The following is a 57,671-nucleotide window of genomic DNA, read 5'->3' as shown; positions in this document are numbered from 1 at the left end:
AGATTAGGCTTGGCGTCTTTCTTGTAAAATCCGTGCTTTTCCCATTTGATAAACAAAAAATTGATATTTTGGATCACTTGTTTTGGTGTTGACGATTTCTCTCTCGCAGTCCATACATATAAAAGATTGAAAGAGATGAATTCCTTCTAATTTATTATTTTCACATATAAGACATTTTTCCCCTTTAATTGATTGGGTATGATATTTCCCCATTTTCTCTCCACCTCCATAGAAACTATTTTAACCATTTTAGTAATCATTTATACATTGACTCTCAAAGTCTATCAATCACTTATTTACTTCGTTCTAGCAAGTTTAAAGCTAGGCAATGATAAGATAGTCAAAAAAGTGATACTATAAATAGAGAGAAAAAAGAAAAGAGGAGTACTATTGCAAGAAAAAACACCATTATATTCTAAACTCTTACAGTTTCAGTCGGAAAATAATATATCTTTTCATGTGCCAGGCCATAAGAATGGAGAATTGATTTCTTATAATGACGAGGAATGGAGAAGACAATTATGGAAATTTGATGTTACGGAGCTTAATGACCTAGATGATTTACATGCTCCTATGGGCGTTATTGGAGATGCAGAGAAACTATTAACAGATCTTTATGGAGTGAAAAAAAGCTATTTTCTTGTAAATGGAAGTACTGTTGGGAATTTAGCTATGATACTTGCCTCTTTAAAAGAAGGAGATAAAGTATTTGTTCAAAGGAATAGTCATAAATCAGTAATGAATGGAATAAAGCTTGCTAAAGCAAAACCGATTTTTCTAAGTCCCGATTATGAGGAAGAATGGAAGGTGGAAACAGTCCTTTCAGAAAGAACCGTAAAGCAAGCGATTGCTCAATTTCCTGAAGTGAAAACACTTATCCTAACGTCTCCTAATTATTATGGTATGATTGGAAATTTAGAAGAAATCATTCAATTAGCCCATGCTAACGGAATTTGTGTTTTAGTTGATGAAGCCCATGGTGCTCATTTTATAGGAAATGATAAATTTCCACCATCAGCTGTTCAATTGGGGGCTGATCTAGTTGTTCAGTCCGCACATAAAACACTTCCTGCCTTAACCATGGGAGCATACTTACACTATAATACTGATTTTATAGAGGAGCATGAAGTAAAATATTATCTGGAGATATTGCAGTCCAGTAGCCCCTCTTACTTAATCATGGCTTCCTTAGATAAGGCTAGACACTATTTAGCAACATACAGTGAGGAGGATTGGGATTACCTGCAAAATACTATTAGTCTGTTTCGTAGTGAGCTAGCAAAGGTTTCACAGCTAAAAGTGTTAGGTTATCCTTATATAGGGGATCCCTTAAAAATTACTATTCAATCGACAGTAGATAAAACTGGTTTTATTCTTCAAAAACAATTAGAAAAAGAGGGGATTTATACAGAATTAGCTGATTCTAATAATGTACTATTTGTTTTTCCATTGCTAAAAAAAGAAATAGCATTTCCTCTTAATGAGATTATTACTAAAGTAAGAAAGGCATTGTCTGAGAACCTATCTGAGATTCCCTATGAAAGAAAAGTGTCAGCATCTATAAAAAAAGGGCAGGATATAGTAGAATTAAAACTTGGTGAAACAGAGCAAGCTTTACGAAATAAAAGAGAAATATCATTAAATGATGCCCATCATGCTATTTGTGCAGAAACAATTATTCCGTATCCACCAGGAATCCCTATTCTAATGCCTGGTGAGGAAATAACGATGTATCATATCAATCAAATAAAGAACTTATTAAAAGATGGAGCGAGATTCCAAGGAAGCCCATCTATTTATGAAAATAAAATTACAATTTTCGAGAAATGACAGCTTTAGGAGGACAATACGGTGACAAAAGGGCTCTTTATTACATTAGAAGGACCAGAGGGAGCAGGGAAAACAACGATTATTGATATGTTGTTAAACTATTACCAGGAGCAAGAGAAGCAGATTATTAAGACGCGAGAACCAGGTGGAATCCCTATTTCTGAAAAAATTAGAAGTATTATATTAGATCCCAAGCATACTGAAATGGATGCTAGAACAGAAGCTTTACTTTATGCAGCTGCAAGAAGACAGCATTTAGTAGAGAAAGTAATACCAGCTTTAAACAGTGGAGCAATTATTCTATGTGATCGTTTTATTGATAGCTCTTTGGCATATCAGGGGTTTGCTAGAGGAATTGACATGGATGAAATTTGGGAGATTAATCAATTTGCTATTGGAGATGTGATGCCGGAGCTAACGATTTATTTTGATCTTGACCCACGAGTTGGTTTAGCGAGAATTAACACTACTAGTGATAGGGAGATCAATCGTCTAGACTTAGAAAAAATAGAATTTCATGAATTGGTCCAAGAGGGCTATTATAAGGTGATAGAGAAATTTCCAGAAAGAATTGTTAAAGTGGATGCATCTAAGCCTTTAGAGCAGGTATTTCAAGATACGGTAGAGATTATTAATCAATTTCTGAAATAGTATGGGTACCTTTAAACAAAATATTCATGTAAATCTATTACTTCTAAAGAATGAGTGCTGACAATGCGCCTGAGGAATTATTTTTCCTTTCAGCTGTTTGTTTTTGCATTTATTGCTATAATAGGAACAAGTTATAAAATCATTCGGAAACTATAATAAGGGGCGGGATAAAAATGAAATTAATTCTAACAGTCATTCAAGATAAAGATAGCAATAAATTGCTTAATGCACTTGTTGAAAATAATTTTAGAGCGACAAAGCTTGCGAGTACGGGCGGATTTTTGAAATCTGGAAATACCACCTTTATGATAGGAACGGAAGATATACGTGTGGAAAAGGCTTTGCAAATTATTAAAGATAATTGTCAATCAAGAGATCAATTAGTAGCTCCTGTTTCGCCCATGGGAGGGAATGCAGACTCTTACGTTCCTTATCCAGTGGAAGTGGAAGTGGGAGGAGCAACTGTTTTTGTATTACCTGTTGAGCAATTTAAGCAATTTTAAATCATACATCGGTTAGCTTCGAGTTGCCGATGTACTTTCATGCTTAATGGATAATGGTAGTCTATGCTATCCAGTAAGAAGTAGAACGTTCTTCAGGAGGAAGAATATGAAGATAAATAAAGACATTCGAATTAAGCCTGAAGGGACTAAAATAGAAACAAAAGGTAGTCTAGGTGGTTCGAAATTTCAAGGATATGTCCAACAACAAAACGAGAAATTGAAGATCGAACAGCTTCAGACATTAATGAAAAACATTGATGATATTGGTAACAGGTTGGGGAGATCTCAAAATCTAAAGGATTTGACTAAGTATAAATCCCTTGTAAAACAGTTTGTAAAGGAAGCTGTTGAATATGGGATGGAAGTGAAAAAAGATAATTCTTGGGATCAGTTTGGTCAGGGTAGAGATTTAAGTATTATACATGTCATAGATGATAAATTAGTTGAACTGACAGAAGAAGTAATAGCAAAAGAGAAAAACAGTTTAAATATTTTGGATAAAATTGGTGAAATCAAAGGTTTGCTGATTAATATATATACGTAATGGAGTGATTGTCTTGACAAGAACATGGGAACAGCTTGAACAGACACAGCCCATTGTTTTAAAGATGCTGAAAAACAGCTTAAAAAAAGAACGACTAGCACATGCTTACCTTTTTGAGGGAATGAAAGGTACGGGGAAAAGGGAAATAAGTCTTGTTCTCACAAAGAGTATTTTATGTGAAAATAGTATAAAAGGATATGTTCCATGTGAAACATGTTCTAATTGCAAGAGGATAAATAATGGAAATCATCCAGACGTTCACTTGCTTGAACCAGATGGATTATCAATAAAAAAACATCAGATACAAAGCCTGCAAGAAGAATTTTCAAAAACTGGGGTGGAGTCAAATCAAAAGGTTTACATTCTTGTTCACGCAGATAAAATGACCACCAATGCAGCTAATAGTTTGTTGAAATTTTTGGAAGAACCTAATGCAGAAACAACTGCCATTCTATTAACGGAACAAATTCAGCAAATATTGCCGACTATTTTATCTCGATGCCAAACACTTTCCTTTAAACCATTATCCCCAAATGAAATGGCAAAAGAACTAGTAAGAAATGGAATTAAACCAAATGAAGCCCCTTTGCTTGCGCAGATTACCAATAGTTTTGAAGAAGCATTGACTCTAAGTACAGATGAATGGTTTGTACAAGCACAAAAAATAGTGGTAAAATTATATGAGGTTCTGAATAGAACCCCATTAGAAGCATTAGTGGCTCTTCAAAGAGACTGGTTTTCACATTTTAAAGAAAAAGATCAGTTTGATAGAGGGCTCGATTTATTATTGCTACTATATAAAGATTTATTATATATACAGCTTGGCAAGCACGATCAGATTGTATACGTTGGCGAGAAAGAACGTCTAGAGGCATATGCCTTAAGAACTTCTAATAGGCGCTTAACGGAACAAATGACAGCTATTTTTGAAGCAAAGCGAAAGCTGCAAGGGAATATGAATCCACAGTTATTGATGGAGCAGCTGGTGCTAAAGCTGCAGGAGGGATCTTCAGTTGTATGATGTCGTAGGAATCCGCTTTAAAAAAGCTGGAAAAATATATTATTTTGATCCAAATGAATTAATTATCCAAAAGGGAGACTTTGTCATCGTTGAAACTGTTCGGGGTGTAGAATTCGGGAGAGTAGTAATTGGCCCGAAAAAAGTAGATGAAAATGACGTTGTTTTACCTTTAAAGAAAGTATTAAGAATTGCGGATCAGAAAGATCAAATGATTGTAGAGGAAAATAAATTCGCAGCCAAAGAAGCATATGATGTTTGCTGTGAGAAAGTGACGCTACATGAATTAGAGATGAAATTGGTTGATGTAGAATATACATTTGACCGTAATAAAATCATTTTTTATTTTACCGCAGATGGTCGAGTAGATTTTAGGGAATTAGTAAAAGATTTAGCATCCATTTTTAGAACTAGAATTGAGCTTCGTCAGATTGGGGTTAGAGATGAGGCGAAAATGTTAGGTGGCATTGGTCCTTGTGGAAGGATGCTTTGCTGTTCAACTTTCTTAGGGGATTTTGAACCAGTATCTATTAAGATGGCAAAAGATCAAAACCTTTCCTTAAATCCAACAAAAATTTCTGGATTATGTGGACGATTAATGTGTTGTTTAAAATATGAAAATGATGATTATGAAGCTGCAAAAGAACTTTTACCAGACTTAGGTGACTGGATTAATACACCGGATGGAAAGGGAAAAGTTGTTGGTTTAAATATTTTAGAACGTGTACTCCAAGTGGAAATTTCTGAACAAGAACGAGTGCTTGAATATACATTAGATGAAATACTGCAAGAAGATGCTGTTTCAGTTCAATCCACAGATTAATGAGGTGGAAGAGTGGATAAAAAAGAAGTTTTTGAATCAGTAATAAATATGGAAAGTCAAATTGGTAATTTATATAAGCAATTAGGTGATCTTAAACAGCATGTAGCTGAACTTATTGAAGAAAATAATAGGTTGAAGCTAGAAAATGAGAATCTAAGGAAGCATTTAGAGGATATACCAAGAGAGAAAGAATCAAGACAGGATAATCAGAAAAAAAGAAACGCAAAACAAAGTAAGATGATAGAGGAAAAAAACATTGATATAGGGGAAGGATATGATAACCTCGCAAGATTGTATCAAGAAGGTTTCCATATTTGTAATCTTCATTTTGGGAGTCCCCGAAAAGATGGTGATTGTCTATTTTGTTTGTCGTTTCTTAATAAAAAATAAGGATGTCTCAAAGAAAATAATCCCAGTGAAAATAAGCAATACAACCAATTGTATTGGATGGGATGACTCTTTCTTCTTGAGACATCTCTTTTTCTATGTAGGTAATAAATAAATGGAGGTTAAAGGTAGTGGTACCATTAATTGGAGATGAAAGATTAGATTATTTATTGGATGAACGTTTAAGGATTATCCAAAGTCCATCCGTATTTTCATTCTCGTTAGATGCAGTATTATTAGCTGATTTTGTAGGTATTCCCTTAAAAAAAGGGAAGATAGTCGATTTATGTAGTGGCAATGGGGTTATTCCACTTTTTTTATCACTTCGTACACAGGGAGAAATCATAGGAGTCGAGATACAGGAACGATTATATGATATGGCGAATCGAAGTATACAGTATAATCAGTTAGAAGAGAAAATTAAAATGATTCATGGTGATATTAAGAATGCCCCTAGCTTCCTTGGATCGGAGAAGTATGATGCAGTTACGTGTAATCCCCCTTACTTTAAGAAGACTAATTCTATAGAAGAGATTAATATAAATGAGCATCTTGCTATTGCGAGGCATGAACTCCTCTGTACGTTGGAGGACTCCATTAGTGTAGCTAGCCAATTAGTTAAACAAGGTGGAAAAGTGGCTTTTGTCCATAGACCAGGAAGATTATTAGATATCATTACATTAATGCGAGCAAATCGATTGGAGCCAAAGCGTATACGATTCGTTTATCCAAAAGCAGGGAAGGAAGCGAATATTTTGCTAGTCGAAGCGATAAAAGATGGCAAACCGGACTTAAAAGTTTTACCTCCGTTATTTGTTTATAAAGATGGCAACAATTATACAGAGGAAATGAGTAAAATTTTATATGGAAAGTAAGAAGCATTATTTCTATGTACTAATTTGTAATGATGGAAGCTATTATGCAGGCTATACAAATGATCTTCAAAAGCGTTTGAATACACATAATGCCGGAAAAGGGGCAAAATATACTAGAGGGCGTTTGCCAGTAGCGATTATTTATCAGGAGGAATTCCAAACAAAACAGGAAGCCATGCAACAAGAGTATGCCTTTAAACAATTAGGGAGAAAGAAAAAAGAGCAGTTTCTAAAGAAGGAGCTTGGTGAAGGAAATGAAGCAACAAAAAAGCTATAAAGAAAAAAGAGGATCTCTGTATCTAGTCCCTACTCCTATTGGGAATTTAGAAGATATGAGTTTTCGTGCAATCAGGATTCTGAAAGAGGCAGATGTTATTGCTGCCGAAGATACACGTAATACAAAAAAGCTTTGTAACTATTTTGAAATCACTACACCTGTGGTTAGTTATCATGAGCATAATAAAGAGACGAGTGGCCAGAAGCTAATACAAGCTTTAAAAGAAGAAAAAGTTATTGCCTTAGTAAGTGATGCAGGGATGCCAACTATTGCAGATCCAGGATATGAACTAGTTATAGATGCGATTGCTCAAGAAATTCCAGTTATTCCACTTCCAGGAGCCAATGCGGCATTAACAGCACTTATTGCTTCAGGTCTTCCGACACATCCCTTTTATTTTTATGGATTTCTTAATCGACAAAAAAAGGAGAAGAAAAAAGAATTACTTTTCCTTAAGACTATTCCAGGTACGATTCTTTTATATGAATCTCCACACCGTTTAAAAGAAACTTTAACTTTAATAATGGATATACTTGGTAATAGAAAGATCACTTTATGCAGAGAATTGACCAAGCTATATGAAGAATTTATTCGTGGTACAGTAGAGGAAGCAATTGCATGGTCGCAATCAGAAGAAATTAGAGGAGAATTTTGTTTAGTAATTGAGCAGGGTGAATTCCAAAAAGAAGAAGAAAATAATTGGTGGGACGAATTGACCGTTGTACAACAAGTGAATCATTATGTTCAAAAAGAAGGAATTACAGTAAAAGAAGCAATTAAAAAGACAGCATTAGATAGAGGAATGCAAAAAAGAGACGTCTACCAAGAATATCATATTGAATAAGAAAAGAGCTGCCGTCATAAAAGTGAACATAAAATAACATGGTGTTCACCTTTAATAAGGCAGCCCTTTGTTTATAAAAAAGAATGAATAGGTTCTAGTTACTTCAAGGAGCTTCTAATCCAATAAAAAGATGGATGGATAAATACTAGTTGAAAAAGTACCTACACATTTCTTATTTTATTCTTATTTAGAAACTTCAAAGTTACTTTTAATTTCTTGGATTAATTGCTCTGCACCTTCACGGCTAAGGATTAATTTACCGCCAGCTAAAGAAAGGTTGTCATCTGAAACTTCTCCAGTAACTTGGCAAGTCATGTTTGGCTTATATTTTTTTAAGATGATTTTTTCATCATCTACATAAATTTCTAGAGCATCTTTTTCAGCAATACCTAATGTACGTCTTAATTCGATTGGAATAACTACACGACCTAATTCATCAACTTTACGAACAATACCTGTAGATTTCATTTATTTTCTCCTCCCAAAAAGTGAATATTTATATTTTTTTTCGCTAATTTTCGACAAATTTCTTTGTATGTCATTATAATACCAGCCATTCCCATAAACGTCAATTATTTATTTTCAAATTATTGTATTTTAAAAAGCCTTGTTATATTAGGCTTTTGCGAGAAGTAGTCAGATACTTACCTAGTTAGTGGGATAAATTAGTATATTTTAATAGTATTATTTATGTTCTTTTTTCGACAAAAACCAACATTTTTATTTCTTTTCCAACAGGCTTTAAAATGTCTGTTGCATAAACTAGTAATTTTAGGTATATTTTGATGGGATAAAAGGAAAAAATGGCAATGATTATGCGGTTTATACGAATGTTCTTATACTTTTTTGTTTCGATAAAAAAGAAGAATGGTTACAATAGTAATATCGGTTATTTTTATTTTACTAAAGGTACATATGTATACATATATATAGGAGGGAACTAAGTGAAGGATCAAGAAAAATCTTTTTATATTACTACGCCAATTTATTATCCAAGTGGTAATTTACATATTGGACATGCTTACACAACAGTTGCTGGAGATGCAATGGCTCGTTATAAAAGAATGCGAGGCTATGAAGTTCGTTATTTAACCGGAACGGATGAACATGGACAAAAAATCCAACGAAAAGCAGAAGAAGCAGGAATTACGCCTATTCAATATGTAGATGAAATTGTTGCAGGAATTAAAGAACTATGGGGTAAACTGGATATTTCTTACGATGATTTTATTCGTACTACAGAAAAAAGACATACAGATATTGTGGAAAAAATGTTTAAGAAGCTAGTGGATCAAGGAGATATTTATTTAGACGAGTATCAAGGCTGGTATTCTGTTTCTGATGAAACATATTATACAGAGCTTCAACTAGTTGATCCTATCCATGATGAAAATGGAAAAGTAATTGGAGGTAAAAGCCCTGATAGTGGTCATGCTGTTGAATTAGTGAAAGAAGAATCTTATTTCTTTAGAATGGGAAAATATGCTGATCGTTTATTAGCGTTTTATGAGGAAAATCCAGCATTTATTCAACCAGAATCTCGTAAGAATGAGATGATTAATAACTTTATTAAACCTGGATTAGAAGACTTGGCTGTTTCAAGAACTACATTTGATTGGGGAATTAAAGTTCCAGGAGATCCGAAGCATGTTGTTTATGTGTGGATTGATGCACTTTCCAATTATATTACCGCACTAGGATATGGTTCTGATGATGAGACATTATATAAGAAGTTCTGGCCAGCAAATGTCCATTTAGTAGGGAAAGAAATTGTACGTTTCCATACAATTTATTGGCCAATTATGTTAATGGCATTAGACCTTCCATTGCCGAAGAAGGTTTTTGCACATGGTTGGATCCTTATGAAGGATGGCAAAATGTCTAAATCAAAGGGCAATGTGGTTAATCCTGTTACATTAATTGATCGTTATGGTTTAGATGCCCTTCGTTATTATTTACTAAGAGAAGTTCCGTTTGGTTCTGATGGTGTATTTACTCCTGAAGCATTTGTAGAAAGAGTGAATTTTGACTTAGCCAATGATTTAGGTAATTTATTAAATCGTACAGTGGCGATGATTAATAAGTACTTTAATGGAGAAATACCTACTTATAAAAATTCGGAAGGACCGTTTGAACAATCTCTTGTTGCGGCACATAGAGAAACAGTGGAAAAATATGCAGAGCATATGGATAATATGGAGTTCTCTGTTGTATTAACAACATTATGGCAATTAATTAGCAGAAATAATAAATATATTGATGAAACACAACCATGGGTGTTGGCAAAAGAAGAAAGAACAGAAGAATTAGCAATTGTTATGAACCATTTAGCGGAATCTTTAAGAAGAATCGCTATTTTACTAAAACCTTTCTTAACAAGAACTCCTGACAAGATTTTTAAACAATTAAATATACAGGACGTTTCTTTGCACACTTGGGATAGCCTAGAACGTTTTGGGGTCATACCTGCAGGTACTATAGTTGAGAAGGGAGATCCTATTTTCCCTAGGTTAGATATCCAAGAAGAGGTGGAATTTATCAAGGAAGAGATGAAGGGACCTCAAAAGGAAGAAGAGAAGAAACCAGAAGTCCAAGAAGTTCCAGAAGTAGATGAAATCACGATAGATGACTTTATGAAAGTGGACTTACGTGTTGCACAAGTTCTTGAAGCAGAACCAGTGAAAAAAGCAGACAAGTTATTGAAGCTACAATTAGATTTAGGTTATGAGAAACGACAAGTAGTTTCTGGTATTGCTAAATATTATTCTCCAGAAGACTTAGTTGGACGAAAAGTTATTTGTGTAACAAATTTAAAACCGGTTAAATTAAGAGGAGAGCTTTCACAAGGTATGATTTTAGCTGGAAGTCATGATGGTGAACTGTCTCTTGCGACAATTGCAGAAGCTTTACCATTGGGTTCAAAAGTAAAATAAAAACAAATCAATGAAAAAACATGGAGATGTTCCTAAAGAGGAATCGCCTTTCTTAAAAAGGTGAGGAAAACAATGGGTTAAACATCTCTATGTTTTTTCTTCTTACAGTATGAAAAAAAGAGGAATCAACATAAGCAATAAGCGATTGTAAGTATATCTAACAAAAGATGGAGGGAAGATTTTCATGTTATTTGATACCCATACACATATTAACGCAGATGAGTTTCAAGAGGATTTAGAAGAAGTTATAGAACGGGCAATGGATGCTGGGATGGAAAAGATGGTAGTTGTTGGATTTGATAGACCTACCATCACAAGAGCGATGGAGCTTATTGAGCAATATGAATTTGTTTATGCAAGTATAGGATGGCACCCAGTAGATGCAATTGATATGAAAGAAGAAGACTTAGTTTGGATTGAAGAGTTAGCTAAGCATCCAAAAGTAATTGCAATTGGAGAAATGGGATTAGATTATCATTGGGATAAATCGCCAAAGGAAATTCAAAAAGAGGTATTCAGAAAACAAATTCAACTAGCAAAAAAAGTAAAACTTCCAATAATTATTCATAATCGTGAAGCAACAGCTGATATTGTAGAAATTTTAAAAGAGGAAGATGCGAAAGAAGTTGGAGGGATTATGCACTGTTATGGTGGGAGTGTAGAAACTGCACTAGAATGCATAAATATGAATTTCTATATCTCGCTAGGTGGAACGGTGACTTTCAAAAATGCCCGGAAACCAAAAGAGGTTGCAGAAGCAGTTTCACTAGATCATTTATTAATTGAAACAGACTGTCCATATTTAGCGCCGACACCGTTTAGGGGTAAAAGAAATGAACCGAGTTATGTAAAATTAGTGGCAGAGGAAATTGCTGCGATTAAAGGGATTTCTTATGAAGAGGTGGCTAGAAAAACAACAGAAAATGCAAAAAAATTATTCGGCATAAACTGATAAAGATTTTTGTCGAATAACGAAAAAGTTTGTCTGAAATTCACCTTATTTTTAATCATTCTACATCGCTTTCTTTTCTCATAGACTAATTATGTCGAGATTTCTTTCTTTCCTTTCGCTTGTTTTTTTTGCATAATAAGAAATACGTTCAAAGATTCTTAAGGGTTGACAGCAGACATGATACTCTATATAATCACTCCGAGAGAAAAGGAGGCGTTTTTCATCGTAATCCAAAACATGAAAAACCTGTTTTCGAAATCTTTGAGCAGGAAAAAGGTGTCCATCTTTTTAGCTAGTTTCATCGTTTTTGCAAGTAGCTTAGGCTTTATAATTTATGAAACTACTAAAAATACTGTGGCGCTGACGCTAAATGGTAAAGAACAAATCATCGAGACGCACTCATCTACTATAAAACAAATATTTGATGACTTGGACATTGCTATTGGCTCAAAAGATTATGTGTTTCCCTCGTTAAACACAAAGGTTACAGATAACCTTGAAGTTGTCTGGAAGAAAGCTAAACAGGTTGAATTGCAAAAAGACGACGAGAAGAAAACGGTTTGGACAACAGTAGATACTGTTAAGGAGTTTTTAGAAGAACAAAAAATTTCTTTGAACGAGCATGATCAGATCAATCAGAAAGAAACTAACGCTATAGAACATAATATGGAAGTTGTCGTACATACAGCATTTCCAGTCACACTAGTAGACGCAGGAAAGAAAAAACAAGTATGGTCCACTTCGACTACGGTCGCTGACTTTTTAACACAACATGAGATATCACTTGCTAAATTAGACCGAGTTGAACCAGATCTAAAAGAAAAAGTGAAAGAGGAAACTGTTGTAAATATAAAAAGAATAGAAAAGGTCACCGATGTAGTGGAACAACCGATTAACTTTGCCGTTATTACCCAAAAGGACGATAATCTTCCGGCAGGTACTGAGAAGATACTGAAAAAGGGCACAGAAGGATTAGTCTCTAAAAAGTATGAAGTTACCAAGGAAAATGGCAAAGAGATTTCCCGGAAATTACTCAGTGAAACAACAGTGAAAGAAAAGCAGGACAAAATTGTATCTGTTGGAACAAAAGGCGATGTCATACAACTAGCATCCCGAGGAGAAGAAAGCGGGAAAGAAGTGTACGTCAATTCAACAGCATATACTGCTAGTTGTAATGGATGTTCTGGCCGAACGGCTACTGGAATTGATCTGAAAGCTAATCCAAATGCAAAAGTAATTGCTGTCGACCCAAGTTTTATCCCATTAGGAACAAAGGTTTATGTTGAAGGCTATGGCTATGCTGTTGCAGGTGATACAGGTGGAAGCGTGAAAGGACAGAAAATCGATGTTTTCTTTTCTTCAAAAGCAGAAGCTTACCGTTGGGGTAACAGGCAAGTTATGATAAAAATAATTAATTAGCAATCAATAAATCTAGACACTTTATTACCTATTTAAAGGATAAAAAGATAGCTAATCTGGCAGAGGAATCAATTCCTCTGTCTTTTTCTTTGCTTTTGTTCACATTTTCTCACATAATAACTAGTCACAACAAATCGCCGTTTGTTAAAACATAAATATTAGCTATAATGATAGTGATTATAAATATTTCTCTCTCTGTATATATAGACGTTTCATGTTACAATTATGTTTCATTTTTTTTTCAAATTTTATAAATTATTTTTTGGAGGTTCCATGAAGATTAAAGAAATAATAGTAGTGGAAGGACGCGATGACACAACTGCTATTAAACGAGCAGTTGATGCAGATACTATTGAAACAAACGGTTCAGCAATTAATCAAGAAACATTGGTTAAAATAAAGCTAGCACAAAAAACAAGAGGGGTTATTGTGTTAACCGACCCAGACTATCCTGGTCAAAAGATTCGTCATACGATTGAAAAACATATTCCTGATTGTAAACATGCTTTTATACCAAAGGAGCTTGCAATCCATAAGCATGGTAAAGGTGTTGGGGTGGAACATGCATCAATAGAGGCAATTAGAGAAGCTTTAAAAGATGCTCATCTTATGCAGGAATTGATAACGGAGGAAATTACAAAAGAAGACTTAATAGATGCAGGATTGATTGGTGGTGCAGATTCTAAGGAGCGTAGAGAGCAGTTGGGAAAGCTGCTTAAAATTGGGTATACAAATGGGAAACAGCTTTATAAGAGATTACTGATGTTTCATATTACTAAGGAAGAGTTCGCACAAGCCATGAAGGAAATGCGTCAGGAGGGTAAGGATGTATAAAGATATCGCAACACCAGCAAGAACGAGAGCAATTCTAGATAAGTATGGTTTTTCTTTTAAGAAAAGCTTAGGGCAAAATTTTTTAATTGACACAAACATTTTGAGAAATATTGTAAATCATGCAGAGTTAACAGAAGAATCGGGTGCAATAGAGGTTGGTCCGGGAATTGGGGCATTAACAGAACAGCTTGCTAAGCGAAGTAAAAAGGTTGTTGCATATGAAATCGATCAACGCTTGCTGCCAATTTTAAACGAAACGCTTGAGCCTTATCCACATGCGAAGATTATTCACCAGGACATTTTAAAAGTAAACGTAAAGGAAATGTTAGAAACAGAGTTTAATGATATTCGGGATATTATGCTCGTTGCTAATTTGCCTTATTATGTAACAACACCAATCATTATGAAGATTTTGGAAGAGAAACTTCCTTTAAGAGGCATTGTTGTCATGCTGCAAAAAGAGGTAGCAGAGCGAATATCTGCTAAACCAGGAACGAAGGAATATGGATCTCTTTCAATTGCTATTCAGTACTATACTAAACCAGAAGTAGTGATGATTGTTCCGAAGACAGTCTTTGTTCCTCAACCAAATGTAGATTCTGCTGTAATTCGTTTAACTATTCGAAAAACACCATCTGTTTCGGTAAAAAATGAAGACTTTTTCTTTCAAATAACAAGAGCAAGCTTTGCTCAAAGGAGAAAAACGATTTTAAACAATCTCTCTAGCCAGCTAGAGGGCGGAAAAGAAAAGAAGGGTGAAATAATCGCTGCGCTTGAACAAGCGGGGATTGAGCCTTCTAGACGCGGAGAATCATTGTCTATCGAAGAGTTTGCAAAGTTAAGTGATTTTCTTTATGAAATATTTACTAAATAATGAGTAGAAATAGATGTACAGATGATTTTCTTTTCCCTAAAAGAATGACTGGGGAGAGAAGCTTTCTGTTCATCTTTTTTTGTTGTTGATGAAAATAGCCTTTTATGTTTTCGTTCTTCTCTTTTGAATTGCTCACAACTTTCTAGACATATGCATAATTTATCAGAGATAGATTTTGAATACTAATAACCACTCAGAAACGTGTTTGGGTTAATTGGAGTGACGACAGTGGCTGTAAACATCATGGATATCGTCGGAAGAGAATCATATCAATGCGATATGTTATTTCGAATAATTGATATGAAAGAGGTAAATGGTCAAAAAATCGCTATTCTTTATGGGGAGGATTTTCGTCTTATTGCAGATGCTCCATATGAGGATTTAGTGTTAATTAATCAACCGATGCAACGGAAAATTTCACAAAAGGTCCAGTTGATGGAGGAGCAATCTCTCCAATTATTTCGACAAGATGTGAATCTCTTAAGAAGAAAACAGGAGTATCAAGTAACAGAGGCATACAGCAAACCTTCCAACTATTTTCAACTACCAGGCAAAGTGCTGCATATTGATGGCGATCCTAATTATTTAAAGAAATGTTTAACTTTATATGAAAAAATTGGAATCCCTGTAAATGGAGTTCATTGCCATGAAAAAGAGATGCCCAGTAAAATAAGCAGTCTTTTGGATTATTATCGTCCAGATATCCTTGTTATAACAGGGCATGATGCCTATTCTAAGGCGTTAGGGGAGAAAAACGATATTAATGCATACCGACATTCAAAATACTTTGTACAGACCGTCAGAGAAGCGAGAAAGAAACTTCCTAATTTAGATCAATTAGTTATTTTTGCTGGTGCCTGTCAATCTCACTTTGAGTCCCTTATCTATGCAGGTGCTAATTTCGCAAGCTCTCCTTCGAGGGTAAATATTCATGCACTTGATCCGGTTTATATTGTTGCAAAGATTAGTTTTACGCCATTTATGGAACGAGTAAATGTTTGGGATGTATTAAGGAATACCTTAACTGGCGAAAAAGGGTTAGGTGGAATAGAAACCAAAGGAGTTCTTCGAACAGGTATGCCATATCATACGAATCAATCAGAAGAAGGGTAAATAAATGGAACACACAGGATGATAATAGCTTAAGCAAGCATAGCAGGACTGCTTAAGCTATCCATCCTGTGTGTTTCTTTGTTGATTCAGTTAAGATTATCATGCATCCTTTTTCCAGCAGTTTAAAAAAATCAAATTTTTCTACATATTTATCTTTACGTCGTGCATACTAATCTTTGTTGAAAAATTGGAGAAAAATAAGAATAAAAAATATTGACAACTTCCAAAAAAGACTGTTATAATTTATGTTTTTATTTGACTCTGTTATGTCAGTGTGATATACTTTACACAGTGAGGTGGACCGAATGGCAAAAACATTATCAGATATAAAAAAGGCTCTTGATTCAAATTTAGGAAAAAGGCTTATGCTGAAGGCAAATGGCGGTCGTCGTAAGACAATTGAGCGTTCTGGCGTGTTGGCAGAGACTTATCCATCTGTGTTTGTAGTGGAGTTAGATCAGGATGAAAATGCATTTGAACGTGTATCATACAGCTATGCAGATGTTTTAACAGAAACGGTTCAAATTACCTTCTTTGAGGATACATCAGGACAAGTTGCTTTAAGCTAACTATATATTGCTTGAAAGCATTAAGCGGCAGTAAACGATTTGTTTGCTGCTTTTTTCATGCAATAAAAATGGAAGCATGGCCATTTTTTAATAAAGTCAGCTGTGAATGTATAAATAAGTATCGCTTTTGGCAACAAATAGATAACATGAAAAACTAATGATAGTTACATACTAAATCTACCGTGGGTGATGAAAGGAGAGATTCACTATGGGTAGACGAAGAGGAATTATGTCTGAAGGATTAAAAGAAGAATTAGCAAAAGAACTTGGTTTCTATGATGTGGTCCAACAAGAGGGCTGGGGCGGTATTCGTGCAAGAGACGCAGGGAATATGGTCAAAAGAGCAATAGAAATTGCAGAACAAAGTCTTCTTACTCAAAATAAAGAGTAACTTCAACATCACTTAACGTCCATCTTTTTTATATTATAATCACAATGGATTTACTCACGGTAACAATAGGATCTATCATTAGCTACTATCTATATTCCAAAATATAGATAGAAAGGATAATGATAGATCCTTTTTTATTCGAAGATGAATGAGTTAATATTACCTATAAAATCATGATAATAATTCAGGAAATCATAATCTCTATTACATGTAATAGACTAATTTGTGGTAAAATCACTATATCGAAATAGAAGATTAGATGAGCATAATGCTTAGATAGGTACGGAATAAGGAAAAGATAGAGTTCGTCTAGCCTACTATTATTACCTCCTTCCAAGGAAAGCTGTTTTCTTTAGTGAGAGGAAAAAAGTAAATGATGAAATTTGTTAAGTGGGTGGAAATATTGAAGCTTTTGGTTAAAGCGCCAGCTAAAATCAATTTGTCATTGGATGTGCTTCGTAAGAGACCTGATGGGTATCATGAAGTAGAAATGATTATGACAACAATTGATTTAGCAGATAGAATTGAGCTAGCACTGCTAGATAGCGATGTAATAAAAATAACTTCTCTTAATAGATTTGTTCCTGATGACCAACGTAATCTTGCTTATCAAGCAGCAAATATATTAAAAGAAAAGTTCCGTGTAAAGAAGGGGGTAGAAATAAAAATAGAAAAGAACATCCCTGTGGCAGCTGGCTTAGCTGGAGGAAGCAGTGATGCGGCGGCAGTATTACGCGGTCTAAATAAGTTATGGGGTTTAGGGCTAACATTAGATGAGTTAGCGATAATTGGGGCTGAAATAGGATCTGATGTGTCTTTCTGTGTCTACGGAGGAACCGCACTTGCAACTGGAAGAGGAGAAATCATTAAGGAATTACCTGCACCTCCAGTTTGTTGGGTTATTTTAGCGAAACCATTTATTGGTGTATCAACAGCTGATATTTATAAAAGACTAGATGTAGAGACAATTGAGCATCCAAATACGGAAAAAATGATTGAGTCAATTTCATCCAAGGATTATGATTTAATGTGTGAGTGTGTAGGGAATGTACTAGAAAATGTCACTTTATCCTTATATCCTGAGGTTGCCCAAATAAAAGAGCAAATTTGTAAGTTTGGGGCAGATACAGTACTTATGAGCGGAAGTGGCCCTACGGTTTTCGGATTAATTCAACATGATTCAAGAATGAACCGTGTTTACAACGGATTAAGAGGATTTTGTGACCAAGTATTTGCAGTTAGAATGATTGGACAGCGACATACTCTTGATTAAATCCGTATAATAATGTAATATTGTCCTTAAATATTCGGATTTTGGGGGTTCTGTTATGAAGTTTCGTCGTAGTGAACGTTTAATAGACATGACGAATTACTTGCTGGAGCATCCTAGGCAATTAGTGTCTCTTTCTTATTTTGCAGAAAAATACAGTTCGGCCAAGTCTTCTATAAGTGAAGATTTGGCTATTATTAAGGAAACTTTTGAGCAAAGAGGAATAGGGACGTTACATACATTGCCAGGAGCTGCTGGTGGAGTAAAGTATCAAGTAAGAGTCAGTGAAGAGGAAGCAAAACCATTTGTTGAGGAGCTTTGCGATTTAATTAAAAGCCCGGAAAGACTATTGCCAGGTGGGTACCTATATATGAACGATATATTAGGCAACACGGCTACCGTTCAAAAAGTAGGTAGGCTTTTTGCATCAGCTTTTGCTGATACGGATATAGATGTAGTCATGACAGTAGCAACAAAGGGAATTCCTTTGGCGTATGCAGTAGGGAATTATTTAAATGTTCCTGTAGTTATGGTTAGAAGAGATAGTAAAGTAACAGAAGGTTCTACTGTAAGTATCAACTATGTTTCTGGTTCTACTAAAAGAATTCAAACCATGCTATTGTCAAAAAGAAGCTTGGAAGATGGTTCAAAAGTTTTGATTGTGGATGACTTTATGAAAGCTGGTGGTACCATCAACGGTATGATTAGCTTGTTAGAGGAATTCAATGCAAGTGTTGCAGGAATAGCAGTATTAGTTGAGGCAGAAGAAGCGGAAGAAAGATTAGTAGATGATTATTTATCACTAGTGAAATTATCAGGCGTTGATGTGAAAGAAAAGAAAATTTCAGTGAAAAATGGCAATTATTTTGACAAAAAATAGATCTTAGGGGGAAAAGACACATGAAAGTTGTTCAAACAAGTAATGCACCAGCAGCTATCGGGCCATATTCTCAAGGTATTATTGTTAATAATCTGTTTTTCAGTTCAGGTCAAATTCCTTTAACTGCTGAAGGGACCTTAATCGAGGGAGACGTTCAGACACAGACACATCAAGTATTTAAAAATTTAGCTGCCGTTTTAAAAGAAGCGGGGGCATCGTTTGAAACGGTTGTTAAAGCGACTGTATTTATTAAAAATATGGAAGACTTTCAAGCAATTAATGAGGTATATGGGGAATATTTCTCAACGCATAAACCTGCTCGATCTTGTGTAGAGGTAGCAAGGTTACCGAAAGATGTATTGGTTGAAATCGAGGTAATTGCTCTTTGTAAGTAAGGTAATTCATATGAAGAATAGTCGAAGTTTTAGTGAAAAAGCGAGGATTTTATCACTTTTCGGCAATTTTTCTTTATTTTATCCGAAATATTCTAAAAAATTTCGCCTTTTAAGAAGGAGTTATGAAAGTTCTGTTGAATTTATTAACTAGATTTTATCTTCTAGTAAAGGTGGTGAACAGGATGGAAGTAACTGATGTAAGGCTACGCCGAGTTAATACGGATGGACGAATGAGAGCTATTGCCTCTATTACACTAGATAATGAATTTGTTGTTCACGATATTAGGGTAATTGATGGAAATAATGGATTATTTGTAGCGATGCCAAGTAAGCGAACACCGGATGGTGAATTTAGAGATATCGCTCATCCAATTAACTCTGGTACAAGAGGAAAAATCCAGGAAGCAGTTTTGGCAGAATACCACCGCCTGGGTGAATTAGAAATTGAATTTGAAGAAGCTGGAGCTTCCTAAAATAATCTGCAGCTAGAGCCTACTTCCTAAGAGTAAGGCTCTTTTTTTTACCTATTAAAAAGCGGTTGAGATACAAAGCAGTAAAATAAGCACTATATAGCACAAAGAGAATTATACATATAGGTCATAATAAATGTATTACACTTCTATATACCCCTTTATTTTCCAATGAAAACCTCTTTTACTTTTAGTATCATAAAATAGTTAAGAAATAATTTATATCCCTGACTTTTTCGGTATATTTAATCCGTTTCATGTAGAGTAAGAGAAGAATCCCCTATTGCTTAAAGCAAGGAAGTCCTACTATGGTGGTCTCTTAAAAAGTGAAATGAAAGTAAGATCCTCTCTCTTAAGCAATTATTAGTGTTTTTCCTATTTAGATAAATTTATTTTTGGTACGGAATAAGCAAATAATTAGTATAAAAAAGAAACTTTTCTAAATAACCATACATAAAATGTGAATCCTTCCTTGAAATCAAGAGGTATTTAAGATATATTTTTTAGTGGATAAAAAGGTTATTGGAGGCCTGTGAATGACAACTCGTTACGCAGTGATTTTAGCCGCAGGACAGGGAACTAGAATGAAGTCAAAGCTTTATAAAGTACTTCATCCTGTTTGTGGAAAACCGATGGTACAGCATGTTGTAGATCAAGTAGAGAAGCTACAAGTGGATTCAATCGTAACAGTAATTGGCCACGGTTCAGAAAAAGTAAAAGCACAGCTTGGCAATAGTGTTAATTATGTGTATCAACAAGAACAGCTTGGAACAGCACATGCGGTAATACAAGCAAAAGATATTCTTGGAGACAAAGATGGAGTGACATTAGTTATTTGTGGGGATACACCACTTATGACGAGTGAGACTATAGAAGCGCTCTTTTTACAACATGAGAAAATGGGAGCAAAGGCAACCATTTTAACTGCAGAAGCAAGTAAACCAGATGGTTACGGTAGAATTGTTCGTAACGAAATGGGAGTAGTAGAAAAAATAGTCGAACATAAAGATGCTACGGAAGCGGAAAGAAAAATAACAGAAATTAATACAGGTACCTATGTATTTGATAATGCATTGTTATTCCAGGCATTAAATAACGTTTCGAACGAAAATGTTCAAGGTGAATATTATTTGCCAGATGTTATTGAGATTTTAAAGCAGCAGGGAGAAACAGTTAGTGCATTCCAAACAAATGATTTTGATGAAACCATTGGTGTGAATGATCGTGTGGCTTTATCGGAAGCAGAAGCAATTATGAGAAAACGTATTAATGAACTGCATATGCGAAATGGAGTAACGCTTATTGATCCATTAAATACGTATATCGAAGCAGATGTAACGATTAAGGAAGATACTGTTATATACCCAGGGAGTATTCTTAAAGGTACGACTGTAATAGGTTCAGAATGTATCATAGGACCCAATACAGAAATAAATAATTGTATTGTTGGAAATAATACAGCTATCAAACAATCTGTTGCACATGATAGTAGCATAGGTTCAGATGTGAATATAGGACCATTTGCTCATATTCGACCAGCGTCTACAATCAATGATGAAGTGAAGATCGGGAATTTTGTTGAAATTAAGAAAGCGACATTTGGAAAAGGAAGTAAAGCATCCCATTTGAGTTATATTGGAGATGCAAGTGTTGGCAATGATGTAAATATTGGCTGTGGTACAATCACGGTTAATTATGACGGCAAGAATAAGTTTATGACTACAATAGAAGATGGCGCATTTATTGGTTGCAATTCCAATTTAATTGCTCCTGTCACAATTGGTAAAGGTGCTTATGTTGCAGCAGGTTCCACCATAACAGATGATGTTCCTTCTGAGGCACTATCCATTGCCCGTTCCCGTCAAGTTAATAAAGAGAATTACAAACGTAAATAATCAGATTTAAAAAAGAGAAGAATAAGTAGCTTTTATTCATACATTCTTCGTATCATTAGTGGAAAAAGACCAGTGGAGGTTCAGCATGCCAGTTAAGAATTTAGATCCAAATTTGAAGGTATTCAGTTTAAACTCTAATCCAGCATTAGCGCAAGAAATTGCAGAGTCAATTGGAGTAGAATTAGGGAAATGTTCTGTGACGCGTTTTAGCGATGGAGAAATTCAAATTAATATTGAAGAGAGTATTCGTGGTTGTGATGTATATGTCATTCAGTCAACTAGTGCACCTGTTAACGAACATATTATGGAATTGTTAATTATGATTGATGCATTAAAGCGTGCATCAGCTAAAACGATTAACCTAGTTATTCCTTATTATGGTTATGCTAGACAAGATAGAAAAGCACGAGCACGTGAACCAATTACAGCAAAATTAGTAGCAAATTTACTAGAAACTGCTGGAGCAACCCGTGTTATTACATTAGACTTGCATGCCCCGCAAATTCAAGGATTCTTCGATATTCCGATTGATCACTTAATGGGTGTACCAATCCTAGGCAACTATTTCAGTCAGCGTGAATTTGATGGAGAACTTGTTATTGTATCACCAGATCACGGTGGTGTTACGAGAGCAAGAAAGCTTGCAGAACGATTAAAAGCACCAATTGCTATTATTGATAAAAGAAGACCAAAACCAAATGTTGCGGAAGTAATGAATATTGTTGGTAATATAGAAGGGAAAATTGCCATTCTTATCGATGATATTATTGATACAGCTGGTACCATCACACTCGGTGCTAATGCTCTTGCTGAAAATGGCGCTAAAGAAGTCTATGCATGCTGTACACATCCCGTATTATCAGGACCTGCAATGGATAGAATCAATAATTCCAAAATTAAAGAGCTGGTTGTAACAAACTCTATTGAACTTGGAGACAAGAAACTTTCTGCGAATGTCATCCAATTATCAGTTGCTGATTTACTAGGTGAGGCTATTTTACGTGTACATCAAGATCAGTCTGTAAGTTTCTTATTTGATTGATAGATTTAAAAGCAAAACTTTCTGATTAGTCGCTTGCCTTTTGGCAGGCGACTATTAGTATTGTCGTACTCTATTTAATAGAGAAGCAAAATTCTCTATGTTTAAATTTCTTCCATTTAGGGCATTTTTTATATAAGAGTGTTCATTGAATAAATAATGGAAGGTGAAATAATGACGACAACTTTACAAGCAAAAAAACGTATGACAGACAAGCATTCAAGCTTAACGAAATTAAGAAATGAGGGAGAAATCCCAGGAATTGTGTATGGATCAAAAGTAGAAAATACGTCGATTTCCTTAAGTGAGGCAAATTTCTTAAAAACGATTCGTGAGGTTGGAAGAAATGGTGTTATTTCGCTGGATATCGACGGGGAAACCTATAATGTCGTTTTAAATGAATATGATTCCGATCCAATAAAGCGAGCAGTACTGCATGTGGACTTCTTGGCAGTTGATTTATCAAAAGCTATCAGTGCACCAGTGAGAGTTTCCTTAGTGGGAGAAGCAGCTGGAGTGAAAGATGGCGGCGTTATGCAGCAGGCATTACATGAAGTAACAGTAACAGCAAGACCTAATGACATACCGACTAGTATTGATATTGATGTAACAGAACTCCAAGTTGGAGATACGATTACTGTCGGAGATGTTAAGGGTTATGATAAAATAGAAATAGACCATGAACAAGAAGAAGTAATCGCATCAATTCTTGCTCCAAGACAGGAAGAAGAGATTAGTACAGGAGAACAACAAGAAGAAGGAATGCCTGATAATGTAGAAGGCAGAGAAACGGAGCCGGATACAAAAGAAGAGTAATGCAATTCCTACAAATGAATTCTCCCTGTACGTTTAGAAAGTACATTTCTAAAGAAGGCTAGCAAAAAAAGGTTTGACCGGTAAGTGTTTCTATTGGCCAAACCTTTTTCATATATAGCTTACATAGTGATTAATAAATCAGGGGGATTGTCATGAAATTAATCGTGGGCCTTGGGAATCCAGGGAAGCAATATGATAGAACAAGACATAATATAGGTTTTGAAGTAATAGATTTTTTATCCAACCATTACAATATTCCATTAGATAAAGCGAAATTCAAAGGGAATTTTGGAATAGGGAATATTGGGGGCGAAAAAATAATTTTACTAAAGCCGCTTACATATATGAATCTCTCAGGAGAATCAATTCGTCCGATTATGGATTACTATAATCTTGAGCCAGAGGATTTAGTAGTCATTTATGATGATTTAGACTTACCTGTTGGGAAAATTAGACTTCGTCAAAAGGGAAGCTCTGGTGGACATAATGGGATCAAGTCTACGATTCTTCATGTTGGGACAGAAAAATTTAATCGTATAAGAGTTGGAATTGATCGTCCTAAAAATGGTATGAAGGTTGTTGATTATGTCCTTGGAAAATTTACAAAAGAAGAAATGGACATATTAGAGGGAACGATCAGAAAATGCGCGGACGCATGTGCACAATGGGCTGAGGAACCTTTTTTGCAAGTAATGAATAAATATAATATCCAGTAAGATATTGTTCCATTCCTGTTTATTCGGTTATATTTAGCTACGAATAGGTTAATACTAGCATTATTATAATGTGCTAGTAAGGAGGCCTTGGAATGGCTATACATTATCATTGCAGACATTGTGGTGTGCATATAGGTTCACTTGATACAGGAGCAGTAGAAGCAAATCGCTTAGGATTCAATCATTTAACAGATGAAGATCGTTCAGAAATGATTCAATATCATCAAACAGGAGATATTGAGGTAAAATCAATTTGTGAGGATTGTCAAGAATCATTGTCTAAAAATCCTGGTTACTATGAAAATGATTATTTGATTCATTAATAGACTGTTTAAAAAGATACTGTTTTTAATTAGGAAAAAAGCTTTGGACTAATCCAAAGCATTTTTCCGTTGTCTATATACATGTTTTCTTTTGTAGCAGGAATATAGGCAAGATATCTCGTATATAACAACATAAAGGAGTATTTTCTCCACATTTTAACAAAGCCGCTTTTAGGAGAGGGTCAAGTCTTCTCAGGCTACTGCGTGTGGGAGCTTGGACTTTCACGCAGCTTCTCAGGCTGCTCAGTATCTCTAATTGTTTATTTATCATATTGAGAAAGTAACAATCTTTTAGAAAACAGCTTTTTCAAAAGAAACATATAGATGATGTCTTTATAAGAACTAAATAGATGGCAATTATAAATATTTATATAAGATAGGAACAGATTATAGGTTAAGTGCTTATCTTAAAAAAGGGCTAGATAGCTAGTGCTATGTCACTTTACTAAAATGTATAAACAAACTAGCTCTGCACCACTTATTATGGTGCCTTTGCTTTTAAATGGGAGGGAAAATTTTTTGTTAGGGCTAAAAGAGTTATTTAAACAGCAAGAAGATATACAAAATGTCATTTCTGGATTAGAGGCTGGATTGCATGAGCAATTAGTTTCAGGTCTTTCCAATTCAGCACGTACTTTATATATGACTTCTATTTACGAAAAAACGAAGAAACCTTTATTAATAGTGACACATAATTTATTGCAAGCACAAAAGCTATATGATGATATTACAAATATTGTGGATGAAAAGGAAGTCTTCCTTTATCCAGCGAATGAATTAATTGCTGCTGAGATTAGTATTGCGAGTCCAGAGCTTAAGGCACAGCGTATTGAAGTATTGAACTATTGGGCTAAGAAAAAATCAGGAATCATGATTGTTCCAGTAGCCGGGCTAAGAAAGTTGCTGCCTCCAAAAAAGCTATGGAAGGAAGCGCAATTAAAGCTTGAGATAGGGCAGGATTTGGATTTAGAGGCATTTTTATTAAGGCTTGTTCATATGGGATATGTGCGAGCAGAAATGGTTTCTTCACCTGGAGAATTTAGTGTGCGTGGTGGAATATTAGATATCTATCCATTGACAGAAGAAGATCCTCTTCGCATTGAATTATTTGATACGGAAATTGATTCCATCAGGGCTTTCTCACTTGAGGATCAACGCTCGAAAGAAAAGAAAGAAGTGGTTAGCATTGGGCCGGCTACAGAAATTCTTTATGATGAAAAAGCAGTCGATGAACTATTAAGCAAGCTGGAAAAGGGCCTAGCTCAAAGTTTAAAAAAGATAAAAGATGAAGCGACGAAAACGTTACTTGCGCAAAACATAGGCAGAGAAATAGAACAGTTAAGAAATGGACAAAAGCCAGAACAATTATATAAATACTTATCCATTCTTTATGGGGAACATGTAAGTTTAATAGACTATTTACCGACAAACGGCTTTTTAATTATTGATGAAATTAGTAGAGTGCAAGAAATGAACGACACGCTAGAGAAGGAAGAGGCTGATTGGTATACGAGCTTATTAGGCGAGGGAGCAATCATTCATGGATTAACCTTATCCCAAAGTATAAGCCATCTTTTACATCAAGCAAAACAGCCAATTGTCTATCTATCTTTGTTCTTACGCCATGTGCCAAATACTAATCCGCAGAATATAATCAATGTTTCTTGTAAACAAATGCAAAATTTTCATGGTCAAATGAATGTGTTAAAAACAGAAATAGAAAGATGGAAAAAGAATCATTACACCGTTTTATTGCTTGGTAATAGTGGGGAACGTATAGAAAAGCTAGATCAAGTTCTACGGGATTATGATATGGAAGTAATGATTCAAAAGAATGCCAAGAAGATTGCTGAAGGGAAAATCCAACTAGTAGAAGGGCATCTGCAATCAGGATTTGAACTTCCTATTTTAAAGCTAGCTGTAATAACAGAAGAGGAATTATTTAAAACAAAAACAAAAAAAATCTCTAAAAGAAGACAAAAGCTATCAAACGCGGAAAGAATAAAAAGCTATTCGGAATTAAATGTTGGAGATTATGTTGTTCATGTTAACCATGGAATTGGTAAATATCTTGGAATTGAAACACTTCAAATAAATGGTGTTCACAAGGATTATTTACATTTACGATATCAAGGAAATGATAAGCTATATGTTCCTGTTGAACAAATTGACTTAGTTCAAAAATACGTAGGGTCAGAGAGTAAAGAACCGAAAATATATAAATTAGGCGGCAATGATTGGAAGCGTGTGAAGAAAAAGGTAGAGTCTTCTGTTCAAGATATAGCCGATGATCTTATAAAGCTATATGCAGAAAGAGAGGCATCTGTTGGCTATGGGTTCTCTCCAGATGGAGAAATGCAGCGGGAATTTGAAGCAGCATTTGCTTATCAGGAAACAGAGGATCAGTTGCGCTCCATTCATGAAATTAAAAAGGATATGGAAAGAGAAAGACCGATGGATCGCCTTCTTTGCGGAGATGTTGGTTATGGGAAAACAGAGGTTGCTATTCGTGCAGCTTTTAAAGCGATAGCTGATGGAAAACAAGTTGCTTTCTTAGTGCCAACGACAATCTTAGCTCAACAGCATTATGAAACGTTGAGAGAGCGTTTTCAAGATTATCCGATTGAAATAGGTTTATTAAGTAGATTCCGGACGAGAAAACAGCAAAACGATACAATAAAAGGGCTAAAAGCGGGAACTATTGATATTGTTGTAGGAACACATCGGATTCTTTCTAAGGATATTTCCTATCGAGATTTAGGTTTGTTAATTATTGATGAAGAACAGCGATTTGGGGTAACGCATAAGGAGAAAATTAAACAGTTAAAAACAAATGTTGATGTGTTGACATTAACAGCAACCCCAATTCCAAGAACACTCCATATGTCGATGTTAGGTGTACGAGATTTATCTGTCATCGAAACACCTCCTGAAAATAGATTTCCTATTCAAACCTATGTAATGGAGTATAATGGTGGACTTGTAAGAGAAGCGATTGAAAGAGAGCTAGCAAGAAATGGGCAAATATATTTTCTATACAATCGTGTAGAAGATATTGAAAGAAAAGCGGAAGAGATATCCATGTTAGTCCCTGATGCAAGAGTAACATATGCACACGGTAAAATGACGGAAAATGAATTAGAATCAGTAATGCTTGGATTTTTAGAAGGAGAATACGATGTTTTAGTAAGTACAACCATTATTGAAACAGGGGTAGATATTCCGAATGTAAATACATTGATTGTCCAAGACGCAGATCGCATGGGGCTATCGCAGCTCTATCAATTACGGGGAAGAGTAGGTCGTTCTAATCGAGTAGCCTATGCTTACTTTACGTATAAGAAGGATAAGGTCTTAACAGAGGTAGCGGAAAAAAGGCTGCAGGCAATTAAAGAGTTTACAGAGTTAGGGTCTGGTTTTAAAATTGCCATGCGGGATTTAACGATTCGTGGGGCTGGAAATCTCCTAGGTGCTCAGCAGCATGGATTTATTGATTCTGTCGGATTTGATTTATACTCTCAGATGCTGAAAGAGGCGATTGAAGAGAGAAGAGGCACCATAGATGAAGAACAAAAACGAACAATCGAAATTGATTTAGATATTGATGCCTATATTCCTGAGTTCTATATAAGCGACGGACAGCAAAAGATTGAAATGTATAAAAGATTTAGAGGCGTTGCAACTTTAGATGATATGGAAGAACTAAGAGAAGAATTAACAGACCGTTTTGGAGACTATCCAGAGGAAGTTTCTAATCTTTTCAGGATTACAGAAATGAAGATTTATGGGAAGCAAGCTGGAGTAGAATTAATTAAACAAACAAAGGAAGAAGTGCTGATTCTCTTATCAGAACAAGGTAGTGACCGCATGGATGGTCAAAAAATATTTGAGAAAAGTTCTAAATATGGCAAAATGATTGGTCTTGGCATGGAAGGAAGAAAACTAAAGATGATCTTCCATGTAAAGGGTGTAGAGAAGGACAAATGGCTTAAGGTGTGTCAAGAAATGATAGAAGCATTGAGTACCTTTAAAAAAGAACCAGAGGAAGTTACTAAGTAAATGTAGATGACGAATAAAAATGTGAATAAAAGCCAAACAACCCATATTTACGTGTGGATTGTTTGGCTTTTTTGTTTGGCTGGAATACTTATGTCCAAACCTCTTTAATACCCAAAGTTATGAAGAAAATTGTGGAAAACGAATGTTTAATAAGGGGGGACAAGGGTATACACAAATATAGATAAAGGATAAAAAGTTCTCATTAAATGATATCTAAGTTAAGTACCGGAATAAATAAATGGTTATACCCAAATTTGGGATATAATATTCCCGCTTGTTAAAAATATGGTAAATGTTTTTGTTAGGTGAAATATTCACCAAGGAAAATAAAGCTACCTAGAGAAAATTTTGCATGATTAATGTATAGAACTTACCATATGAAAGATACTATGTTTAAATATGGTGAACATTTCATGTATAGTGAGAATGCACTCACCAATTTTAAAAATCATCTGATGAAAGTGAGGCAACACGGAATGAAAGCAACTGGAATTGTGCGTCGAATCGATGATTTGGGTCGTGTCGTTATCCCAAAAGAAATCAGAAGAACATTACGAATTCGTGAAGGTGATCCATTAGAGATTTTTGTTGATCGAGATGGAGAAGTAATTTTAAAGAAATATTCACCGATTAGTGAGTTAAGTGATTTTGCTAAAGAGTATGCAGAAGCTCTTTATGACAGTTTAGGAAGTGCTGTATTGATTTGTGACAGAGACTCTTACATTGCCGTTTCGGGTGGATCGAAGAAGGACTATTTAAATAAAAATATTAGTAATATAGTGGAAAAGGCAATGGAAGATAGAGGAACTATTCTTATGAATCAACAAGATCAAGTTTCCTTAGTGGATGGTACTACCGAAACTATTTCTGCTTATACAATTGGTCCAATCATTGCAAATGGAGATCCAATTGGAGCGGTTGTCATCTTTTCAAAAGAAGACTCCCTTGGTGATGTAGAGAAAAAGGCTGTAGAGACTGCGGCAGGATTTTTAGCTCGCCAAATGGAATCATAATCATGCTTGCATAACGTTTTCTTTTACTAATCCATATATTGTTTAAACCGTCGACAAACTCAGGAATTGGAGTTGTCGACTTTTTTTGTACTTACATAAATAATAGGAACTTCATTTTTTATTTGGAAAATGAATATTGTTCTATTCAAACTAGAACAACATTGTTATAATAAGTATATAACAGTTTAAGGTGGATGATTATGTATATTCAAATTAATCCTGATTTAGAAATGCCGATTTACGAACAGCTTTCGATGCAAATTATGATAGGGGTAATAAGAAAAGATATACAGGATGGAGATGTATTGCCTTCTGTTCGTTCATTGGCAGCTGATTTAGGCGTAAATATGCATACTGTAAATAAAAGCTATCACGAATTAGAGAAAAAGGGACTAATTCAAATTATTCCTAAATCTGGTGCAGTTATCCGAACCGCTAATCGAAAGCTATCTGAAGAAGAGAAAAACAGAACATCAGATAATTTAAAGCCGACTATAGTGGAAGCATTAGTGCTAGGGATGAATGAGGAAGACATATTAAGCATAGCAAAATCAATTATTCAAAACTTGAAGGAGGAATAGTAATGGAAGCACTTATATTTATTATGATGATGTTGTTAACAGTCATGCTTGAGGCAGCTATCCCTTTTCTAATAAGAAAAACAATCGTATTTGGGGTTTCCATTCCAAGTACACAAATAAAGCATCCACAAATTTCTGTATATAAAAAAAGATATTCTCTTTTAATTGTGGTACCTGCTCTTCTTCTTCTTCTTGCTTATTGCATTTGGCAAGCAACCAATAGTCCCCAAGCCAATCAAGTAGCGATTGTTGGAACGTTTCTTTTGTTTGGAACTTTATTTTGGAGCTTTAGCCTTTATTTCTATTTTCATGGGAAAATGCTTGAATTGAAAGGTGAAAATAAATGGGAAGAACAGTTAAAAGTAGTAAGTGTAACAGAGCTTGGGATTAGACAAAAGGATGAAATGCTTCCGTGGTATGTGTTTCTAATTCCGATGATTATTACGGTAGGATTCCTTCTTTTTACTGCAACTCAATATGATGTGTTGCCGACAGAGATACCTGTGCACTGGGGAGCTGATGGTAAAGCTGATCGATTTACGACAAAGACACCTATCTCTTCTGTGTCATTGCTTCTCGTTTTGCTAACAATGCAATTCATGTTTTTAGGTATTAATATAGCGACAAAGAGATCAGGGATCAAAATAATTGCTAATAATAAACAAGCATCCAAGCGAAGACAGCTAAAGTATCGTAAATATTCAAGCTGGCTTAATCTTCTTATATCCATTACCATAACTGTTCTGTTCATTCTTTTACAATTAACAACGTTATACAATAATATTTTCAGTGATTACATGATAGTTATTATTCCTCTCCTCCTTACAGTAGTCCTATTAATTTGTACCATTGTATTTACGTTTAAGGTAGAGCGGTTAAATCGGGAATTAGATGGAAAAGAGCAAGAAACGCAGGAAATTTCCACTTTTGATGCTGATAACCATTGGAAGGGTGGCTTGTTTTACTTTAATAAAAATGATCCTTCTATTTTTGTTGAAAAGAGATTTGGAATTGGTTGGACAATAAACTTTGCAAATCCAATTGGATATTTATTACTATTTATTCCTTTGCTGCTTATCCTCCTTTTAAGCTTTATATAGAGGGACATTAAGAGCGCTTCTTTCCAGGTCTGTATAAACAAATAATTGGAAAACGGCTTGTTGACAGTGTTTCTTAATTATTAGTAGGTAGAAAGGAAGGATATGGATGTAAGCAGGCATCTTCCTTCCAACTATGCTATAATACAAGGCGAAGTAATTATGGAAGGAGCTAGACATGTGAAGACTTCGCAATCAAATGTCTGGTTTAAAGGCGCTTTTATTCTGATGTTAGCTGCCTTAATAACTAAAGTACTAAGCGCTGTATATCGAATACCGTTTCAAAATATTGTCGGTGATAAAGGATTTTATATTTATCAGCAGGTTTATCCTTTTTACGGGGTAATTATTGCTTTATCTACATATGGTTTTCCAGTAGTCCTATCAAAATTGTATATGGAAATGAAAGTAGAGGGGAACCAATCGGGTATAAATAGACTTGTGAGTTCCTCTTTTTACTTGTTTTTTCCCATAGGGATTGCTGCTTTTCTTATTTTGTTTTTCAATGCCGGAAGACTGGCTACTTGGATGGGAGATCCCTATTTAGCATCTTTGTTGAAGGTGATTTCTTTTGCATTTCTTTTTTCTCCATTGACAGCTATTTTGCGAGGAATCTTTCAAGGGGAGGGCAATATGATTCCGACAGCAGTATCACAGGTGAGTGAACAACTGCTTAGAGTTGGGATTATCTTATTTGTTGCTGTCTTTTTTTCCTATAAAAGATATTCCTTGTATGCGATTGGTTCTGGGGCTATGTTTGGTTCTGTCATAGGAGGCTTACTTTCCCTGCTAGTACTAATCTATTTTTATCGAAAAAAATCTTTTTCTCTATTCCGAGTTTCCGCCCTTTTTCACAAGGAAAATCGTCTTCTATCTAAAAGAGTAATATTTGAGGGAATCACGATTTCGATTAGTAGTATGCTATTAATATTATTGCAGCTTGCAGATTCTTTGAACTTATATGCCTTATTAATCGAAAATGGAGTCGCGGATGAAACGGCTAAAGTCATGAAAGGTATTTATGATAGAGGGCAGCCGCTCATACAAATTGGAAGTATTATATCCACATCCATGGCTTTAAGTATTGTCCCGCTTATTACAAAGAATCGGCAAAAGGAAAGTAAAAAAGATCTAATGGAGAATATTCATTTCTCTCTTTTAGTCAGTTATTTTATCGGCCTCGGTGCTACTGTAGGTTTGATCGGGATTATTAATGAGACAAACAGGATGCTTTTTGAAAATGATGCTGGGTCTCATGTCCTTGCCATTTTGTTTTTTATTATCTTCTTTAATGCCATTATTGTTACGGTAATGTCCATTCTTCAAGGGTTAGGTCATTCTTTCTATCCGGCCATTTTGATTATATTTGGTTTTATAGGGAAGTATGTTCTTAATATCTGCCTTGTTTCTTCTTATGGGATTGCAGGTGCAGCTTATGCATCGCTCATTATATTATTTATTATTTTACTTTTAATGGTGGTAAAATTGAGAAGAATAGTCAAGGAGCCAATTATTGATCTAAAGCAGATAGCAATCATTATTGGGGCGAGTTTCGTAATGTTACTTGTTCTAAAAGGATATATACCTCTTTCCTCGTTGTTGCTTGAATTTATAGAGAATAATCGCATAAAAAGTGCTATACAAGCATTATCTGGTGTTATGATAGGCGGCATCGTGTATGTGTTTCTTGTTTTGCGAGGAAATGTTTTTAAAGAGAAGGAATTACTTCTATTGCCGTTAGGAAGTAAACTAATTTGGTTTTTACCGAAAAGAAGGAAGGGAACTAAATGAAGCAAATAAAGATTATTGGATTGGGTGCAGGGGATATAAATCAACTGCCATTGGGTGTCTACCGAAGCTTAATGGATGAGAATAAAGCGGTATATGTACGGACGAAGGATCACCCGGTAATATCAACCCTTGAACAGGAAGGTGTCATGTTTTATTCATTTGATTCTATTTATGAGAAACATGATCAATTTGAAGCAGTATATAAAGAAATCGTTGCATTTCTAATAGAAAAAGCTAAAGAGACAGACGTTGTATATGCAGTTCCAGGTCATCCACTTGTTGCGGAAAAAACGGTTCAATTATTAATAGAAAAAGATAGAGAAGGAGTGGTCTCTATTGAAATAGCCGGTGGCCAAAGCTTTTTAGACAGCATTTTTCAGGCATTGCGAATCGATCCAATTGAGGGCTTTCAATTATTGGATGGAACAGACCTTGATCGCTCAAGCATTCAGCTTAGAAATCATTTAATAATTGGCCAAGTATATGATGTCTTTTCTGCATCTGAAGTGAAGCTGACGCTAATGGATATACTGCCATATGACTATCCTATTAAAATTGTAACTGCAGCAGGAAGCAGTTTGGAATGCATAAAAGAAATGGAGCTACATGAGTTAGATAGAGAGATGGACTTAAATAACCTAACGAGTGTCTATGTGCCGCCTGTTCGGGAGGAAAAGCTATTACGTAAAGAGTTTTCTCAGCTACGACGTATTATAGCGGAGCTTCGTGGACCGAACGGCTGTCCGTGGGATAAAAAACAAACACATGAAAGCTTGCGTAAGTATCTACTAGAAGAAAGTTATGAATTAATTGAGGCCATTAATGAAGGAGATATTGATCATATTATCGAAGAGCTTGGTGACGTGTTATTGCAAGTGATGCTTCACGGTCAAATAGGAGAAGATGAGGGCTACTTTTCTATTGATGATGTAATCGAGGGAATATCCGATAAGATGATTCGCAGGCATCCTCATGTATTTGGAGAGGAACAGGCGGAATCTGTCGATGATGTGATGAAGCATTGGCAAAATGCAAAGAAAAAGGAAGCAAAGAAAGAAAAGGATTCTGTGTTAGATGGAATTAATCAGGCATTACCACATTTAATGCAAGCCCACGAATTACAGAAAAAAGCGGCAAAGGTTGGCTTTGATTGGCCGGATGCAGATGGAGCTTGGGAAAAGGTAAAAGAAGAGATTCTAGAGTTTGATAAGGAAATAAAAGAGGCAAGTAATGAAGAAAGGATAGAAAGTGAATTTGGCGATGTTTTGTTCTCGCTAGTAAATATCGCTAGATTTTATAAGGTTAATCCTGAGCTTGCTATCTTGCAGACAAACAAGAAATTTATTCAGCGTTTTTCTTATATAGAAGAGAGGGTGAAGGCGTCTGGAATGGAATGGAGTCAAATGAGCTTAGAGGAATTAGATGGGTATTGGAAGGAAGCAAAGAAAAAACAACGATAAGAAGGAGCGGTTAAGATGCGACTAGATAAATTCTTGAAAATTTCACGCTTAATTAAACGAAGAACGTTAGCGAAAGAGGTAGCGGATCAGGGACGAATTTTAGTAAACGGGCTGCAGGCAAAAGCGAGCACTAATGTGAAGGTAGGAGATGAGCTTCAGGTGCGTTTTGGGCAAAAGCTAGTAACAGCAAAAGTGGAAATGCTACAGGAATCTACGAAAAAAGAAGATGCAGCAAATATGTATAAAATAATGAAAGAAGAGACCATTTCATAAGTTTAATTAGCTGTATTATTGGTAATAAAACAAGGTAGAGTTGTTTCGACTATCTTCCTTTTGAAGGCTTGTTCTAAAATAATTTTTCTTCACATATATTTGTACAAGTAGAGATTGTACTAAGTGATTGTGAGGGATAAAGATGAGCCAATATTATGATTCTAACACGACTAAAAGTAATGTAGTAGAACATGATGTAATTATGAGAGGGAGAAAGTTATTAGATATTACAGGAGTAAAGCAGGTGGAGAGCTTTGACAACGAAGAGTTCATTTTAGAAACAGTAATGGGCTTTTTATCCATTCGTGGTCAAAATCTTCAAATGAAAAATCTCGATGTGGAAAAGGGTATCGTCTCCATTAAAGGAAAAGTGTTTGATTTAGTATATGTAGACGAACAAAGTGGAGATAAGGCTAAGGGATTCTTTAGCAAGATATTCCGATGACGTTATCTACACAATTTATGACCATGCTAGCTATGGTTAGCATGGGTCTATTCTTTGGCATAAGCTTAGATACATATCAGTACTTTTTGAAAAGGCCGATAAGGAAACGAAGTATTGTTTTTATCCATGATATCCTTTTTTGGATTTTGCAAGCCCTTCTTATGTTTTATGTGCTTTTCCTAGTAAACAAAGGAGAGGTCCGCATTTATTTGGTTTTAGCTTTGCTGCTAGGATTCGCCATGTACAAAAGTTTATTTCAAGCTCTATATCTTCGATTATTAAAAGCAATTATTTCTTTTTGCATCCATTCTTATCGTTTTTTTATTAAATTGTTTATGAATATTGTATATAAGCCAATTAAATCTATCTTGCAATTGCTCTTGTCGATAATAATTACTTTAGGTAAGGGACTTATGGCACTTGTCAGTGGTATAATTAGGGTATTAAGATTTATCATAAAGATACTATTTAAACCAATTGAATGGCTTTTATCCCTATTATGGCTAATTGTGCCGAAAAAGGTTAAATTATTCGTCGAGAGAATTTCTAGTAAATTGGCAGGATATTACTTTAAAATAAAGAAATATTTGAAAGAATGGGTAGCTAATAGAAAAAAATAATGAAAGGAGGAGCCTCTATGAGTGCCATAAGAAAACCAGATATTACAACATTCCCAACAGAATATAATTTAAAGCATCAAGCGGATAGTCTCAGTGGAGCCAGAAAGAAAAAGTTATTGATGCGCAGGCTGACAACATTCTTCGTATGTGCTGCTGTTATTGGCTTTATCATGATTTCCACACTCATATCACAAAGCTCCACTTTAAACGAGAAAAGAGCAGAGAAAGAGGACTTAGATGGACAACTTGTAGCGCTAGAAAAGCAGGAAGCGGAATTAAAAGATCAAATTGCTAAATTAAATGACGAAGAGTATTTAGCTAAATTAGCTAGAAAAGATTTATTACTATCACAAGAAGGGGAAATTATTTTTAATATCCCAGAAAAAGATGCAAAAAACGTTACTGGAAAATAATAAGGTCGGCTGTAATATTGACACCCTTTTTTTCCATTCTGTATAATATAAATAAGTACGATTTTTTATATCCTTAAGGAGGCAAAACTTTTTTATGTCAATCGAAGTAGGCAGCAAGTTACAAGGAAAGGTAACAGGAATTACTAATTTTGGTGCGTTTGTTGAGCTCCCAGAAGGCGCAACAGGTCTTGTTCATATTAGTGAGGTCGCAGACAATTATGTTAAGGACATTAATGAACACCTAAAAGTAGGCGATGAAGTAGAAGTTAAAGTTATTAATGTCGAGAAAGATGGCAAAATTGGACTATCCATTAAAAAGGCGAAGGATAGACCAGAAAGACCAGAGAGACCACAATACGAACGCGGAGAAAGAAGAGAATCAAGAGGCGGCTATTCCGGTGGGAATTCTCAAAGGTCACGTAATGCAAAATCAAATGAAAATCGTGCTCCTAAAGAGAATTTCGAATCGAAAATGGCTCGTTTCTTAAAAGACAGTGAAGATCGATTAGCTTCTCTGAAAAGAAATACTGAGTCGAAACGCGGGGGAAGAGGCGCGAGACGCGGGTAACTTGCTGCTGAATAACCAATAGATAGCAGGGTTTATCGTTTATATATTCCCATAGCTTAAGCAAGCCTATTAAGGCTTGCTTTTTTGTGTTTTTGATAAAAATGGTTTATTTCCACTGATAAACTTCAGTAAGACTTTCATTTCTTGTTTGGAAGAAGAGGAAGAATATAGGTTGGAGATCAGCTGTAATAGAAAAAGACATAAAAAAAAACACGTAAAAATTTACGTGGTTTTTTAGATAGCGGCGGAGGGGATCGAACCCCCGACCTCACGGGTATGAACCGTACGCTCTAGCCAGCTGAGCTACACCGCCATAATATTAACAAGACAATTAATATAATACAAATAAATAAATGTAATGTCAATAGGTTTTATTCATTTCTTTATTTGTTGGCAAATTTATATTTTATTGTATGGCTGTATTTAAATCTTTTTACATACGTATATAAAATGTAAAGCTGTAGGAACCACTATTATCGATGGATAACTAAAAAAACATATTGCATGAATTGACAAAAATAAGCAATAAATACAAAAAAGTAGGCAGATGAAAAGGTCTTATTTCTCCAAACGTACTTCAGTTAAAACCACTTTTTTTATGATGGAATAGCCTCTTTTCTATAAAAGTTTTCCAAATAACGGGCAAAAAGGAATGTATCGAATTTTGTAGCTCCTTAAAAAAATGAAGGAAAGAAGTCGAGCGAAAAGCTGGAACTGCTTCGTTATTTTGACAAACTTTTAAATAGCTACCTTCTATAATGTGGAGCAACGATACTTGATAGGGAGTGGAGTGTATGGAAAAAGTAGAAAGGGATATAATCGATCCGATTGGTGAGGTTGATTTTGGGAAGTCACGGGAAAGCTTCAGCTCAATTCTTCATAAATTTAATTCAAAATTGGAGAATTTTTTTTTAGTAAAAGGCTATTTGCTTTTAATCATTGGTTTCTTGCTTGGACGAGCCTTAATATTAGGACAGCTTACTCCTTTTGCTCTTCCATTTTTTGCAGCGGTGTATTTATCAAGGAAAGATAAAGCCCCACTTGCCCTCATTGGTTTAATTGCTGGTGCGGCTACTTTAGGAATAACGGAGGCGGCTACTAATTTTGTCTTGTCTTTCTTATTCTTGATAAGCTATAAGATTATTTTGAACTGGAAAAGTAAAGAACAACAACTCGTACCAGTATTTGTTTTTGGTCTTGTCTTTCTTGGTAGCTTAGTAAAAGTATATCTATTAACAAACGGTTTTACATGGTATGGAGGAATGTTATCGTTAGTAGAAGGAAGTCTTGGTTATATTCTTACATTAATCTTCTTACAAAGCTTACCATTACTCACCGTAAATAAAAGGAGACAAGCACTTAAAACAGAGGAAATTGTTTGTCTGATTATCATGCTAGCTTCTATTATGACTGGAACAATAGGATGGGCGGTCTATGGCTTATCCATTGAACATATTATGTCACGTTACTTAGTATTAGTATTTTCCTTTATTGCAGGGGCAACGATTGGCTCTACAGTTGGTGTGGTAACAGGGTTAATTTTTAGCCTGGCGAGTATTTCAAGTTTCTATCATATGAGTTTGCTCGCATTTTCTGGTCTTCTAGGTGGATTACTGAAAGAAGGGAAGAAAATTGGCGTGGCATTGGGATTATTTATTGCTACTCTTCTTATTGGAATGTACGGAGAAGATGGAGGCGTATTATCTGTTTCATTAATGGAAACAACAATAGCTGTTTTTCTATTCCTTCTCACACCAAGAAGTTTAACCTCTCGCATTGCAAAGCACATACCAGGAACAACAGAATATTCCCAAGAACAACAGCAATATATGAGAAAAATGAGAGATGTAACTGCCCAAAGAGTTTCTCAATTTTCTAATGTTTTTCAGGCTCTCTCCAATAGTTTTTCGTCTCCCAACATTAGTGAGATGGTGGAGGAGGAAGATAATGAGTTAGACTACTTTTTAAGTAATGTGACGGAAAAAACATGTCAGACATGTTTTCGAAAGGAATATTGCTGGGCTCGCAACTTTAATACAACCTATGATTATATGAAAGACATTATGACAGAAATGGCAGATTCAGGCGGAAATATTTCCCCCAATCTTTCGAGGGATTGGGATAAACATTGTACGAGATCGAAAAAGGTTAAGGATGCTATTCATCAGGAACTGGCACTGTACCAGGCCAACCAAAAATTAAAAAAACAGGTACAGGAAAGCAGAAAACTAGTTGCAGATCAATTACTTGGTGTATCAGAGGTTATGGGTGATTTTGCCAAAGAAATTCAAAGGGAAAGGGAAAATCATTATAAGCAGGAAGAACTAATATTAGAAGCTATTCAAGAATTTGGCATTCATATTGAAAATGTAGAGATATATAGTCTAGAACAGGGGAACGTAGATATCGATATAACCATCCCTTACAGCACTGGTTATGGTGAATGTGAGAAACTGATTGCACCGATGTTATCTGATATTCTTGGGGAAACAATTATTGTAAATAAGGAGGAGGTTGCTGAGTATTCCAATGATTATAGTCATGCAACATTCCGATCAGCCAAAGCTTATACGGTAGAAACTGGCGTTGCACATGCAGCAAAGGATGGGGGATTTATATCAGGTGATAGCTATTCAACGATTGAACTAGGTTTGGGGAAATATGCCATGGCAATAAGCGATGGAATGGGAAATGGAAAGCGTGCCCATGTAGAAAGTGAAGAGACACTACAATTATTGCAAAAAATTCTTCAATCAGGGATTGAAGAACAAGTGGCGATTAAATCGATTAATTCAATCCTTTCTTTACGAACAACAGATGAAATTTTTTCCACGTTAGATTTAGCAATGATTGATCTTCAAAATGCAGCTGTTAAATTTTTGAAGATAGGATCTACCCCAAGTTTTATTAAAAGAGGATCAAAAGTAATGAAAGTTCAGGCAAGCAATTTACCTATGGGCATTCTCCAAGAATTTGATGTAGATGTTGTTAGTGAACAATTAAAGGCTGGCGATTTGCTAATTATGATGAGTGATGGTGTTTTTGAAGGACCAAAACATGTAGAAAACTTTGAAATATGGATGAAGCGAAAAATCAAGGAGCTGAAAACAGAGAATCCCCAAGAGGTAGCAGACTTAATTATGGAGGAGGTTATACGATCTCGTTTAGGGTTAATTGAAGATGATATGACTGTTTTAGTGGCAAAGATTGATCATAATATTCCGAAGTGGGCATCTATTCCGGTAAAAGGTTTTAAGCAAGTAGCAAATTGAATTTGATAACTTATTTCCCTCCTTTTTAACAAATGAAACCTCTCCTCGGTTTCCCTTCTTAAAAAGGGTATAAATTCTTCCTTTTTCGTCGAGAATGGAACTAACTCACGAAGATGGAGGGGAGATATTTATGAAAACAGGTACGTTAAAGCAGGTTCTGCTTATTACAGATGGATGTTCTAATAAAGGAGAAGATCCAATTGCGATGGCAGCGTTAGCGAATGAACAAGGAATTACGGTTAATGTCATTGGAGTAATGGAACAAGATACAATTGACGAGCAGGGGATGAAGGAAATCGAAGGCATCGCACTTTCTGGAGGTGGTGTCAGCCAAATAGTATATGCGCAGCAATTAAGTCAGACTGTCCAAATGGTTACGAAAAAAGCAATGACTCAAACACTCCAAGGTGTAGTCAATAAAGAGCTTCAGCAAATATTAGGTTCCTCGAAAACAATGGAGGATCTTCCGCCGGAAAAGCGAGGAGAAGTAATGGAGGTTGTTGACGAACTAGGAGAGACAGTTGAACTTGAAGTATTGGTATTGCTAGATACAAGCGCTAGCATGAAGCATAAACTGCCAACTGTAAAAGAGGCTTTGCTTGATTTATCTCTAAGCTTGAATGCACGTTCTGGCGAGAATCGTTATTCAGTGTTTGTATTTCCCGGGAAAAAGAAAGATGTCGAGAAATTAATGGATTGGACTCCTCGTTTAGAATCACTAACCAGTATATTTCCGAAATTATCTACAGGAGGAATTACGCCAACTGGTCCAGCTTTAAAAGAAGCAGTCTATTACTTTAAGCATAAGCGCTCATTAAGGAGCTTGATTTCAAGTGATGATGAATACTTCGAAGAGTCCATTTAAAATAAACGGCGGTACGGTAGTAAAAGGAAAGTGGCATAACAAGCAATATACCATCTTGAAGGAGCTTGGCTATGGAGCAAATGGCACTGTTTTTTTAGCAGATTCCCGAATAGGAAAAGTTGCTTTAAAATTAAGCAACAATAGCGTATCTATAACTTCCGAAGTAAATGTATTGAAGTCCTTTGCAAAGGTCCAAGGTTATAGCCTTGGACCTTCTTTAATAGATGTGGATGATTGGGTAACAAATAAGGGGAATATCTCTTTTTATGTAATGGAATACATTAATGGACCTGATTTACTCGCCTTTATTCATAATAAGGAAGGTTCATGGATTGATGTACTAATGATCCAATTATTAAAAGATTTACAAGTTCTCCATGAAAACAACTGGGTTTTTGGAGATTTGAAGCCAGAGAATCTGATTATTACAGGACCACCTACGAAAATTAGATGTATTGATGTAGGCGGAACAACGATTATTGGAAGGGCAATTAAAGAATTTACAGAGTTCTTTGATAGAGGCTACTGGGGATTGGGAACCAGAAAGGCAGAGCCGAGCTATGATTTATTTGCAGTTGCTATGATTATGCTAAATATATATTATCCAAAGCGCTTTAATAAAACAGAAGGCGGAATAAAACAGCTACAAACGATGATTCGGCAAAAAAAAGGACTTCTTCGCTATGAAGGAATTCTTATAAAAGCATTAACGGGAAAATACCAAAGTGCAAAGGAAATGCGATTTGATTTATTGAAATTAACGAATGGTGGTAACACAAGTAGAAGGAAAGTAGTAGCTGGATCTCAAGCAAATATTTCTCGACAAGTAAAAGGACAAAACCTCCAAACTTCCAATACAAGAAGCAAAATGGTTAAAAAGAAGAAAAAAGCCGGTTGGATTGAATCTATGCTTATCATTATTCTTATTTCCATTTGTTACATTTTGTATATATATGGTCAATTAACTTGAAAAGAGGAATTTTAACAATTTTAGAGAATAGTCTTTGGTATCACTTTTAAAAAAGTGATATCCTTGACTATAGTAACTACAACCTCGGATGAAAAAGTAATAACCTGAGTGTTGCTAGAATAGTGATAGTGATAAGGAAGTAATTAGAATGTTTGAGGATCAAGTTTCGAATTATCTGCAAAGAAAAAATGTGACCCTAGAAGGAAAAAAAATCTTAGTTGGAGTATCGGGTGGACCTGATTCTTTAGCGCTTCTTCATTTTTTATGGACAAAGGAAGAAGCATGGAAAATCACTGTGTATGCCGGGCATGTCGATCATATGTTTCGAGGGGAGGAGTCGCTTAAAGAGGCTGAATTTGTGAAACTATTCTGTGAAGAAAGAAATATCCCTTTTTCTTGGGAAAGAATAAATTTGCCTGAGTTTATAAATAAAACAGGGATGAATTCACAAAAAGCTGCAAGAGAATGTAGGTATTCTTTCTATGAAAAAGTGATGAGGGAAAATAACGTAGATTATTTAGCACTAGGTCATCATGGTGATGATCAAATAGAAACAATTCTGATGCGATTAACGAGAGGGAGTTCAGGCAAAGCTAGAGCTGGTATCCCTTTTATACGTCCTTTTGGTACTGGACAAATTATTCGCCCCTTTTTATGTTTAGAAAGAGAGGATATGGAGGAATATTGTACAATACATAATCTAAATCCAAGAAGAGATCCAAGCAATGAAAAAGAAACATATAGTCGTAATAGATATAGAAAGTATGTTGTCCCCTTTTTAAAAAAAGAAAACATACATGCAGCAAGGCATTTTCAGCGATTTAGTGAAGATTTAGCAGATGATGAAGTCTATTTAATGAAGCAGGCAGAAGAAAAGCTTTCTTTTATATTAAATAAAAAAAGGAAAGAGGAAGTAGTAGTCGATATTAATCGATTTCTTTCAATAGCTATTCCTTTACAAAGAAGGTGTATTCAACTAATATTAAATTATCTCTATGACGAGATGCCTATTTCATTATCCGCATTACATACTGAGCAAATGATGATATTACTAAAGAGTCCTCATTCTTCTGGAAATATTGATCTCCCGAATGGTTTGAAAGTGAAAAAGTCGTATCATTCTCTTCATTTTCAGCTTAATTTTTCTCCAACAAAATCCTTTTATTATGAAATATCTAAAATGGGAGAGTTATTATTACCAAATGGGTACAATATTAAGGTAGAATATATAAACGGTGACTATCATACAGAAAGCGATTGTATTCTTTTGGATTCATCCTCTATTTCCTTTCCTCTTATTATCCGTACTAGAAGAGATGGCGATAGAATTCATTTGAAAGGGATGGATGGAAAGAAAAAAGTGAGCCGAATTTTTATCGATGAGAAGATTCCAATCCAGAAAAGAGAGAATTGGCCAATCATTACGGATAGTAACGGCAATATTCTTTGGATACCTGGACTAAAAAAATCGATATATTCTCATAGTAATACGAATAGTGGTAGTAATCTATTAATAACATATAAAAAGCAATGATCTTCTAGGGGGCACACAAGAAATGAAACACGATATTGAAAAAATATTGATATCTGAAGAAGAAATACAAGGAAAAATCAAAGATTTAGCTTTTCAACTTACAGAGGAATATCAAGATAAATTTCCTTTGGCAATAGGCGTATTAAAAGGAGCTATGCCCTTTATGGCTGATCTTTTAAAACGAGTGGATACATACCTGGAAATGGATTTTATGGATGTATCAAGTTATGGTAACTCTACTGTTTCTTCTGGAGAAGTAAAAATATTAAAGGATTTGGATACTTCAGTTGAAGGAAGAGACATACTAATTATTGAAGATATTATTGATAGTGGTCTAACATTAAGCTATCTTGTTGAGTTGTTCCGTTATCGAAAAGCAAAATCAATCAAAATTGTGACTCTTCTTGATAAACCTACTGGTAGAAAAACAGATCTTGAAGCAGATTATGTAGGATTTATAGTACCAGACGCTTTCGTAGTTGGCTATGGATTAGACTATGCAGAAAAGTACCGTAATCTACCTTACATTGGTGTTTTAAAGCCAGAAGTTTACTCAAGTGAAAGTGAATAAGGATATAGGAAAGGAATTGCAGTCTAGAAAGGGTAATTCCTTGAATTTACTTAATTTTCTATGTTACTATACTCTATAGTTTGTTTACCGTGGGAGGAGGTAAGGGATGAACCGTATTTTTCGTAATACCATTTTTTATTTATTAATATTTTTAGTAATTATCGGTGTGGTTAGTTTTTTCAATGGAAATAATCAGCCTACCAAGCATTTAACATATACTGAATTGATCAATCACCTTGAAGATGGTGATGTTGTTGAAATAACCCAGCAGCCAGAACGAGGCGTTCTTGAAATTCGAGGGAAATTAACTGGCTATAAGGAAAATGAAACATTTGTCTCTTATGTAACAAACAATGAAACAAATGCAGATGTGATCCTAAAAGCCGCTAAAGAAGGATCCAAAATCGATGTGCAGCCTGCACAAGAAACAAGTGGATGGATCACATTCTTTACTTCAATTATCCCGTTTGTGATTATTTTTATCTTATTCTTCTTCTTGCTCAACCAAGCCCAAGGTGGCGGTGGCGGCCGCGTAATGAACTTTGGTAAAAGTAAGGCAAAGCTTTACAATGAAGAAAAGAAAAAAGTTCGCTTTAATGATGTAGCGGGTGCTGATGAAGAAAAGCAAGAGCTAGTGGAAGTGGTGGAATTCTTAAAAGATCCACGTAAATTTGCTGAGCTAGGTGCTAGAATTCCAAAAGGTGTTCTTCTTAACGGACCTCCAGGAACAGGTAAAACATTACTTGCAAGAGCAGTTGCTGGGGAAGCTGGTGTACCTTTCTTCTCTATCAGTGGTTCTGATTTCGTAGAAATGTTCGTTGGGGTTGGGGCTTCTCGTGTTCGTGATTTATTTGAAAATGCGAAGAAAAATGCTCCATGTATTATCTTTATTGATGAGATAGATGCAGTTGGTCGTCAACGTGGTGCTGGTTTAGGTGGAGGACACGATGAACGTGAACAAACATTAAACCAACTTTTAGTTGAAATGGATGGATTCGGTGCAAACGAAGGTATTATTATTATTGCTGCTACAAACCGTCCTGATATTTTAGACCCTGCCCTGTTACGTCCAGGTCGTTTTGACCGTCAAATTACTGTAGATAGACCAGATGTTAATGGTCGTGAGGCAGTCTTACGTGTACATGCTCGTAACAAGCCTTTAGATGAATCTGTAGATTTAAAAAGCATCGCTCAGCGTACTCCAGGGTTCTCTGGTGCTGATTTAGAAAATCTTCTGAATGAAGCAGCTCTTGTTGCAGCAAGATCTGATAAGAAAAAGATTGATATGGAAGACATGGATGAAGCGACAGATCGTGTTATTGCTGGACCTTCTAAGAAAAGCCGTGTTGTTTCTAAAAAAGAAAGAAATATTGTTTCATACCATGAAGCGGGTCATACGATTATCGGTGTTGTATTAGATGAAGCAGATATGGTTCATAAAGTAACAATTGTACCAAGAGGTCAAGCTGGTGGATATGCTGTTATGCTTCCTAAGGAAGATCGTTTCTTAATGACAAAGCAAGAGCTTCTTGATAAGATTACGGGTTTACTTGGTGGTCGTGTTGCGGAGGATATCGTATTTGGCGAAGTAAGTACTGGAGCACATAATGATTTCCAACGAGCTACAGGCATTGCTCGCAAAATGGTGACAGAATATGGGATGAGTGATAAACTTGGACCATTGCAGTTTGGTCAAGTACAAAGCCAAGTGTTCCTTGGTAGAGATTTAAATAATGAACAAAACTATTCTGATGCTATTGCATACGAAATAGATTTAGAAATCCAAAAAATCATTAAAGAGTGTTATGAAAGAGCGAAACAAATTCTTACAGAAAACCGTGAGAAATTGAACCTAATCGCCGAAACACTTCTGGAAATAGAGACATTGGATGCTGAACAAATCAATAGCCTTTACAAAGATGGTGTCTTACCTGATCGTACGATTAAAGCTGATACGACTTTAGGTTCAGATGATGTGAAGGTAAATATTAACAAAAAAGATGACCGAAACGAGTAATTGTTCATCTAGGAAAGGGTACGCGTAAAGCGTACCCTTTTTTTGTCTGTATCGTAAAATATAAAAATAGCTTTTATAAGCAACCGTTGCTTTACACTTTGTCTCTTTCCTGTTGTGTGTTATGATATGTCCAGTATTGGAAAAGACCGTTTATTTATGGCTTTAGGAAAGTGAGTTCTTTGTATGGTGCTTTTCTAGAAAAGCACTTTCTCAGGGCTATAGAATTTAGATGATATAGTAAGCAGAGCTATATGAAATGGGATTTTACCGAATGAAATTAATAAAAAAGTGGTGACCATAATGATTTTTGTCTTTGATATTGGAAATACAAATATAGTATTAGGTGTATATGATAAGGAAGAATTAAAGCATCATTGGAGAATTGAAACGAATCGTTATAAAACGGAAGATGAATATGGTATGATTATTAAATCTTTATTCGACCATGTTGGTTTAACCTTTTCCGATATTACTGGGATCGTTATTTCATCTGTTGTTCCTCCTATCATGTTTTCTTTGGAAAGAATGTGCCAAAAGTATTTTCAGTTGAAACCGTTAGTGGTTGGTCCAGGAACGAAAACAGGTTTAAACATAAAGTATGATAATCCTAAGGAAGTAGGAGCGGACCGCATTGTCAACGCAGTCGCGGCGATACATGAATATGGAAGTCCGTTGATTGTGGTAGATTTCGGTACAGCTACAACTTTCTGCTATATAAATGAGCAAAAGCAATATATGGGTGGAGCGATAGCACCAGGAATTAATATTGCTACAGAGGCTCTGTATTCTAAAGCGGCTAAACTGCCGAGGATTGAAATCGCACGTCCTGAGGGGGTTATTGGTAAAAATACCGTTTCTGCCATGCAATCAGGGATTCTTTTCGGCTATGTAGGGCAGGTTGAAGGGATTGTTAAGAGAATGAAAGAAGAAAGTGCAGTTCAGCCTAAAGTCATTGCTACAGGAGGATTAGCAAATCTTATAGCAAAAGAATCAAACATTATTGATGAAATTGATCCGTTTCTTACATTAAAGGGATTACAGCTTATTTATAAAAAAAATAAGGATACACTAAAATAAACAGAGAAGTTCATACTTGAGCTATTTAACGGAATAATGAATCCGTTGATTAATTGCTAGAAGACAAAGGAGTAAATTATGAGTGATTATTTAGTAAAAGCGTTAGCGTTTGATGGGGAAGTTCGTGCGTATGCAGTAAGAAGTACAGAAACAGTAGGAGAAGGTCAAAGAAGACACCATACTTGGCCAACTGCTTCCGCTGCTTTAGGTAGATCTTTAACAGCAACAGCGATGCTAGGAGCTATGCTTAAAGGAGATCAAAAATTAACGGTAAAAATCAATGGTGGTGGACCAATTGGTCTTATTCTGGTAGATGGTAATGCAAAAGGAGAGGTGCGTGGATATGTTAGCAACCCTCAAGTGCATTTTGACTTAAATGAGCATGGAAAATTAGATGTAAGAAGAGCTGTTGGAACAGAAGGGACATTGTCAGTTGTAAAAGATATCGGGATGCGTGATTACTTTACAGGGCAAGTTCCAATCGTTTCTGGAGAGCTTGGAGAAGATTTTACTTATTATCTATTTAATTCTGAACAGGTACCATCTTCTGTTGGAGTAGGAGTATTAGTGAATCCAGATAATAGTATCTTGGCTGCTGGAGGTTTTATTATTCAATTAATGCCTGGTGCGCAAGATGAAACGATTACGAAGATTGAAAAACGATTGAGTGAAATTCCGCCAATATCTAAATTAATTGAAAAAGGCTTAACTCCAGAGGAACTTCTTGAAGAAATTTGTGGGCAGGACAATGTAAAAGTAATCGAAAAAATGCCCATTTCGTTTACATGTACATGCTCAAAAGAGAGATTTTCTCATGCAATAATCAGTTTAGGCCAAGCGGAAATTGAAGATATAATTAAAACAGATGGTCAAGCAGAAGCAGAATGTCATTTCTGTAATGAGAAATATATATTCGCTAAAGAAGAATTAGAAAAAATGCTAGAAGAAGCAAAGTAAGAAACTAAGATTAGGCAGTCTCAAAGAATGGTTTGCTAAAAATCATATCTGGAGGCTGTTTTTTTATGTTTATAAAGGTAGTATGGTGAACGGTGTCGTTTTATAAATAGTAAAGTAGGATAAAAACATATATTGCTGGAGGAGAGAGCGACAAAGATGCCTTTAATAGATGAGGTATTGCGAAAATTTCTACAATAACGTTGCGTATGTTTGAATGATTAATTTTCGGAAAATACAAACATATTGATTGACAAATGATGGTGTTATTTGATAAATTAATATTATAAAACCAATTAAAATACTCGGAATAATAAGGGGAGATAGAAAATGTCAAAAATCGCAAATTCTGTAGTCGATCTTATCGGTGGAACACCTATTGTTAAATTAAACCGTTTAGTAGAAGATGAGTCCAGTGCAGACGTTTATTTAAAATTAGAATACATGAACCCAGGCAGCAGTGTAAAAGACCGTATTGCGCTTGCAATGATTGAAGCAGCTGAAAAAAGTGGGGACTTAAAGGCTGGCAGCACAATTATTGAGCCTACTAGCGGAAATACAGGAATTGGTCTTGCTATGGTCGCTGCAGCAAAAGGTTATCGTGCGATTTTAGTTATGCCAGAAACAATGAGTATGGAACGCCGGAGATTATTGAAAGCTTACGGAGCTGAATTAGTATTAACACCGGGACCAGAAGGTATGGGTGGAGCTATTCGTAAAGCAGAGGAATTAGCAAAAGAAAACGGCTATTTTATCCCGCAACAATTTAAAAATATTTCTAATCCTGAAGTACATAGATTAACAACAGGACCAGAAATAATTGATGCTTTCGGTGACGAAGGTTTAGATGCGTTTATTGCTGGTATTGGTACAGGCGGAACAATCACTGGTGCTGGGGAAGTATTAAAGGAAAAATATAAAGATATCAAAATTTATGCAGTAGAGCCTGCTGATTCTCCTGTTTTATCAGGCGGTAAGCCAGGTCCTCATAAAATTCAAGGTATCGGTGCTGGGTTTGTTCCAGATATTCTAAATAGTGAAGTGTATGAAGGGATTATTCAAGTTTCGACAGAACAAGCATTTGAGTATGCTCGTCGTGCAGGGAAGGAAGAAGGTGTGTTAGGCGGTATTTCTTCTGGTGCGGCTATTTATGCCGCTTTACAAGTAGCGAAAGAGTTAGGAAAAGGGAAAAAAGTATTAGCAATTATCCCAAGTAACGGAGAACGCTACCTAAGCACACCTCTTTATCAGTTTGATGAAGAATAAGCATAAAAGTTAAAAAGTAAAATGCCTCCCTTCAAGGGGGCTTTTTTGCTTTTTTATATAAAAAGTAGTATTAAAAAATTGCGTAAATAGATACGTGATTTTTTTGTATTTTACTTTATGTATCCTGTATGATGAGAACAGATAAATGTTGAAGGAGAGAAACCTGATTGAAGAATTACAAGATATATAGTAAGACGATTTCTCTGACATATGAGCAGTTCTTTAAGCAATTTTTATCCCTTGCGGAAGGTGAATCACATTATGTTTTATTAGAAAGCGGTCGCGGTGGAAGGTATAGCATTGGTGCTTTTTCACCAGTTGTAAAAATGATCGGTAGATATCATCGTTTAGAAGTGATAGATGAGCAGGGAACTAGATTCATCAAAGGGAATCCACTTCATGCAATAAAAGAAGTAATGAATCAATATGTTGTTGAGTCTAAATCGGAGCTACCTGATTTTCAAGGGGGTGCGCTTGGGTTTATTAGTTACGATTATATTCGGTATATCGAAAAAATTCCTAACCAGACAAAGGATGACTTAAATATTCCTGATGTATTCTTTTTATTATTTGAAGAGTGGTTTACTTATGATCATGAAGAAAATAAGCTATGGATTTCTGGTTTATATGTAGAAGATCAGCTAGCTTTCATTCAGGATAAAATAAAAACCTATGCAAAGGGATGGGCAGAAGAGAATAAAACCGAATATCCGCATGGGAATATTGGGAAATCTGAGGGTCTGAAGGTATCGATTGAAGATAATGAATTCCAACAATCCGTTCGCAAGATTCAGCAATATATTTCCGCGGGAGACGCATTCCAAGTTAACTTATCCGTTCGGCAAGCCAAGCCTTTGCATGTATCTGCGCTCGAGGTCTACAGACAACTGAGGGTTTTGAATCCTTCTCCATACATGGGCTATTTCCATACACCAGAGTTTCAGTTAGTAAGTGGTTCACCAGAGCTTCTAGTTAAAAAGAAGGGACAGGAAGTGAGTACACGACCGATAGCTGGAACGCGATCACGGGGGGAAAACGATGCTGAGGATATAGCTCTTGCTAATGAATTGATGGAGAGTGAAAAAGAAAGAGCAGAGCATGTGATGCTAGTCGACCTAGAAAGAAATGATTTAGGAAGAGTATGTGCATATGGGAGTGTTCAAGTAGACGAATTTATGGTAATCGAAAAGTATTCCCATGTGATGCATATTGTATCTAATGTAAAAGGAAAGCTTTCAGAAGAAAAAGATGAGTACGATCTCATTGATAGCATGTTTCCAGGTGGAACGATTACAGGTGCACCGAAGATACGAACGATGGAAATTATTGAAGAACTAGAGCCAGTTCGACGTGGACCGTATACTGGTTCTTTAGGGTGGATTGGTTATAATCATGATGTAGAGCTAAATATTATGATACGGACGATGCTGGTGAAGGAAAACCGAGCATATGTTCAAGCCGGTGCAGGAATTGTGATCGATTCCATCCCTGCAAATGAATACAAAGAATCGATGAAAAAGGCTAGGGCACTCTGGAATGCGAAAGAATTAGCTGAAGAGAAATTGGGTGGCAGCAAATGATATATATGATTGATAACTATGATTCTTTCACTTATAACCTTGTGCAATACCTAGGATCATTAGGGCAAGAATTAAAAGTGAAAAGAAATGATGAAACCTCTTTAGAGGAAATAAAAAAAGAAAATCCGGCATATTTGATGATTTCTCCAGGACCGTGTAGTCCTAATGAAGCAGGGATAAGTTTAGAGGCAATTCAATCCTTTGCTGGTGATATGCCAATCTTTGGAGTATGTTTGGGTCATCAAGCAATTGGACAGGTTTTTGGAGGGGAGGTTGTACAAGCAGCAAATTTAATGCATGGAAAAACCTCTCTCATTTATCATGATAATAAAACGATTTTTCAAGGCTTACCTAACCCTTTTTCCGCTACACGTTATCATTCCTTGATTGTGAAAAAGGAGACATTGCCTTCTTGTTTAGAAATCTCTGCTTGGACAAAGGAAGGAGAAATCATGGGGATTAGACATAAAGAACTTCCAGTTGAAGGGGTGCAGTTTCATCCAGAATCAATTATGACAGAGATTGGTATGGAGTTATTGGAAAATTTTATTCAATATTATAAAGAAGGAAGTAAGAAATAAAATGTTTATGTACATAAACGGGCAGGTTGTTAGCGAGGAAGAAGCGGCTATCTCTGTTTTTGACCATGGCTTTATATATGGACTAGGCTTATTTGAAACATTTCGTGTATATGAGGGACATCCTTTTCTATTAGATGACCATCTTTGCAGGTTAAATGAAGGTTTAAAAGAGATGAACATCCAATTATCTTTTGAAAGAGAAGAAGTGGTCGCTATTATTCAAAGTCTATTGAAAAAAAACAATATTAATAATGCTTATATTCGCTGGAATGTTTCAGCTGGAAATGGAATGATAGGACTTCAAACAGATCCATATTTAGAACCAAATACAATCGTGTATATAAAACCCCTTCCACCAGCAAATGGGATGCCGGAAAAAATAGGACAGGTAGTGACGATTCCAAGAAATACACCAGAAGGGGTTTTTCGCTTAAAATCTCATCATTTTTTTAATAATATCTTGGCGAAGCGAGAGATTGGTGCAGATATGACAATCGAAGGATTTTTTTTAACAAAAGAAGGCTATGTTGCTGAAGGAATAACTTCCAATCTTTTTTGGGTTATCAATGAAGTGCTTTATACTCCTAGCCTGCAAGCTGGTATATTAAATGGAATTACGAGACAGTTTGTTTTAAGCCTTGCAAAGAGCATGGGTTTAGTAGTAAAAGAGGGGATGTTTCCGTTGGTTATGCTTGCAGGTGCAGAAGAAGTATTTGCAACGAATTCTATTCAGGAAATCATCCCAATAAAAAAAATAGATGGATATGACTATAAAGGAGTAGAAGGCAAGGTTGTTGCTAAGCTTTATAAGGAATATAGAAAGCATTCCACTCAATTATGGTCGAAAGAAGAGCTAGGAGGAATAAAGGAATGATAAATAAAATAGCATGTGGTCCGTACACATTGGATTTTGAACAAAAAACAATGGTAATGGGTATTTTAAATGTAAATCCTGATTCCTTTTCTGATGGCGGTAAATTTAACAAAGTTGAAACAGCATTAAACCACGCTCGTCAGATGGTAGAGGATGGGGCGGATATTATCGATATCGGCGGAGAATCTACAAGACCTGGCTATACAGAAATTTCAATCGAAGAAGAATTAGAGCGAGTAATTCCTATTATTGAGCGATTAACGGGAGAGGTAGATGTTCCTTTATCAATTGATACATATAAAGGAGAAGTAGCGAGACAGGCTTTGCAAGCAGGAGCGCATATTATCAATGATATATGGGGAGCAAAAAGAGACCCAAAAATGGCGTCCGTTGCAGCTGAATTTCAAGCTCCAATTATTTTAATGCATAATAGGGATAATCTTAACTACTCGTCTTTTTTAGAAGAGGTAGTAGCTGACTTGCAGGATAGTATTGAGATTGCAAAGGCAGCGGGGGTCCCTTTTGATAATATTATTCTTGATCCAGGTATTGGCTTCGCGAAGGATTTAAACAGAAACATAGAAATGATGCGCGGGTTAGATAAGCTTGTTGATATGGGGTATCCTGTGCTGCTTGCAACTTCAAGAAAATCATTGATTGGGAATGTGTTAAATTTACCTGTAACGGAAAGAGTAGAAGGAACAGGGGCTACTATTTGCTATGGTATTCAAAAAGGATGCCATATTATTCGTGTCCATGATGTGAAAGAAATGACACGCATGGCTCGTATGATGGATGCTTTAATGGGAAAGGGAGAATACGGTGGATAAGATAATATTAAACCAAATGGAGTTCTATGGATATCATGGAGTATTTAAAGAAGAGAATAAGTTAGGTCAGCGTTTTATCGTAGATTTACAAGTAGAAGTGGATTTAGCGAAGGCTGGAGAAACAGATGACTTACAATATTCGGTTAATTATGGCCAGCTTTTCTTTGACGTGAAGGAAATTGTTGAAGGTAAGCCATATCAATTAATAGAAGCAGTTGCAGAAAATATAGCAAAGAAGCTTTTGGTATCTTATTCCCTTATTGAAAGTATTACCGTTCGTATTATTAAACCAGATCCTCCAATTCCAGGTCATTATAAATCGGTTGCTGTTGAAATTACGAGGAGCAGAAAAGGATGAATAATGTTTACTTATCATTAGGCTCAAATATAGGCAATCGATTGGAATACTTACGCGAGGCTGTACAAATGCTTCATAATCATAAGCAAATTAAAGTGGTAAACATTTCCTCTGTTTATGAGACCGACCCAGTAGGATATGAGGAACAAGCACTATTTTTGAATATTGTTGTACAGATTGAAACATCATTAAATCCTTCTTCGGTATTAGAGAAATGCCAAAGTATCGAAAACGAACTTGGGAGAAAAAGGATAATTCGATGGGGTCCTAGAACAATAGACCTTGACATTTTATTGTATAATCACGAAAATATAGTATCAGATAAGCTAATAATTCCACATCCGAGAATAGAAGAGCGAGCATTTGTTTTAGTTCCGCTAATAGAAATTGCTCCAGACATAAAGTTACCGAATAAATCAATGCGTTTAAAAGAAAGTTTGAAGCTTTTGCCAGATAGAGAAGGAGTAAGGGTATGGAAACAACAGAAAAATGGGGAAGACGTATTCGAGCTTTTCGAAAGCTAAAAGGATATACACAGGAAAGTCTAGCAAAAGAGCTACTTGTTTCTGTTTCTATTTTAGGGGAGATTGAACGAGGTAATCGTATGCCTTCGGAAGAGATGATTGATTCTATTGTAGGTGTGCTAAAGATAACAAGAGAAGAATTAGATCCACATCAAAGTAAATAAGCACTGCCCATCAAGGAGGTAAAAGTTTGTTTAAAATAGGAAATGTTGAAATAAGCAACCGTGTTGTACTTGCACCAATGGCAGGAATTTCAAATTCTGCATTTCGTTTAACAGTGAAAGAATTTGGAGCTGGTCTTGTTTGTGCGGAGATGATAAGTGATAAAGGGATTGTTTTAAAGAATAAGAAAACGATGGATATGCTTTATATAGACGAGCGGGAAAACCCATTAAGCTTACAAATTTTTGGTGGAGAAAAAGAAACGCTAGTGGAAGCGGCACAATTTGTTGATAAAAATACCAATGCGGATATTATCGATATTAATATGGGCTGTCCTGTGCCGAAGATTACAAAATGTGATGCGGGTGCTAGATGGTTGTTGGATCCAGATAAAATCTATGATATGGTTTCTGCGGTTGTAGAAAATGTAGATAAACCAGTAACGGTCAAAATGCGTATGGGATGGGATGAAGACCATATATATGCGGTTAGAAATGCTCAGGCGGTTGAAAAGGCAGGCGGAGCAGCCGTTGCATTGCATGGTCGCACGCGTGTTCAATTATATGAAGGAACAGCAAATTGGGATATTATCCGTGAAGTAAAACAATCGATTAATATTCCTTTATTGGGAAATGGCGATGTGAAAACACCCCTAGATGCGAAAAAAATGTTAGATGAGACGGGCTGTGATGGGGTAATGATTGGGAGAGCAGCACTAGGGAATCCGTGGATGATTTATAGTACAGTTAAGTATTTAGAAACTGGAAAATTAGTGGGTGATCCATCTGTTCGCGAGAAGATAGATGTGTGTATTCTTCATCTGGATCGTTTAATTAGCCTAAAAGGTGAGTATGTAGCAGTTAGAGAAATGCGAAAACATGCTGCGTGGTACTTAAAAGGTATAAAAGGAAATGCAAAAGCAAGGACTGCGGTTAATCAATGTGAAACAAGAGAGCAGTTAGTAACATTATTAAATGCACTAGTATTAGAAGTGGAAGCGAAAGAACAAACCGAAATCCAAGTAGGTTAATTTTTAAGGTAACTGTTTAAATTTCCTGTAATATGTGCAAAAATAAAGCTGTTGGATAAAAATCTGACAGTTTTTTTTCTTTTTTAGTGTCTGTAAACGTGACATTGTGTAGAATAATAAAGTATGTATAAAATTGAACGATTCCTTTTTTAGGTGATCATACATAAAAAGATAGTGGAGATGATTAAGCATGAGTCATGATGAATTAAACTTAAATGACCAATTACTAGTGAGACGTAACAAAATGAATGAGTTACGCGAACAAGGAATAGATCCGTTTGGTAAACGTTTTGATAGAACTCATTTATCTGAAGGGTTAAAAAAACAATATGAATCTCTAGAGAAAGAAGAGCTAGAGGAAAAAAATATTACTGTAACAATTGCTGGTAGAGTAATGACGAAAAGAGGAAAAGGAAAAGCAGGGTTTGCTCATATTCAAGATCTTGAAGGACAAATTCAACTATATGTTCGTAAAGACAATGTAGGAGAAGAGCAATATGCTATTTTCAACGCTGTAGACTTAGGAGATATCGTTGGTGTTGAGGGTGTTTTATTTAAAACAAATGTAGGGGAGCTTTCCGTTAAAGTAAAAGATTTCACGCTACTTACAAAAGCGTTGCGCCCGTTACCGGATAAATTCCATGGTTTAAAAGATATTGAACAACGTTATCGTCAACGTTATTTAGATTTAATTTCAAGTGAAGAAAGTAAGCATACATTTATTCTTCGCAGTAAAATTATTCAATCTATGCGCCGTTATTTAGACAGCCACGGTTATTTAGAAGTAGAAACACCGATGATGCATTCCATTGCAGGAGGAGCATCTGCACGTCCTTTTATAACACATCATAATGCGTTAGATATGCCTTTATATATGCGTATAGCTATTGAACTTCACCTTAAAAGATTAATAGTTGGTGGGTTAGAAAAAGTATATGAAATTGGTCGTGTATTCCGTAATGAAGGTGTATCAACAAGACATAATCCAGAATTTACAATGATTGAGCTTTATGAAGCATATGCTGATTATCGTGATATTATGAGTCTTACAGAAAATTTAGTAGCTCATATTGCACAAGAAATCCATGGTTCTACTACAGTAGCATATGGAGATTATCAAGTCGATTTGAAGCCAGAATGGACAAGACTTCATATGGTAGATGCAATTAAGCAATACACAGGTGTAGATTTCTGGCCGGAGATGAGTGTAGAAGAGGCAAGAAAATTAGCTAAAGAGAATAATATAGAGATTAATGATAATATGACATATGGCCATATTGTTAATGAGTTCTTCGAGCAAAGAGTAGAAGAAAAATTAATTCAGCCTACATTCATTTACGGACATCCGTTAGAAATTTCGCCATTAGCGAAGAAGAATGAGGAAGACCCTCGTTTTACAGATCGATTTGAATTATTCATCGTAGGAAGAGAGCATGCGAATGCCTTCACTGAATTAAATGATCCAATTGATCAAAGAGAAAGATTTGAAGCACAATTAAAAGAGCGTGAGCAAGGAAATGATGAAGCACACTTAATGGATGAGGATTTTGTAGAGGCTTTAGAATATGGAATGCCTCCTACAGGTGGGTTAGGAATCGGCATTGACCGTCTTGTTATGCTGTTAACTAATTCTCCTTCTATAAGAGACGTGTTATTATTCCCGTTAATGAGACATCGTTAATACAGAGACGTGGTACCTGCAGAAAGGTACCACGTTTTTTATTTTCTTTAAATAGTTGTTATGTTCGACTTCTAATATCTATTGATTCGCACAATGTCATGTAATAGAAGTGGTAGGGGTAGTGCGGGTTAGGGAAGAGGTAAGGAGTCAAATTAAAGTAGACAATACACTATAGAAGATAGTAAAAGCGAAGGGGGGGGTTAAGAGCGGTATTTGTAGAGTATTTACTGTTATTTTAAAAGATTTATAAGAATTAACGTGTAATCAAATAATAAGAATATTTTTTCTTTTAAAAAGTAGTTGCATAGAGTATGAAACGGTGGTATATTAATATTCGTTGCTGAAACAAGCAATGATGAAAGAAAAAAGAAATTTAAAAAAATGTTGACTTCGAGAATGACTTCTGATAATATTAAAAAGTCGCCGATGACGACGTGAAACAAATTGCTCTTTGAAAACTGAACAAACAAACGTCAACAATAATCGTTTTATAACGAATGTTATAGAATGACAACAAGTAATAAAAAGCTAGAGTTTAGCAATGAGCTAATCAACTCTTTATTG

The 57,671-nt window shown here is 35.5% G+C and carries 58 protein-coding genes and 1 tRNA gene; 56 read left to right on the top strand and 3 right to left on the bottom strand.

Features of this window, described 5'->3' with window-relative positions:
* Positions 1 to 3 precede the first annotated feature (3 nt).
* Positions 4 to 213, bottom strand: a complete 210-nt coding sequence (locus tag ACWNMZ_RS02685) for a sigma factor G inhibitor Gin (protein WP_031540302.1) — start codon at positions 211 to 213, stop codon at positions 4 to 6.
* A 177-nt stretch (positions 214 to 390) separates the two neighbouring features.
* On the opposite strand from ACWNMZ_RS02685, the gene ACWNMZ_RS02680 reads away from it, so the two are divergent.
* From ACWNMZ_RS02680 to rsmI, 10 genes are all read left to right on the top strand, one after another.
* Positions 391 to 1,830 carry an aminotransferase class I/II-fold pyridoxal phosphate-dependent enzyme gene (locus tag ACWNMZ_RS02680; RefSeq protein ID WP_031540303.1) on the top strand — a complete coding sequence of 480 codons (1,440 nt, stop codon included), beginning with the start codon at positions 391 to 393 and terminating at the stop codon, positions 1,828 to 1,830.
* Between the two features lie 21 nt (positions 1,831 to 1,851).
* Positions 1,852 to 2,481 (top strand): dTMP kinase, encoded by a 630-nt coding sequence (tmk, locus tag ACWNMZ_RS02675; protein ID WP_031540304.1) that lies wholly within the window; start codon positions 1,852 to 1,854, stop codon positions 2,479 to 2,481.
* Between the two features lie 173 nt (positions 2,482 to 2,654).
* Entirely contained in the window at positions 2,655 to 2,984 is a 330-nt protein-coding gene (locus tag ACWNMZ_RS02670) for a cyclic-di-AMP receptor (RefSeq protein ID WP_031537105.1), read from the top strand.
* 106 nt (positions 2,985 to 3,090) lie between these two features.
* A complete protein-coding gene (locus tag ACWNMZ_RS02665; protein ID WP_048719094.1) occupies positions 3,091 to 3,528 on the top strand; it encodes a YaaR family protein in 438 nt (145 codons plus the stop codon).
* Positions 3,529 to 3,541: 13 nt separating this feature from the next.
* Positions 3,542 to 4,549 (top strand): DNA polymerase III subunit delta', encoded by a 1,008-nt coding sequence (holB, locus tag ACWNMZ_RS02660; RefSeq protein ID WP_031537107.1) that lies wholly within the window; start codon positions 3,542 to 3,544, stop codon positions 4,547 to 4,549.
* Positions 4,542 to 5,369, top strand: coding sequence for a PSP1 domain-containing protein (locus ACWNMZ_RS02655; protein ID WP_031537108.1), 828 nt, complete (start codon positions 4,542 to 4,544; stop codon positions 5,367 to 5,369). The genes holB and ACWNMZ_RS02655 overlap by 8 nt, the downstream gene beginning before the upstream one ends.
* Before the next feature lie 12 nt (positions 5,370 to 5,381).
* On the top strand, positions 5,382 to 5,759 hold the full coding sequence (yabA, locus tag ACWNMZ_RS02650) for a DNA replication initiation control protein YabA (RefSeq protein WP_031537109.1): 378 nt from the start codon (positions 5,382 to 5,384) through the stop codon (positions 5,757 to 5,759).
* 128 nt (positions 5,760 to 5,887) lie between these two features.
* A complete protein-coding gene (locus tag ACWNMZ_RS02645) occupies positions 5,888 to 6,631 on the top strand; it encodes a tRNA1(Val) (adenine(37)-N6)-methyltransferase (RefSeq protein WP_031537110.1) in 744 nt (247 codons plus the stop codon).
* Positions 6,621 to 6,908: a GIY-YIG nuclease family protein gene (locus ACWNMZ_RS02640; RefSeq protein WP_031537111.1), complete on the top strand. Its 288-nt coding sequence runs from the start codon at positions 6,621 to 6,623 to the stop codon at positions 6,906 to 6,908. The genes ACWNMZ_RS02645 and ACWNMZ_RS02640 overlap by 11 nt, the downstream gene beginning before the upstream one ends.
* On the top strand, positions 6,886 to 7,752 hold the full coding sequence (rsmI, locus tag ACWNMZ_RS02635; RefSeq protein WP_031537112.1) for a 16S rRNA (cytidine(1402)-2'-O)-methyltransferase: 867 nt from the start codon (positions 6,886 to 6,888) through the stop codon (positions 7,750 to 7,752). Before ACWNMZ_RS02640 ends, rsmI begins: the two co-directional genes overlap by 23 nt.
* A gap of 183 nt (positions 7,753 to 7,935) precedes the next feature.
* Here rsmI and ACWNMZ_RS02630 read toward each other — a convergent pair whose 3' ends face one another.
* Positions 7,936 to 8,220, bottom strand: a complete 285-nt coding sequence (locus tag ACWNMZ_RS02630; RefSeq protein ID WP_031537114.1) for an AbrB/MazE/SpoVT family DNA-binding domain-containing protein — start codon at positions 8,218 to 8,220, stop codon at positions 7,936 to 7,938.
* A 476-nt stretch (positions 8,221 to 8,696) separates the two neighbouring features.
* Between ACWNMZ_RS02630 and metG the strand changes: the two genes are divergently transcribed.
* The 28 genes from metG to ACWNMZ_RS02490 all read left to right on the top strand — a co-directional run bounded on the left by metG (position 8,697) and on the right by ACWNMZ_RS02490 (position 36,961).
* Positions 8,697 to 10,685, top strand: a complete 1,989-nt coding sequence (metG, locus tag ACWNMZ_RS02625; protein WP_031537115.1) for a methionine--tRNA ligase — start codon at positions 8,697 to 8,699, stop codon at positions 10,683 to 10,685.
* Positions 10,686 to 10,869: 184 nt separating this feature from the next.
* On the top strand, positions 10,870 to 11,637 hold the full coding sequence (locus tag ACWNMZ_RS02620; RefSeq protein ID WP_031537116.1) for a TatD family hydrolase: 768 nt from the start codon (positions 10,870 to 10,872) through the stop codon (positions 11,635 to 11,637).
* 237 nt (positions 11,638 to 11,874) lie between these two features.
* On the top strand, positions 11,875 to 13,056 hold the full coding sequence (locus ACWNMZ_RS02615; RefSeq protein ID WP_031537117.1) for a G5 and 3D domain-containing protein: 1,182 nt from the start codon (positions 11,875 to 11,877) through the stop codon (positions 13,054 to 13,056).
* A gap of 273 nt (positions 13,057 to 13,329) precedes the next feature.
* On the top strand, positions 13,330 to 13,890 hold the full coding sequence (gene rnmV, locus ACWNMZ_RS02610; RefSeq protein ID WP_031537118.1) for a ribonuclease M5: 561 nt from the start codon (positions 13,330 to 13,332) through the stop codon (positions 13,888 to 13,890).
* Complete coding sequence (gene rsmA / locus ACWNMZ_RS02605; protein WP_251629300.1) at positions 13,883 to 14,764, top strand: 16S rRNA (adenine(1518)-N(6)/adenine(1519)-N(6))-dimethyltransferase RsmA; 882 nt, start codon at positions 13,883 to 13,885, stop codon at positions 14,762 to 14,764. The genes rnmV and rsmA overlap by 8 nt, the downstream gene beginning before the upstream one ends.
* A gap of 228 nt (positions 14,765 to 14,992) precedes the next feature.
* Complete coding sequence (yabG, locus tag ACWNMZ_RS02600) at positions 14,993 to 15,877, top strand: sporulation peptidase YabG (protein ID WP_109768914.1); 885 nt, start codon at positions 14,993 to 14,995, stop codon at positions 15,875 to 15,877.
* Positions 15,878 to 16,182: 305 nt separating this feature from the next.
* Positions 16,183 to 16,446 (top strand): biofilm formation stimulator Veg, encoded by a 264-nt coding sequence (veg, locus tag ACWNMZ_RS02595; protein WP_031537121.1) that lies wholly within the window; start codon positions 16,183 to 16,185, stop codon positions 16,444 to 16,446.
* A gap of 208 nt (positions 16,447 to 16,654) precedes the next feature.
* Positions 16,655 to 16,837 carry a small, acid-soluble spore protein, alpha/beta type gene (locus ACWNMZ_RS02590; RefSeq protein WP_031537122.1) on the top strand — a complete coding sequence of 61 codons (183 nt, stop codon included), beginning with the start codon at positions 16,655 to 16,657 and terminating at the stop codon, positions 16,835 to 16,837.
* A 403-nt stretch (positions 16,838 to 17,240) separates the two neighbouring features.
* The gene (gene ispE, locus ACWNMZ_RS02585) at positions 17,241 to 18,110 is read left to right on the top strand and encodes a 4-(cytidine 5'-diphospho)-2-C-methyl-D-erythritol kinase (protein ID WP_048719110.1); all 870 of its coding nucleotides are present in this window, start codon (positions 17,241 to 17,243) and stop codon (positions 18,108 to 18,110) included.
* Positions 18,111 to 18,165: 55 nt separating this feature from the next.
* Complete coding sequence (gene purR / locus ACWNMZ_RS02580) at positions 18,166 to 18,987, top strand: pur operon repressor (RefSeq protein WP_109768912.1); 822 nt, start codon at positions 18,166 to 18,168, stop codon at positions 18,985 to 18,987.
* 20 nt (positions 18,988 to 19,007) lie between these two features.
* On the top strand, positions 19,008 to 19,382 hold the full coding sequence (locus ACWNMZ_RS02575) for a RidA family protein (protein ID WP_031537125.1): 375 nt from the start codon (positions 19,008 to 19,010) through the stop codon (positions 19,380 to 19,382).
* Positions 19,383 to 19,564: 182 nt separating this feature from the next.
* A complete protein-coding gene (gene spoVG, locus ACWNMZ_RS02570; RefSeq protein WP_026574035.1) occupies positions 19,565 to 19,855 on the top strand; it encodes a septation regulator SpoVG in 291 nt (96 codons plus the stop codon).
* 533 nt (positions 19,856 to 20,388) lie between these two features.
* Positions 20,389 to 21,747 carry a bifunctional UDP-N-acetylglucosamine diphosphorylase/glucosamine-1-phosphate N-acetyltransferase GlmU gene (glmU, locus tag ACWNMZ_RS02565; protein ID WP_031537126.1) on the top strand — a complete coding sequence of 453 codons (1,359 nt, stop codon included), beginning with the start codon at positions 20,389 to 20,391 and terminating at the stop codon, positions 21,745 to 21,747.
* Between the two features lie 85 nt (positions 21,748 to 21,832).
* Positions 21,833 to 22,789 (top strand): ribose-phosphate diphosphokinase, encoded by a 957-nt coding sequence (locus ACWNMZ_RS02560; protein ID WP_031537127.1) that lies wholly within the window; start codon positions 21,833 to 21,835, stop codon positions 22,787 to 22,789.
* 171 nt (positions 22,790 to 22,960) lie between these two features.
* The gene (locus ACWNMZ_RS02555; protein ID WP_031537128.1) at positions 22,961 to 23,602 is read left to right on the top strand and encodes a 50S ribosomal protein L25/general stress protein Ctc; all 642 of its coding nucleotides are present in this window, start codon (positions 22,961 to 22,963) and stop codon (positions 23,600 to 23,602) included.
* A 152-nt stretch (positions 23,603 to 23,754) separates the two neighbouring features.
* A complete protein-coding gene (gene pth, locus ACWNMZ_RS02550; protein ID WP_031537129.1) occupies positions 23,755 to 24,318 on the top strand; it encodes an aminoacyl-tRNA hydrolase in 564 nt (187 codons plus the stop codon).
* 92 nt (positions 24,319 to 24,410) lie between these two features.
* The gene (locus ACWNMZ_RS02545) at positions 24,411 to 24,641 is read left to right on the top strand and encodes an anti-sigma-F factor Fin family protein (protein ID WP_109768913.1); all 231 of its coding nucleotides are present in this window, start codon (positions 24,411 to 24,413) and stop codon (positions 24,639 to 24,641) included.
* Positions 24,642 to 25,160: 519 nt separating this feature from the next.
* The gene (gene mfd / locus ACWNMZ_RS02540) at positions 25,161 to 28,700 is read left to right on the top strand and encodes a transcription-repair coupling factor (protein WP_048719099.1); all 3,540 of its coding nucleotides are present in this window, start codon (positions 25,161 to 25,163) and stop codon (positions 28,698 to 28,700) included.
* 476 nt (positions 28,701 to 29,176) lie between these two features.
* Positions 29,177 to 29,713 carry a stage V sporulation protein T gene (gene spoVT / locus ACWNMZ_RS02535; RefSeq protein ID WP_031537132.1) on the top strand — a complete coding sequence of 179 codons (537 nt, stop codon included), beginning with the start codon at positions 29,177 to 29,179 and terminating at the stop codon, positions 29,711 to 29,713.
* A 200-nt stretch (positions 29,714 to 29,913) separates the two neighbouring features.
* A complete protein-coding gene (locus ACWNMZ_RS02530) occupies positions 29,914 to 30,294 on the top strand; it encodes a GntR family transcriptional regulator (RefSeq protein ID WP_031537133.1) in 381 nt (126 codons plus the stop codon).
* Positions 30,295 to 30,296: 2 nt separating this feature from the next.
* Positions 30,297 to 31,394, top strand: coding sequence for a DUF1648 domain-containing protein (locus ACWNMZ_RS02525; protein ID WP_031537134.1), 1,098 nt, complete (start codon positions 30,297 to 30,299; stop codon positions 31,392 to 31,394).
* A gap of 177 nt (positions 31,395 to 31,571) precedes the next feature.
* Positions 31,572 to 33,182 carry a putative polysaccharide biosynthesis protein gene (locus ACWNMZ_RS02520; protein WP_081836616.1) on the top strand — a complete coding sequence of 537 codons (1,611 nt, stop codon included), beginning with the start codon at positions 31,572 to 31,574 and terminating at the stop codon, positions 33,180 to 33,182.
* Positions 33,179 to 34,642: a bifunctional methyltransferase/pyrophosphohydrolase YabN gene (locus tag ACWNMZ_RS02515; protein WP_031537136.1), complete on the top strand. Its 1,464-nt coding sequence runs from the start codon at positions 33,179 to 33,181 to the stop codon at positions 34,640 to 34,642. The genes ACWNMZ_RS02520 and ACWNMZ_RS02515 overlap by 4 nt, the downstream gene beginning before the upstream one ends.
* A 15-nt stretch (positions 34,643 to 34,657) precedes the next feature.
* On the top strand, positions 34,658 to 34,915 hold the full coding sequence (locus ACWNMZ_RS02510; RefSeq protein WP_031537137.1) for an RNA-binding S4 domain-containing protein: 258 nt from the start codon (positions 34,658 to 34,660) through the stop codon (positions 34,913 to 34,915).
* Positions 34,916 to 35,057: 142 nt separating this feature from the next.
* The gene (gene yabP, locus ACWNMZ_RS02505; protein WP_031537138.1) at positions 35,058 to 35,360 is read left to right on the top strand and encodes a sporulation protein YabP; all 303 of its coding nucleotides are present in this window, start codon (positions 35,058 to 35,060) and stop codon (positions 35,358 to 35,360) included.
* The gene (gene yabQ, locus ACWNMZ_RS02500) at positions 35,357 to 35,980 is read left to right on the top strand and encodes a spore cortex biosynthesis protein YabQ (RefSeq protein ID WP_031537139.1); all 624 of its coding nucleotides are present in this window, start codon (positions 35,357 to 35,359) and stop codon (positions 35,978 to 35,980) included. Before yabP ends, yabQ begins: the two co-directional genes overlap by 4 nt.
* Positions 35,981 to 35,997: 17 nt before the next feature.
* The gene (locus tag ACWNMZ_RS02495) at positions 35,998 to 36,393 is read left to right on the top strand and encodes an FtsB family cell division protein (protein ID WP_251629298.1); all 396 of its coding nucleotides are present in this window, start codon (positions 35,998 to 36,000) and stop codon (positions 36,391 to 36,393) included.
* Positions 36,394 to 36,487: 94 nt separating this feature from the next.
* A complete protein-coding gene (locus ACWNMZ_RS02490; protein ID WP_031537141.1) occupies positions 36,488 to 36,961 on the top strand; it encodes a S1 domain-containing RNA-binding protein in 474 nt (157 codons plus the stop codon).
* A 239-nt stretch (positions 36,962 to 37,200) separates the two neighbouring features.
* Here the strand turns inward: ACWNMZ_RS02490 and ACWNMZ_RS02485 are convergent.
* Positions 37,201 to 37,274, bottom strand: a tRNA-Met gene (locus ACWNMZ_RS02485).
* Between the two features lie 481 nt (positions 37,275 to 37,755).
* Between ACWNMZ_RS02485 and spoIIE the strand changes: the two genes are divergently transcribed.
* From spoIIE to lysS, 18 genes are all read left to right on the top strand, one after another.
* Positions 37,756 to 40,233: a stage II sporulation protein E gene (gene spoIIE, locus ACWNMZ_RS02480; protein WP_251629297.1), complete on the top strand. Its 2,478-nt coding sequence runs from the start codon at positions 37,756 to 37,758 to the stop codon at positions 40,231 to 40,233.
* A 130-nt stretch (positions 40,234 to 40,363) separates the two neighbouring features.
* Positions 40,364 to 41,098: a vWA domain-containing protein gene (locus ACWNMZ_RS02475; RefSeq protein WP_031537143.1), complete on the top strand. Its 735-nt coding sequence runs from the start codon at positions 40,364 to 40,366 to the stop codon at positions 41,096 to 41,098.
* The gene (locus ACWNMZ_RS02470) at positions 41,067 to 42,068 is read left to right on the top strand and encodes a protein kinase domain-containing protein (RefSeq protein WP_251629296.1); all 1,002 of its coding nucleotides are present in this window, start codon (positions 41,067 to 41,069) and stop codon (positions 42,066 to 42,068) included. The genes ACWNMZ_RS02475 and ACWNMZ_RS02470 overlap by 32 nt, the downstream gene beginning before the upstream one ends.
* Before the next feature lie 148 nt (positions 42,069 to 42,216).
* On the top strand, positions 42,217 to 43,602 hold the full coding sequence (gene tilS / locus ACWNMZ_RS02465) for a tRNA lysidine(34) synthetase TilS (protein WP_251629294.1): 1,386 nt from the start codon (positions 42,217 to 42,219) through the stop codon (positions 43,600 to 43,602).
* Positions 43,603 to 43,624: 22 nt separating this feature from the next.
* The gene (gene hpt / locus ACWNMZ_RS02460; protein WP_031537146.1) at positions 43,625 to 44,173 is read left to right on the top strand and encodes a hypoxanthine phosphoribosyltransferase; all 549 of its coding nucleotides are present in this window, start codon (positions 43,625 to 43,627) and stop codon (positions 44,171 to 44,173) included.
* Positions 44,174 to 44,279: 106 nt separating this feature from the next.
* A complete protein-coding gene (ftsH, locus tag ACWNMZ_RS02455; RefSeq protein ID WP_251629292.1) occupies positions 44,280 to 46,190 on the top strand; it encodes an ATP-dependent zinc metalloprotease FtsH in 1,911 nt (636 codons plus the stop codon).
* A 300-nt stretch (positions 46,191 to 46,490) separates the two neighbouring features.
* The gene (locus ACWNMZ_RS02450; RefSeq protein ID WP_031537148.1) at positions 46,491 to 47,267 is read left to right on the top strand and encodes a type III pantothenate kinase; all 777 of its coding nucleotides are present in this window, start codon (positions 46,491 to 46,493) and stop codon (positions 47,265 to 47,267) included.
* A 78-nt stretch (positions 47,268 to 47,345) separates the two neighbouring features.
* Entirely contained in the window at positions 47,346 to 48,224 is an 879-nt protein-coding gene (gene hslO, locus ACWNMZ_RS02445) for an Hsp33 family molecular chaperone HslO (RefSeq protein WP_031537149.1), read from the top strand.
* A gap of 327 nt (positions 48,225 to 48,551) precedes the next feature.
* Positions 48,552 to 49,487 (top strand): cysteine synthase A, encoded by a 936-nt coding sequence (cysK, locus tag ACWNMZ_RS02440; RefSeq protein WP_031537151.1) that lies wholly within the window; start codon positions 48,552 to 48,554, stop codon positions 49,485 to 49,487.
* A gap of 167 nt (positions 49,488 to 49,654) precedes the next feature.
* On the top strand, positions 49,655 to 51,067 hold the full coding sequence (locus ACWNMZ_RS02435) for an anthranilate synthase component I family protein (RefSeq protein WP_035416381.1): 1,413 nt from the start codon (positions 49,655 to 49,657) through the stop codon (positions 51,065 to 51,067).
* Positions 51,064 to 51,648 carry an aminodeoxychorismate/anthranilate synthase component II gene (pabA, locus tag ACWNMZ_RS02430; RefSeq protein WP_031537153.1) on the top strand — a complete coding sequence of 195 codons (585 nt, stop codon included), beginning with the start codon at positions 51,064 to 51,066 and terminating at the stop codon, positions 51,646 to 51,648. Before ACWNMZ_RS02435 ends, pabA begins: the two co-directional genes overlap by 4 nt.
* A gap of 1 nt (position 51,649) precedes the next feature.
* Positions 51,650 to 52,522 carry an aminodeoxychorismate lyase gene (gene pabC, locus ACWNMZ_RS02425; protein WP_031537154.1) on the top strand — a complete coding sequence of 291 codons (873 nt, stop codon included), beginning with the start codon at positions 51,650 to 51,652 and terminating at the stop codon, positions 52,520 to 52,522.
* On the top strand, positions 52,519 to 53,352 hold the full coding sequence (gene folP / locus ACWNMZ_RS02420; protein ID WP_031537155.1) for a dihydropteroate synthase: 834 nt from the start codon (positions 52,519 to 52,521) through the stop codon (positions 53,350 to 53,352). The genes pabC and folP overlap by 4 nt, the downstream gene beginning before the upstream one ends.
* The gene (gene folB / locus ACWNMZ_RS02415) at positions 53,345 to 53,710 is read left to right on the top strand and encodes a dihydroneopterin aldolase (protein ID WP_031537157.1); all 366 of its coding nucleotides are present in this window, start codon (positions 53,345 to 53,347) and stop codon (positions 53,708 to 53,710) included. Before folP ends, folB begins: the two co-directional genes overlap by 8 nt.
* Positions 53,707 to 54,234 carry a 2-amino-4-hydroxy-6-hydroxymethyldihydropteridine diphosphokinase gene (folK, locus tag ACWNMZ_RS02410; protein ID WP_031537158.1) on the top strand — a complete coding sequence of 176 codons (528 nt, stop codon included), beginning with the start codon at positions 53,707 to 53,709 and terminating at the stop codon, positions 54,232 to 54,234. Before folB ends, folK begins: the two co-directional genes overlap by 4 nt.
* Positions 54,183 to 54,398 (top strand): helix-turn-helix domain-containing protein, encoded by a 216-nt coding sequence (locus ACWNMZ_RS02405; RefSeq protein WP_031537159.1) that lies wholly within the window; start codon positions 54,183 to 54,185, stop codon positions 54,396 to 54,398. Before folK ends, ACWNMZ_RS02405 begins: the two co-directional genes overlap by 52 nt.
* A 26-nt stretch (positions 54,399 to 54,424) precedes the next feature.
* On the top strand, positions 54,425 to 55,426 hold the full coding sequence (gene dusB / locus ACWNMZ_RS02400) for a tRNA dihydrouridine synthase DusB (protein ID WP_031537160.1): 1,002 nt from the start codon (positions 54,425 to 54,427) through the stop codon (positions 55,424 to 55,426).
* Positions 55,427 to 55,616: 190 nt separating this feature from the next.
* On the top strand, positions 55,617 to 57,107 hold the full coding sequence (lysS, locus tag ACWNMZ_RS02395) for a lysine--tRNA ligase (RefSeq protein WP_031537161.1): 1,491 nt from the start codon (positions 55,617 to 55,619) through the stop codon (positions 57,105 to 57,107).
* Positions 57,108 to 57,671 lie beyond the last annotated feature (564 nt).

The sequence above is a fragment of the Niallia sp. Marseille-Q9988 genome, from assembly GCF_976954375.1.
The sequence above is the reverse complement of the archived record's forward strand: the minus strand, read 5'-3'. Positions and strand labels throughout refer to the sequence as shown.

Excerpts from the sequence above, each read along its gene's own strand:
- ACWNMZ_RS02685 (WP_031540302.1), bottom strand. The coding sequence starts at position 213 with ATGGGGAAATATCATACCCAATCAATTAAAGGGGAAAAATGTCTTATA.
- ACWNMZ_RS02670 (WP_031537105.1), top strand. The coding sequence starts at position 2,655 with ATGAAATTAATTCTAACAGTCATTCAAGATAAAGATAGCAATAAATTG.
- ACWNMZ_RS02665 (WP_048719094.1), top strand. The coding sequence starts at position 3,091 with ATGAAGATAAATAAAGACATTCGAATTAAGCCTGAAGGGACTAAAATA.
- ACWNMZ_RS02640 (WP_031537111.1), top strand. The coding sequence starts at position 6,621 with ATGGAAAGTAAGAAGCATTATTTCTATGTACTAATTTGTAATGATGGA.
- rsmI (WP_031537112.1), top strand. The coding sequence starts at position 6,886 with ATGAAGCAACAAAAAAGCTATAAAGAAAAAAGAGGATCTCTGTATCTA.
- ACWNMZ_RS02630 (WP_031537114.1), bottom strand. The coding sequence starts at position 8,220 with ATGAAATCTACAGGTATTGTTCGTAAAGTTGATGAATTAGGTCGTGTA.
- ACWNMZ_RS02620 (WP_031537116.1), top strand. The coding sequence starts at position 10,870 with ATGTTATTTGATACCCATACACATATTAACGCAGATGAGTTTCAAGAG.
- ACWNMZ_RS02615 (WP_031537117.1), top strand. The coding sequence starts at position 11,875 with ATGAAAAACCTGTTTTCGAAATCTTTGAGCAGGAAAAAGGTGTCCATC.
- rnmV (WP_031537118.1), top strand. The coding sequence starts at position 13,330 with ATGAAGATTAAAGAAATAATAGTAGTGGAAGGACGCGATGACACAACT.
- rsmA (WP_251629300.1), top strand. The coding sequence starts at position 13,883 with ATGTATAAAGATATCGCAACACCAGCAAGAACGAGAGCAATTCTAGAT.
- veg (WP_031537121.1), top strand. The coding sequence starts at position 16,183 with ATGGCAAAAACATTATCAGATATAAAAAAGGCTCTTGATTCAAATTTA.
- ACWNMZ_RS02590 (WP_031537122.1), top strand. The coding sequence starts at position 16,655 with ATGGGTAGACGAAGAGGAATTATGTCTGAAGGATTAAAAGAAGAATTA.
- purR (WP_109768912.1), top strand. The coding sequence starts at position 18,166 with ATGAAGTTTCGTCGTAGTGAACGTTTAATAGACATGACGAATTACTTG.
- ACWNMZ_RS02575 (WP_031537125.1), top strand. The coding sequence starts at position 19,008 with ATGAAAGTTGTTCAAACAAGTAATGCACCAGCAGCTATCGGGCCATAT.
- spoVG (WP_026574035.1), top strand. The coding sequence starts at position 19,565 with ATGGAAGTAACTGATGTAAGGCTACGCCGAGTTAATACGGATGGACGA.
- glmU (WP_031537126.1), top strand. The coding sequence starts at position 20,389 with ATGACAACTCGTTACGCAGTGATTTTAGCCGCAGGACAGGGAACTAGA.
- ACWNMZ_RS02560 (WP_031537127.1), top strand. The coding sequence starts at position 21,833 with ATGCCAGTTAAGAATTTAGATCCAAATTTGAAGGTATTCAGTTTAAAC.
- ACWNMZ_RS02555 (WP_031537128.1), top strand. The coding sequence starts at position 22,961 with ATGACGACAACTTTACAAGCAAAAAAACGTATGACAGACAAGCATTCA.
- pth (WP_031537129.1), top strand. The coding sequence starts at position 23,755 with ATGAAATTAATCGTGGGCCTTGGGAATCCAGGGAAGCAATATGATAGA.
- ACWNMZ_RS02545 (WP_109768913.1), top strand. The coding sequence starts at position 24,411 with ATGGCTATACATTATCATTGCAGACATTGTGGTGTGCATATAGGTTCA.
- spoVT (WP_031537132.1), top strand. The coding sequence starts at position 29,177 with ATGAAAGCAACTGGAATTGTGCGTCGAATCGATGATTTGGGTCGTGTC.
- ACWNMZ_RS02530 (WP_031537133.1), top strand. The coding sequence starts at position 29,914 with ATGTATATTCAAATTAATCCTGATTTAGAAATGCCGATTTACGAACAG.
- ACWNMZ_RS02525 (WP_031537134.1), top strand. The coding sequence starts at position 30,297 with ATGGAAGCACTTATATTTATTATGATGATGTTGTTAACAGTCATGCTT.
- ACWNMZ_RS02515 (WP_031537136.1), top strand. The coding sequence starts at position 33,179 with ATGAAGCAAATAAAGATTATTGGATTGGGTGCAGGGGATATAAATCAA.
- ACWNMZ_RS02510 (WP_031537137.1), top strand. The coding sequence starts at position 34,658 with ATGCGACTAGATAAATTCTTGAAAATTTCACGCTTAATTAAACGAAGA.
- yabP (WP_031537138.1), top strand. The coding sequence starts at position 35,058 with ATGAGCCAATATTATGATTCTAACACGACTAAAAGTAATGTAGTAGAA.
- yabQ (WP_031537139.1), top strand. The coding sequence starts at position 35,357 with ATGACGTTATCTACACAATTTATGACCATGCTAGCTATGGTTAGCATG.
- ACWNMZ_RS02495 (WP_251629298.1), top strand. The coding sequence starts at position 35,998 with ATGAGTGCCATAAGAAAACCAGATATTACAACATTCCCAACAGAATAT.
- ACWNMZ_RS02490 (WP_031537141.1), top strand. The coding sequence starts at position 36,488 with ATGTCAATCGAAGTAGGCAGCAAGTTACAAGGAAAGGTAACAGGAATT.
- spoIIE (WP_251629297.1), top strand. The coding sequence starts at position 37,756 with ATGGAAAAAGTAGAAAGGGATATAATCGATCCGATTGGTGAGGTTGAT.
- ACWNMZ_RS02475 (WP_031537143.1), top strand. The coding sequence starts at position 40,364 with ATGAAAACAGGTACGTTAAAGCAGGTTCTGCTTATTACAGATGGATGT.
- tilS (WP_251629294.1), top strand. The coding sequence starts at position 42,217 with ATGTTTGAGGATCAAGTTTCGAATTATCTGCAAAGAAAAAATGTGACC.
- hpt (WP_031537146.1), top strand. The coding sequence starts at position 43,625 with ATGAAACACGATATTGAAAAAATATTGATATCTGAAGAAGAAATACAA.
- ftsH (WP_251629292.1), top strand. The coding sequence starts at position 44,280 with ATGAACCGTATTTTTCGTAATACCATTTTTTATTTATTAATATTTTTA.
- ACWNMZ_RS02450 (WP_031537148.1), top strand. The coding sequence starts at position 46,491 with ATGATTTTTGTCTTTGATATTGGAAATACAAATATAGTATTAGGTGTA.
- hslO (WP_031537149.1), top strand. The coding sequence starts at position 47,346 with ATGAGTGATTATTTAGTAAAAGCGTTAGCGTTTGATGGGGAAGTTCGT.
- cysK (WP_031537151.1), top strand. The coding sequence starts at position 48,552 with ATGTCAAAAATCGCAAATTCTGTAGTCGATCTTATCGGTGGAACACCT.
- pabA (WP_031537153.1), top strand. The coding sequence starts at position 51,064 with ATGATATATATGATTGATAACTATGATTCTTTCACTTATAACCTTGTG.
- pabC (WP_031537154.1), top strand. The coding sequence starts at position 51,650 with ATGTTTATGTACATAAACGGGCAGGTTGTTAGCGAGGAAGAAGCGGCT.
- folP (WP_031537155.1), top strand. The coding sequence starts at position 52,519 with ATGATAAATAAAATAGCATGTGGTCCGTACACATTGGATTTTGAACAA.
- folK (WP_031537158.1), top strand. The coding sequence starts at position 53,707 with ATGAATAATGTTTACTTATCATTAGGCTCAAATATAGGCAATCGATTG.
- ACWNMZ_RS02405 (WP_031537159.1), top strand. The coding sequence starts at position 54,183 with ATGGAAACAACAGAAAAATGGGGAAGACGTATTCGAGCTTTTCGAAAG.
- lysS (WP_031537161.1), top strand. The coding sequence starts at position 55,617 with ATGAGTCATGATGAATTAAACTTAAATGACCAATTACTAGTGAGACGT.